Origin of the sequence: Brucella sp. TWI432 (assembly GCF_039674445.1) — a bacterium.
GTDB lineage: Bacteria > Pseudomonadota > Alphaproteobacteria > Rhizobiales > Rhizobiaceae > Brucella > Brucella chromiisoli.
In genome coordinates, this window is the sequence record NZ_JBDJNL010000007.1 from 115,343 (window position 1) to 173,013 (window position 57,671).

The following is a 57,671-nucleotide window of genomic DNA, read 5'->3' on the forward strand; positions in this document are numbered from 1 at the left end:
GAAGTGCGTTATACCGAAGCGCTTTATGATGGCGTGGGTCTGACCGAAGACGTGAAGAAGTTTCTGCATTACAATGCAAACAAGGCTCTGATGAACCTTGGCTATGAAGCCCTGTTTCCGGCGGAAGCCTGTAAGGTCAATCCGGCGATCCTTTCGGCGCTTTCGCCGAATGCCGACGAGAACCATGACTTTTTCTCAGGCTCAGGCTCTTCTTATGTGATTGGCAAGGCAGTCGCGACTGAAGACGAAGACTGGGATTTTTAAGCGAAGCTGACACGCAATAAAATCCGGCGAAACTGGTTTCGCCGGATTTTTTTTGGAATCAATTTCCGCAATATGATGTCTTTCTTATCAAGGTGAGCATTGGTGCTAACCATTATGTCGCTTCTGGTTAGTGTTTTGTGCAATTTCGCTTATATCTGTTGCCACAAGTTTGGAGTAGCTCTAAAGCATGTCGCGGAAAAGTGGGAACCGGTTTTCCGAGAACGACATGCGTAAAACAAGAAGATAGAGCGAGCGTATTGGGTACGATTAGGCGTGATCAGTCGCTCGCGGGCTCCACGGATATTGGCAGCGTTAGCTGGGTTGTTCCAACTGTGCAGATGCGCGGTACAACATGCGCAATCGGCACGCCGCTTCATTCATGGCAGATGGTTGCGCAGGGTAAACTGCCTGCGGCGCAAAATTATGAGAAGTACGGCCGCAGAGCTGTTCCGCAACCCGGAGCAGATTGCAAAAGTCAAACAAGATCATAAACGATGCTCAATGGAGCCGTCTTTGTGAGTCCAATCCCGGATAATGTTCAACCAGCCTTGCCCACCTCCGATCAACAAAGCACCTGCCTGAAAGAATGACCCGGAAAACAGATGACGTTTATTTCCTTATCTCCTAAGCGGCTTGAGGCATCATGAAGGCTTTTCTCGATATTCTGAGCTTTGGACCGGATGGCTGGGGCCATGTTCTGATGATGGCGGTGCTGGTCACTGTAGCGCTGTCTGTTCTGGGTTATCTGCTGGGCGCTGTCATCGGCGTATTCGCAGCCTGGGCGAAAATCTCCGGTGGGCGTACACTGCGCTCGATTGCCGATGCTTACACCACCATTATTCGCGGTATTCCTGATCTGCTGGTGATCTATCTGTTTTATTTTGGCGGCAGCGCCGCTGTAACGGCGATCGGCCGTTTCTTTGGTGCGCAGGGTTTTGTCGGCTTTCCGGCATTCCTCGCCGGTGTGCTGGCCATCGGTATCTCATGCGGTGCGCATCACACGGAAGTCTTTCGCGGCGCATTCCGTGCGGTCTCCAAGGGCGAGCTTGAGGCAGCCTCAGCGTGCGGCATGGGACAGGCGCTCAAATTCCGCCGCATCATTGCGCCGCTCGCGCTTCGCCATGCACTTCCGGGCCTTGGCAATGTGTGGCAGGTGGCGTTGAAAGAGTCGGCTCTGATCTCGGTTGTGGGTGTTGTTGATATTCTTCGTCAGGCACAGATCGGCGCTGGATCGACGGGATTGCCCTTCAACTTCTACCTCATTGCCGGTGCGCTATATCTGTTGATTTCGTCGGTTTCCGGCACCATCCTGCAGAAAGCTGAACGTCACTTCTCGCGCGGCGTGCGGAGAGCATCATGAACTTTCAATTCTATTCAGAAGCCTTCATGCAGATGATTGGCGGCGTTCCGCTGACCCTTCAACTTGCTGCCAGTTCGATTGTCTTTGGCGCTGTGCTGGCTTTGCTTTTTGCCTTGATGCGTCTTTCGGGCATAACTGTTCTCGACTGGATTGCCCGCCTTTACGTGTTTGTATTTCGCGGAACACCGCTGCTGGTGCAAATCTTCATTATCTATTACGGCCTCAGCCAGTTTCCGGCGGTGCGTTATTCATTCCTCTGGCCGATCCTGCGCGAGCCTTACTGGTGTGCGATCATTGCACTGACCTTGAACAATGCAGCCTATGCCAGCGAAATTATTCGCGGCGGTCTTCTATCCGTGCCCACTGGCCAGATCGAAGCTGCGAAAGCTTGTGGCATGTCGCGCTTCACCTGTTTCCGCCGCATCGTCATGCCGCTGGCAATTCGTCAGGCTTTGCCCGGCTATGGCAATGAAATGATCTCCATGGTCAAGGCAACATCGCTGGCCTCGATCATTACTCTGATGGAAGTGACCGGCATCGCTGCCAAGCTGATCGCTGAATCTTATCGCGCGATTGAAGTGTTTGTTATTGCGGGTGCTATCTACCTCGCTATCAACTTCGTTCTGACACGTTTGCTTATGTTTGCTGAATACAAGCTTACACCTTATCTGCGCCAGCCCGTCGTCAGGATCACCACCGAAGGAAAAACATCGTGAGTAAAATCATATCTCCCAATGCCCCTTTGGCGTTGAAAGTTGAAAATCTGCGCAAAAGCTTCGGTACCAATGAAGTGCTTAAGGGTATATCTCTGGAAGCGCGCGAAGGTGAAGTCATTTCGATCCTCGGTTCTTCAGGATCAGGCAAATCGACTTTCCTGCGTTGCATCAATCTGTTGGAAATTCCAACTTCCGGTACGGTGACTGTTTCCGGTGAGACCATTCGCATGGCCAAGAACTCAAAGGGCGAAGCCTATCCGGCCGACAAGAAGCAGGTCTCGCGCATCCGTTCTGAGCTTGGCATGGTTTTCCAGAGCTTCAATCTCTGGTCCCACAAGACCATTCTCGAAAATATCATTGAAGCGCCGATCTATGTGCAGGGCCGTTCGCGCGCTGAATGTGTGGAAGAAGCGGAAGCGCTTCTGGCCAAGGTTGGTATCGCCGACAAGCGCGATTTTTATCCAGCGCATCTTTCCGGCGGTCAGCAGCAGCGTGCGGCCATTGCGCGTGCGCTTGCGATGAAGCCGAAAGTAATGCTGTTTGACGAGCCAACTTCGGCGCTTGATCCAGAACTGGTCGGCGAAGTGTTGCGCGTTATGCGAGGGCTTGCTGAAGAAGGCCGCACGATGCTGGTTGTCACGCACGAAATGGGCTTTGCGCGTGATGTATCCAATCGCGTTGTGTTTTTCCACCAGGGACTGGTCGAAGAAGATGGCGCGCCTGAAGAAGTGTTCGGAAACTCGAAATCCGAGCGTTTCCGCAAGTTTATCAGCCACGAAAATGCAGCCTGATCATTTCAAACAATGCTGATTTGTGCCAAAAGGCATATTAGCAATTAAACTGCGTAAGGTAAGTCCAATGAAGACCACGGGATTGTTCAAAGCCCTGTTCGTTTCTGCACTCGTTCTCACCACCGCTTCTGCGCATGCAGAGGAAAAGAAGTGGGACAAGATCACGATCGCTACGGAAGGCGCTTTCCGTCCGTATAACTTCACCAAGCCAGATGGCACACTGGATGGCTACGAAGTTGATCTCTACAAGGATCTCTGTGCGCGCATGAAGGTTGAATGCACGCTGGTCGCGCAGCCTTTCGACGGCATTATTCCAGCGCTCAATGCTGGCAAGTTCGATGCGATCATGGCTGGTCTGACTGCTACGCCAAAGCGTGAAGAAACCATCGATTTCACCGTTTCCTACGGTCTGACGCCACAGACTTTCGCAACGCTGAAGGACAGCCCGTTTGCGAAGCTTCCGCATACTGGCGAGACGCTTTATCTTGCCAAGGACGAAGCTGCTTCCCAGAAAGTGATTGATGAAGTTGCGGCTGAAATCAAGGGTCGCACAGTAGGCGTTCAGACTGCTTCGCTGGGTCTTTCACTGTTGGACAAATATTTTAAGGATTCGACCGATATCCGTGAATACAAGACCACCGACCAGCATGACCTCGACCTCAAGTCGGGCCGCGTCGATCTGATTGTTGCTTCATTGGCTTACCTTTCGGATGCAGCCAAGAAGCCGGGCAATGAAGACATCGTTATGACCGGTCCTTACTTCAAGGGTGGAATCTTAGGTCGCGGCGTTGCCGTTGGTATTCGCAAGAACGAGCCTGAACTCAAGCAGAAGTTCAACGAAGCCATCGAAGCTGCCAAGGCTGACGGCACGATTAAGAAGCTTTCCGAAAAGTGGTTCGGCTTCGACGTTACACCATAATCTGCTTAGATAAGCCCTAATGAGACGCCGCCCACCGGGCGGCGTTTTTTATGGCGGATAAAGCATGTTGCAGAAAAGTGGGAACCGCCTTTGTGGGCAAATCGGTTCACCGGACTGATTTTTATTCCCGCTACGATCCGAGAACGCCATGCGTAAAAACACGAAAATAGAGCGGGCATATTAGGTGCGATTAAGCGCGACACGCTCTAGCTTTTTTGTACGGCAAGCTTTTGAATTGATTTTATGCGGTATCCAACGCACAACCATTTCATACGGTTCTTTATGCCGTCAGTTATTGAGTAAAGAAAGAAGTTGCTGCGTTGACTGATGATATTGCCCATACCGAACTGATTGCAGTTTTAACTGCTGTCACAGGTGAGCAGCCACGCGTGATGACAGTTCATCAGGGCAGGGCTTTGCCATCCGGCCCGTTTGAATCGGAACACCGATCATTACAATCTGGTCTGCGGGCGTGGGTTCAGAAAGAAACCGCTCATCCGGTTGGCTATCTGGAGCAGCTTTATACATTTGCGGATCGTGACAGACATAAGCTTGGTGAGCGAACGATTTCAATTAGTTATCTCGGCCTTGTTCGTGAATATGACGGTGGTGATGGCTATGCCGGTTGGCATGGTTGGTATGATTATTTGCCGTGGGAAGATCACCGTCAGGGTGTGCCCGAGATCGTCAGGCATCTTAGCAATGATCTTCGTGTTTGGGCAGAACAGACTTCATCGCCTGCGCTGACTGCACAGCGTTTGCGGCGTATTGCCTTTTCCTTCGGCCTGAATGATGAGCGTTGGAATGAAGACCTTGTGCTTCAGCGCTATGAACTTCTCTATGAAGCTGGTCTTGTGCATGAGGCCAGCACGGTTGGCTCTGAAAACGGTCAGCATATGTTTGCTGACCATCGTCGTATTCTTGCGACGGCTATTGCAAGGTTGCGTGCCAAGATCAAATACCGCCCCGTTGTCTTTGAATTGATGCCGGACACGTTTACGCTTTTTCAGCTTCAGCGAACGGTTGAGGCGCTGGCAGGCTTGCGTCTCCATAAACAGAATTTCAGGAGACTGATTGAACAACAGGATCTTGTTGAAGAAACTGGAGAGAGTGACAGTGAAACAGGCGGACGGCCTGCAAAATTGTTCCGCTTCCGCTACTCAATTGTTGAGGAACGCGCACTGACTGAGCGGCACCTTGCAGGAAGTAAATTGCCGTTATCGCGGGAATAATTTAGTAGCTTATCCGACACTGAAAAGCAAAAATCCCGGACAAAGCCGGGGTTTTGTTGCCTATACTTAACGGAAAAACTGGAGCGGGCGAAGGGATTCGAACCCTCGACCCCAACCTTGGCAAGGTTGTGCTCTACCCCTGAGCTACACCCGCTCGCGCCAGTCTTCTCTGAGAGAGAAGTCATTTCCGTTAGGCAAGCGCTATATGGACCAACACATTTGAGATTGCAACAGGGAAATTCGATGAAAATGCTCTTTCGTTGAATTATTTAGCCGGGTTTTATTCAAGATATTGAATTAAAAGATATAATTTCGTTTAAAGTAGCTTTTGGAGTGCGCGAGGGACAGGCGGCAAGTGCAACTTTTGCATCTATCGCCTGGTGGTTTCCACTTCTGCGGGTTGATAATGTCTGCGTGTGGCGATTCATTTGCGACGATCCGCGAATCTTCGGCTTTCGCTCGGCCTTGGTTTTGCACTAAGAGTATAGAAACCTTACATAAAGCACGTCGAAACTGTCTGCTCATTTTTGAAATAGGGATCAGCATGCCTCTGACATCGCATCAACTTCATGATTATCTGAGGAACCTCGATATTGAGGTTAGGACCGTGCATCATCCGCCCTTGTTCACGGTTGCCGATTCTCAGAGCCTGCGTGGTGAAATCGCAGGCGGTCACACCAAGAACCTCTTTCTTAAAGACAAGAAGGACAATTTCTTTCTGGTAACGGTAGATGAAAATGCCGTGGTCGACCTTAAATCGATCCATCAGGTTATCGGAGCTGCCGGTCGTGTATCGTTTGGCAAACCGGAAAAGCTGATGGAATATCTGGGCGTTGTTCCGGGCAGTGTGACAGTGTTTGGTGCGGTGAATGATACTGGGCACAAAGTTCAGATCATCCTCGACGCAAGCCTGATGGAAAATGACATGATCAATGGTCATCCTTTGACCAATGAGGCGACAACCTCCATTAAGCGCGATGATCTGATCCGCTTTCTTGCCGCAACCGGACATGAGCCGCGTATTCTTGCTGTTTCAGAGGATGCCAAGGCCGCATCTTCGGTATAAACTGTTTACAGCGGGGGCGCGGCTTGAAAATAGCGATAGACAATATGCATTGACGTATCGAAACCGACATGCTGCTGCCCTATATGTGAGCGGGAAGATATAAGGAATATCCGATGACGAGCCAGAACAATCCTTATTCAAGTGCAAGCGGACAGATGAGTGGCAATGTGTCGTTTGGGTCAACAACGACACCCGGCGGTAGCAACGATCTTATCAAGGATACAACCACTGCAGGGTTTCAGGTGGATGTGGTGGCAGAATCGCGCAATCAGCCGGTTCTGGTTGATTTCTGGGCGCCCTGGTGCGGGCCGTGCAAGCAATTGACCCCAATTCTTGAAAACGCCGTTCGTGCAGCAGGCGGCGCGGTGAAGCTAGTGAAAATGAATATTGACGATCATCCGTCAATCGCAGGCCAGCTCGGCATTCAGTCCATTCCTGCTGTTATTGCTTTCGTCAACGGCCAGCCCGCCGATGGTTTTATGGGCGCCTTGCCGGATTCAAAGGTCAAGGAATTTATCGCCAAGATCGGTGGTCCGAGCGATCAGGAAGCGGCAATCACAGAAGCTGTCAATGCAGCCAATGAGCTTGTGCAAGCAGGCGATTTCGTTCAAGCCGCGCAGATATTCTCATCGATCTTGCAGGTGGCTCCCAATAATGTGGATGCGGTCGTTGGTCTTGCGACATGTCTGCTTGAATCGGGTGATGCCAATAAGGCGCGCGAAACACTGGCAAGCCTTCCGCAAGACAAGCTTGATGTGGCGGCTGTGCGTGCAATCGAAGCGCGTCTTGCACTGGCTGATCAGGTTAAGCTTATTGGTGATCCGGTCGAACTTGAGCGTCGGGTGCAAGCCGATCCAAAGGATTATCAGGCGCGGTTTGATCTGGCGCAGGTGCGCAATGCGCAGGGGCGTCGGGAAGAGGCAGCTGATGAATTGCTTTCAATTATGAAAGCGGATCGTAGCTGGAATGAGGATGGCGCGCGCAAGCAGCTTCTTCAGTTCTTTGAAGCCTGGGGCAATATGGACCCGGCGACGCTTGGCGCACGCCGCAAGCTTTCATCGCTCCTGTTTTCCTGAGCGGGATGCCATGAACAGAGGGAGAGTGTAATGCAGGTGGGCAATGCCCGTTATCGGACGGGCGCTGATATACCGGATCTGGTACCCGTGTTTCCATTAACGGGTGCGCTTCTTTTGCCTGGTGGACAGTTGCCGCTCAATATTTTCGAGCCGCGCTATCTGGAAATGGTGGAAGACGCGCTTGCCGGAAAACGCATTATCGCAATGATCCAGCCGCACATTGACGAGAGTGACACGGATGATAGTGAGGAGGATGATCGCGATAAGTTCGATGAAGCCGCTCGTCCGCCGTTAAGTCAGGTCGGATGCCTTGGACGCATCACTACTTATTCTGAAACCGGTGATGGACGCGTGCTTATTACGCTTCAGGGTATTTGCCGATTTCGCGTGCTGGAAGAAGTGAATAGCCGCAAGCCCTATCGCCAATGCCGCATTGCGCCATTTCTGGCCGACTTGGAAGACCCGCGTGATCTGGGCGAAATTGATCGTGATGCGCTTTTGGGTGCATTCAAGGATTATCTTGAAGTGCATAATCTGGAGGCTGATTGGGAGAGCATTTCGCGTGCAGCCAATGATACTTTGGTTAATGCATTGTCGATGATGTCGCCTTTCGGACCTGCCGAAAAACAAGCACTTCTGGAAGCGCCGGATTTGAAAACGCGTGCTGCAACCCTGATCGCGATTACAGAAATGGTATTGGCCAAAATCAAGGATGATTATGGCTCACGCCTGCAATGAATATTGAGGATAGACCAATGGTTGAGAATGAAAATACCGGCAATCTTGATGTGAAGCTGCTTGAATTGCTTGTATGTCCGCTAACCAAGGGTGTGCTTCAATATGATGCGGAAAACAGCGAGCTTATTTCGGAGAAAGCCAAGCTAGCCTACCCGGTTCGGGGCGGTATTCCGATCATGCTGCCATCGGAAGCGCGGGCTCTCGAATAGATGGTTTTGGTCGGCGCCCCATGATGTCAAAAGCTGTTATATAATTTCTACATATCCTCAGTTCTTTTTCATAAATTTCGCACTGCCGTTGTTGATTGCCAGGCGAGGGGGTTCTATAACCCTCGCGGAACTTTAAGGTGCATCTTGAAAAGTGTGAAGCGGTTTTCAGTCAGGGTGCAGTTTAAAAACAAATGGTTGAGACGTGCTGATCTGATAAAACCAGATTGAAACGCTCTCTAAAAAGAGATAGCGGACGTTAAATTTTATCCGTTGTTATCTGAGAAAAAACAAAGGCTTGGCATAATGGCATCCAGAAAACTCCTTCTCCTGCCCGGCGATGGTATCGGTCCTGAAGCAATGGCTGAGGTCCGCAAGATCATCGATTTCCTCAATTCAGGTCTCAATCTCGGTTTTGAAACCGATGAGGGCTTGGTTGGTGGTTCGGCCTATGATGCATATGGCCAGGCAATTTCTGATGCGGATATGGAAAAGGCGCTTGCTGCCGATGCCGTACTTTTTGGTGCTGTTGGCGGTCCTAAGTGGGATAGCGTACCATATGAAGTCCGCCCGGAAGCAGGTCTTCTGCGTTTGCGTAAGGATTTGGCTCTTTATGCCAATCTTCGCCCGGCAATCTGCTATCCAGCACTTGCGCATTCATCGTCGTTGAAGCCGGAAGTCATCGAAGGCCTCGATATTCTGATTCTGCGTGAGCTGACCGGTGGCGTTTACTTCGGCGAGCCGAAGGAAATTATCGATCTGGGCAATGGACAGAAGCGCGGTATCGATACGCAGGTTTATGACACCTACGAAATCGAACGCATCGCCGATGTGGCTTTTGAACTTGCGCGCACGCGCCGTAACAAGGTTACGTCGATGGAAAAGCGCAACGTGATGAAATCGGGCGTCTTGTGGAATCAGGTCGTCACCGCACGTCACAAGGAAAAACATGCCGACGTTGAACTCGAGCATATGCTGGCTGATGCCGGCGGTATGCAGCTTGTTCGTTGGCCAAAGCAGTTTGATGTCATCGTTACTGACAACCTGTTTGGCGATATGCTTTCCGACGTTGCAGCGATGCTGACCGGTTCTCTGGGCATGTTGCCATCGGCTTCGCTTGGTGCGGCTGATGCCAAAACCGGAAAGCGCAAAGCGCTTTATGAGCCTGTACATGGCTCGGCACCTGATATTGCTGGTCAGGGCGTTGCAAATCCAATCGCAATGATCGCATCTTTGGCCATGTGCCTGCGCTACTCGTTCAATTTGATCGATGAAGCCGACCGTCTGGAAGCCGCAATTGCTGGCGTTCTTGATAATGGCTTGCGCACTGCCGACATCTGGTCGGACGGCACAACAAAGATTGGCACCGTTGAAATGGGCGATGCAATTCTCGCGAAGTTCAAGGCGCTTTCAGCTTAATTGCTGATTGTCTGGTTACAAAAAAAGCCGCTGCGCAAAGATCGCGCAGCGGCTTTTTTTGTTGACTTCGGTCAAGCCAAATTGTGAATCTGCTAAGACCGCTGCGCGAGCATTTCCTATTTTGATTGAATGGTTGAAAATGCTCTATCTGTTTGTTTTCACGCATTATCCCACGCAAAGCCGCTTCGCACTTTTGCTGGAAATGCTCCAAAAAAAACGCCGCCCGGTGGGACGGCGTTTTCATTTGTAGAGAAGGCCGCGCCTACTCTACTTTGTTCAGGTCAACGTCCTTGGTTTCCTTCACAAAGAGGATGCCGATGACGAGCGTGATCGTTGCGATGATAATTGGATACCAGAGACCGTAGTAAATATCGCCCTTTGCTGCACTCATCGCGAAGACAGTGGCAGGCAGAAGACCACCGAACCAGCCGTTACCAATATGATAAGGCAGCGACATACCGGTGTAGCGAATGCGGGTCGGGAACATTTCGACCAGGATAGCGGCGATCGGTCCGTAAACCATCGTGACGTAGATCACGAGAACGGTCAGGATTGCGATTGTCATTGTCCAGTTGATCTGTGCCGGATCGGCAACCATCTTGAATGTACCTGCATTCGGGATGGTATAAACCGCCTGGCTTGGTTCACCTGCTGCATCCGCTTCAATCTGAGTGACGATGTTGGCCTTGACCAATTCCGCATTGGTCATTGTTGTGCTTTCACCTGCGCGAACCGCTCCTGCATCCAGAGCAAGCTCGGGATTTGCAGCAATGAAAGCATCAAGCTTCGAGTCTGCAACCTTTGCCGGGTTGCGTACCAATGGCCAGCCAGCCTTCTGAAGCGCCAGATTGATGTCGTGGGTCAGAGCTGCCTGCTTTGCTTTCGCATCCGCTCCGGCTGCATTGGCATCGAAAGATGTTATGGTTGAATCGCCGATTTTGACGGTTGCAACCTGTCCGGCAGGACCAGTCACGACATCATAAGGCACAGCACTGCGCGATAGGAAGCTTGTTGCAATATCGCAAGAGCTGGTGAATTTTGACGTTCCGGTTGCGTTGAACTGGAAGTTACAGTCGCCAGGTGCGGCCGTTACCGTTGCACTGATCGTCTGTTCCGCATGTGCAAGCGCCGGATTGGCAGCCTGAGTGAGCGCTTTGAACAGCGGGAAGTAGGTGACGGCTGCCAAAGCCAGTCCTGCCATGATGATTGGCTTACGGCCAATCTTATCCGACAACCAGCCGAACACGACGAAAAATCCAGTGCCTATAACCAGGGCCGTTGCGACCATGATATTTGCTGATTGGTTTTCAACTTTGAGTACGTTCTGCAAGAAGAACAGAGCGTAAAACTGGCCGCTATACCAGACAACAGCCTGTCCTGCGGTAAGACCGAAAAGGGCAATCAGGGCAATTTTTGCATTCTTCCACTGTCCGAAAGCTTCGGTCAGCGGTGCTTTTGATGTCTTGCCTTCTTCCTTCATTTTCTTGAAGGCGGGGGATTCGCTCATCTGCAAGCGGATCCAGACGGAGATACCCAAAAGAACGATCGAAACCAGGAACGGAATACGCCAGCCCCATGCTGCGAAGGATTCGGTGGTCATCACATTCTGAATGCTCAGAATGACCATAAGCGAAAGGAACAAGCCCAACGTAGCCGTTGTCTGAATCCATGATGTGTAGAAGCCACGGCGGCCATTGGGTGCGTGTTCGGCAACATAGGTTGCAGCACCACCATATTCACCGCCCAGCGCCAGGCCCTGCAACATGCGCAGGATGATCAGGATCGCCGGCGCGACAATGCCAATCGTTGCCGATCCCGGCAGAATGCCGACCAGAAAGGTCGAAGCACCCATGATGACGATGGTAACAAGGAACGTATATTTACGTCCCACCAGATCGCCGATGCGTCCGAAAACCAGCGCGCCGAACGGACGCACAAGAAAACCGGCTGCAAAGGCGAGCAAAACGAAGATGTTACGGGTTGTTTCCGGATATTCATTGAAGAACGCGGCACCAATGAAAGCAGCCAGTGTTCCGTAAAGATAAAAATCATACCATTCAAAAACTGTGCCGAGCGAAGAAGCGAAAATCACCTTCTTTTCTTCGCGCGTCATTTTTTGCGTGCCGACCTTGGCACTTGATGAAACTGACATAAGAGTCCTCCCAACAGCATTTTTGCTGACGTGCGCGAATGTTCTCCTCCAACTTCCGCACACTTTCTCACGCAGGTATGATGAACTGAATCGTTTGATCCGTTTATTATCTTTTAGTATGAGACGGTCCTGAGCTTAAGCACCGATCGCTCCGAGGGTTAGCTGTTGCGCGATCAAGTGCTTTTTTGAGAGCATAAAATAACGAAGTCGAGATTTGCTTCTTGCAGCCGTTATGAGCTTACCGTAACTATGAAATAGAAATAAGAATCTGTAACGCTGAGGCGTGGGCAGCGTAGTTAGCGGAGACCTATAACCGGTGCCAGGTCCGTCATTTTCTTTGTTAGGGGCATATTTCCCATCTTGGATGCTCTGTCTTTTCATTGCGATAGTGATCACTATTTTGGTGCGGGTGATTATGATCCGCATTGGTCTTGATGATATTCTTCCGTTTCGCCTGACTGCCTATACCGCATTGGTTATCGCGATCGCCTGCGGCCTCGCGCTTTTTGTGTATGGTCGATGAGCATGGAAAATAACGCTTATAGCAAAAGAGAATTCAGTACGGTTGGCGTTCTGCTCACCGGCATTCTGATTATTGTCGCCTTTGTGTTGGCATGGCTTTACCTGCGTGAGGCCAATCAGAATCCGCTTTCAAACGATGCCGTTATTGGTGCCAATATTGTTAATATTGCTGCAACGGTTCCCGGCAAGGTTATTTCAATAAATGTTAAAGAAAATCAGGAAGTCAAAAAAGGCGATATACTTTTCTCAATCGACCCGGTGCCGCTTAAGCTTCTCGTAGATCAGACGGCGGCTGATCTTGCAATTGCAGAGGCGGCACTTGATTCACAAAGGCGCGCCGTGCGTGCTGAATCACAAAATGCCCAGATAGCCGACCAGCAAGTGGTGCGTGCGCGAACAAATCTGGATCTTGCAGAAGCCACGCTCAAGCGCCTTGAAGCACTCAGTCCCAAAGGCTATGTCACGCGGCAGCAGGTTGATGATGCGAAGACCCTGCGCAATGATGCGCAGATCAGTCTGGCACAGGCAGTCAAGCAGGCTGAGGCCGCAACAACAATTGTCGGTACGCTGGATAGCGCGCAGGCGTTGGTTCGAGCAAGGCAGGCTGCACTCGCTCTGGCGCAGCACAATCTGGATAATGCTGTGGTCACGGCACCGCATGATGGCAGAATTGTGAGTGTTCTCAACGGGACCGGGCAGATCATTGCGCCGGGGCAGTCTCTGTTCACATTGATCGATACTTCAAGCTGGTATGCATCCGCTACGTTCCCGGAAACCGAGCTGGGTGGAATCAAGGTGGGAAGCTGCGCGCAAGTGCGAATTCTTGCCGACAGTTCGATTGTCGTCAAAGGCCGTGTTGAAGGTATCGGCTGGGGCGTTTCATCGGAAGATCTCATCAATATACCACGCAACCTGCCTTATGTGCCGAAGAACCTGAACTGGGTGAGAATTGCGCAACGGTTTCCAGTGCGCGTAAAACTGATTGATCCGCCAGCCGAGCTGACACGCTCCGGCGCATCAGCCGTTGTGACAGTGCATAATGGCAACGAGTGTTAACGACACGCTCTGGGACGCAATCCGCGAAACTCTAGCGGATCTGGCGCCTTTTCCGGGCCGCATGGCAACCGCATGGCGTGTTGCAGCGGTTTGCGCCTTTGTGGCAGGCATCGCGATGATGTTTCACATCCCGGAATCGGCTATTAGCTGCTACCTTGTTATCTTCCTCATGAAAGCCGACGGAGCCGAAAACACCGTTATTGCAACCGCTGCCATCATTGCCATTACACTGTTGGTGGCTTTGATGGTGCCGGTGCTTGCATGGACCGTTGAATCCGCATTGCTGCGCATTCTCGTGATGATCGCCGTCTCATTTATATTCATTTTCCTTGGTGCGGCCAGCAAGCTTGGCGAAGGGGGCAGCATTGTCGCGCTGATCATTGCCTTTATTCTCAGCCTTGTGAATGAGGTCCCGATCAATGGCGTGATTTCGCTTGCTTTGCGATATGCATGGGAAATGGCCATCCTGCCGATGTTTGTGATTGCAGGCTTTAGCCTGTTTTTCGGGCGCTGGAGCCTGACACTGCTGCGCGAGGAGTTGCGTGAACGCCTGCTGGTGGCGCGCAAGGTGCTCGCGGACAACAATCCCATCATGAACCCTTTGTTGCGGGAAAAGCTTGGGGCCGCCAACGAAGACGAGAACAAACGTTCGATGCTTGTTAAAATATTGCATCAGACCACGAAAAAAAGACTGGCCCACATTCAGAAGGATATTACCGCTTCTTATCAATTGCTTTTTGCAGCCTCTGCGCTTCCCGCTGATCTCTCAGCTGAAAAACGCCAGCATTATGCCGGGCAAATCGATAAAATGGTCGATGCGCTTGATAAAGACGCACCGCTTCCACCGCCCGAAGCGATGCCTGACACGTCTGCCCAAAGGCAGGAGGCGGGAATCTTACAGGCGCTTAGAAATATCGCTGGGAGCGAAAAAACCGATTATAGAAAAGGTTCTGGCGACTCGTTCTTTGCTGCAGACGCTTTTACCAATCCCATCTATCAACGTTTTGCGCTTAAAACGACTTTGGCGGCTATCCTCTGCTATGTGTTTTATGCGGCGATTAACTGGCAAGGCATTCATACGGCGATGGTCACTTGCTATGTCGCTTCCCTTGGTACGGCGGGTGATACAATCCATAAGCTGACTTTGCGCATCACCGGCTGTCTTGTCGGTGCTGCTATTGGCGTTGCGTCGCTTATATTTCTTATGCCGCAACTTGAATCTGTTGGCAGTCTCATGGTTCTGGTCTTTGCGGTGGCACTTCTCGCCGCATGGGTCTCTGCAGGCAGTGAAAAAGTGTCCTATGGTGGCGTACAGATCGGCCTCGCATTCACTTTGACCGTTTTGCAGGGCTTCGGCCCGACCACCGATATGGACACGGCGCGCGACCGTATTATCGGCATCCTGGTCGGGAATTTTGCGGTTTATCTGGTCTCGACGCTGATCTGGCCTGCGCCGGTTGTCACCGTCATTCGCCAGCGTCTCGCCGATGCTGCGCGAAAGATAGCTGAAATTGCATCGGTTGCACCGGACGAACGAATGGAGATGATCAACACTGCCGCCGAAACAGAGCGTCTGCTTGATGAAGTGCGTTATTGCTTTTATCTGCTGCCTTTTGAGCCTGCGGCCCTTCGTCCATCAGAGAAACTTGAAAAAACCTTTGATGGCTTTGCCGATCAGCTTGCTTCACTCAACAAGGAAGTCTACTTTTCCGATCAGGTCATGCCTGATGCTGTTGAAAGATTGAATGCGCTCTCATTGCGCATAAAATCCGATGGCATACAAAGCGAAATTTCACTGGAAAAGCAGGCGTATTCTGCCGAGGACGCAGAAAATGAGGGGGCAAACAAAATCGATAAGCATCTTGCGCATATGGAAGCTCTTTTGGCAGGTGGTAAGGCATGAGAAAGTCTTCTGCTCCAGCCTCCATAGCGTTTCTTTCAGCTTTTGGTTTCGTGCTTAGTGGTTGTGCGACCGATGCTTTGAAGCTGGCGCCATCGGCACCTGATCAGCCGTGGAAGGCCGATCAGCACAAAGGCTCGCCCGCCAATGCGCCATCGCGGACGAAAGATTTTAGTGTTCCTTCCAATCCGGAGCTGGCTTTGATTTCCAGCCCTGTGGCAGTTGATACGCGACCTTCTTATGATCTGGCGCAGTTGATCGACCTCGCGCAGCGCAGCAATCCGGGTACCCGCAATGCGTGGGAAAAAGCGCGGCAGGCGGCCCTTGCCGTTGGAATGGTCGAAGCGACAATGCTGCCGATCATCTCTGCCAATGTTATTGGCGGCGTGCAAAGAACCTCAACACCCGTCGCTGTCCCGCTTATCGGTGAGCGTGACGTCAATACGACGCTGAAAGGCGTATCACCCTCTCTTGCCTTGCAATGGCTGGTTTTCGATTTTGGCCAGCGGGCAGCATTGGCAGAGGCTGCAAAACAGGTTTCGCTTGCAGCCAATGTCACGTTCAATGCGATGCATCAGAAACTGATCTTCGATGTTACACGAACATATTATGAATATAGCGCCGCAGTGGCTGGCCACCGCATCGCGCAACAGACCTTGCGTAACAGCAAGGCAGTTCTTGCGGCGGTTCAGGCCAAGCTCAATGAAGGACGAGCGACAACAGTTGAGCTTGCGCTCGCCAAACAGCAGGTTGCGCAGTCGGAATTGAGGCTCGTTAAGGCAGAGGGGCAGCAGCAGACCCTTTATCAGGCGCTTCTGGCGTCAATGGGCGTCAATGCCATGTTGAACATCAATGTTGAGAGTTCAATGAACAGACCGCTGCCTTCAAAATTTGATGGCGTGACACAATCGGTTGTAGAAACAGCTTTGTCGCGGCGACCCGATCTTATTGCAAGTTACGCTGCTTTGCAGGCCAGTAATTCCGGGATCAAGGTGGCGCAGGCGGAGTTCTTGCCGAAAGTCTTTGTGGCGGGTGCACTTGCTTCCACATCCAACAGTTTCAATGCCGGAAGCCTGCCAACAATTGGAAATCAGTCGTCGGGCATGGGCATTCTCGTTGGCGCGACAATGCCGCTTTATGACGGAGGACTGCGTGCGGCACAGCTCAAGAATGCGCAATCCACGCACAGTGCAGCAACAGAAACTTTTCGTCGTGTACAACTTGATGCGGTTGCGGAAATTGTTCTTGCATCCAATAGTCTGAAAACGGCTCTGGCGGCAAACAAGGCCGCCAATGTACTGGTTCAGACATCTGCCACAGCTTTTGACGCTGCACTTGAATCCTATAAAAATGGATTGGGTACGATTACGGTGGTGAATGAGACGAACAATTCTCTGCTGGATGCAAAGCTGGCGCAAACGGATGCTCATGCGGCAGCATTGATTGCTGCTGCCAATCTTGCGTTTTTCACAGGTGCGTTGACATCAAGCACAAGCCTGCCGGGCGTTGCGTCTGCGCAGTAAGTGAAAACAGGCATGCGGGAGACGGGGTAAAATGGCGAAATACTGGATAGCTGCGGGTATTATTCTGCTTTTAACCGTTGCCGCCTTCGTGTTCTGGTTTCTCATCCGGCATAAAAAGGGGTGGTCGAGAAGTATTATCGCCCATCTCACATTCGTTGCGGCAATGTTCGGCTTGATCATGACGTTCAGGCAGGTCGCCTATATGTTGCTTGCGGATTACAAAATAACCGCGATCACACCGGAACTCATCAATACCCTGTCGACCTTCTTCATGGCTCTGATCGCCATGCAGCAGCTCTTCCAGTTGATCAACCGTTTGACCCATAGCCAGATTGACCGCGGCAATGACGTGACGTCCGCACGTATGGTTGCGCGCATATTAAAACTGGCAATATTCCTGATTTTGATGCTGCTGTTCGGGGAGCAATTCGGGATTGGTCTTTCCGGCCTGCTCGCTTTTGGTGGCATCGGTGGCATCGCTATCGGCGTGGCCGGCAAAGATGTTCTGAGCAATCTTTTTTCGGGCGTGATGCTTTATTTTGATCGCCCGTTCAGCATTGGCGATTGGATCAGCTCGCCAGATCGGAATATTGAAGGCACCGTTGTGGAAATTGGCTGGCGACTTACCAAGATCAAAACCTTCGACAATCGTCCGCTCTATGTTCCCAATGCAGCCTTTTCGACGATCAGCGTTGAAAATCCGGGCCGCATGACCAACAGGCGCATTAATACGACGATTGGTTTGCGATACGAAGATGGTGACAAAATTGCCGGGGTTGTCGACGACATAAGGTCGATGCTCAAGGCCAACCAAAAAATCGATCAGACACAGAGTCTGTTGGTTTATTTCGATGCGTTTGCAGATTCATCGCTCAATATCATGGTCTATTGTTTCACGAAAACGACCCGTTGGGCTGATTGGCTTCAGGCACAGCAAGAGGTCTATCTCAAGATCATCGAAATCGTGCATGCGCATGGTGCCGACTTCGCATTCTCATCTGAAACGCTTTATATTCAACCTGATAAGGCGGCGCAGCAGAAGCCTGTTGAACAATAGGCTTCTACGCTGAGCGATAAGAAATGTGGGAGTTCATGCTGAAATATTAGTTATCAGTATAATTGCTAATATGTTATTGGAGTCCTTGCTTCGCCACTTTCCTAAGGCAAAAACCTTCGCTCTCTGGCGCTTTCGAGCACATTTGGTAATCGAGAAGGGTGCCCCCATTGAAAGACAGGTTTTTCTTCATTCCTATAGCGGGTGAAGCGGTTGAAGAAATCAAAAGAATAGATTGGTCAAAGAATCCGTTGGGCCAGCCGGAAAGCTGGCCGCGCCCGCTTAAGACAGCAGTTCAGATGATGCTGGCGTCGCATTTTCCGAAAGCCATTGCCTGGGGGCCGGAATTTATCACGTTTTACAACGATGCTTTCAGAACAATTCTTCGCGACAAGCAGAACTGCATGGGCCAGCCATTCAATGAAATATGGGCTGAAGTATGGGAGGATATTGGGCCGATAGCCGAAAGGGCGATGCGGGGAGAGGCCACGTTTATTGAAGACTTTCCGTTGCTCGTTAATCGTTCGGGCTTTGATGAACAGTGTTATTTCACCTTCTGCTACAGCCCGATTTTAAATGAAGATGGCAGCGTTGGCGGCATGATGGACACTGTCATTGAAACGACTGGAAAAGTTGAGGCCGAGAAAAATGCGCGGATCATGAATGCCGAGCTTGCGCATCGCATAAAAAATACTTTTAGCATTGTCAGCGCAATCGCCAGCCAGACCTTTAAAAGCCAGGATAATGAAGACGAACTTAACGCATTTTCCAGACGCCTTTTTGCGTTAAGCAGTGCGCATAATGTCTTGCAGTTTGGAAAAAGTTCGAGTGGGTCATTGGCACAGATCATCGCTGAAATTACTGCTGCACTCGGTGTTGATCAGCGTGTTGATGTTGAAGGCAGCGACATTTTTATCGGGCCGAAAGCTGCAAGTTCAGTGTCGCTTTTGATCCACGAACTGACGACAAATGCTATCAAATACGGTGCATTATCCAATGATGCTGGGCGTATTTCCATCTGCTGGAATACCGCTGATCATGAGGGAACGTCCACGCTGCTTCTCAATTGGTGTGAGACGGGTGGGCCTGAAATAACCAAGCCTGGCAAAATTGGCTTTGGGTCAAAACTCATCCGAATGGGTCTTATGGGAACAGGCAATGTCGAGGCCGATTATGCTCCTTCCGGATTTCGGGCTAGAATGAGCGCCCCTATCGATCAGATGCAGGGCGAGGGGCGACTTTACAATGACGGTTAGAGCGCTCCCGAAAGGCGGAAACTGGCTTTCGGGACACGATGCGCGTTAAAACAAAGAAGTCAGTCTGCTGCGGAAAGCAATCCATCAATTATCCGCTGCTGCTATTGAGGGCCGTCCAGACAAGTCGGTACAAGGCATCGCAATTTTTAAGATTATCTGCACAATACGGATTGTGCCGAATCTAATTGCAATGGAGCGTTAAGCCGATGCAAAGAATTACCATCACTGTCGATGATGATCTTATGACAGAACTGGACGCTTTGATTGCTTTAAAAGGCTACGCTAACCGCTCGGAGGCCGTGCGCGATCTCGTTCGGGCAAGTATAAAAGACACGGCAATTGCATCCGATGCGATGACCGAATGCGTTGGCGTCTTAAGCTATGTGTATCAGCATGAAGCGCGTGATCTGGCGAAAAAGCTGACCACATCGCACCATGAGCATCATCATATGTCGCTGGCGTCCCTGCATGTTCATCTCAACGAAGACCTGTGCCTTGAGGTGAGCCTGCTTCGCGGCGAAGCAAAAGCTGTAAAAGAATTCGCAAATTCCATCATTTCGCAGCGTGCAGTCGTTTACGGCGATGTTTCAATCATTCCCCACAATGCGCACCATGAATAGGCTTTGAGACCGAATATTCATATTAGAATCATTGATTTAGATTGCTCTGTCAGTCTAGGTTCGGGGCTGCGAAGAGTCATCTTTTAAAAAGCGAGTGATTATGGATCTGACAGTCATCGTCTTTATACTCGTATATCTTGCGATGGGCTGCGGAACTCTTCCCGGATTTAAGGTCGACCGCACGGGAGCTGCCATTATAGGCGCTCTCGCTATGCTGGTGACCGGTAGCATAACAGCACAGGCTGCGTGGAATGCCATCGATTACCGGACGCTGGGAATGCTTTTCGGACTGATGGTCGTGTCGGCCGGATTCTCGGTTTCGGGCTTTTATGGCTGGGCGGCGAAGCGCGTAACCGAGCTGCCATTATCACCGCCTTTGCTGGTTGGCGTTCTGGTTTTTATGGGCGCTGCATTCTCTGCTTTTTTGACAAAGGATGTCGTCGCGGTGGCGATGACGCCTTTGCTCGTGTCCGTTACCCTCACAAGAGGGCTAAACCCTGTGCCATTTCTTCTTGCGTTTTGTTTTGCAGTGAACACAGGTTCAACAGCAACGCTGATCGGCAGCCCGCAGAATATGATTGTTGCGCAAGAGCTTGGGTTATCATTCAATGGTTTTCTGAGTGCGGCCGCAGTACCGGCTCTTCTTTCGCTGCCGATCGTTTGGGGTGTCATCGTTCTGGCCTATCGCAATCGCTGGCAACTCACGCAGCAGCCGTCTTCGATGGCAGATGCAGGGCAGGACGGTACGATTGATGCGCTTGAAACGGCAAAGACGGCAATCGTTGCGGTGATTGTCATTGGAATGTTTATTTTTAGCGACTTGCCGCGAGAGCTCATCGCCATGGCGGGCGCGGGGGTGTTGCTGGTCAGCCGCAAAATCTCTTCTCACGATATGCTTAAACATGTCGATGGTGATCTTCTGCTTTTGATCATGGGACTTTTTGTTGTCAATGCAGCCATTGCTGCGACCGGCCTGCCGCAAAATGTTCTCGGTTATTTCCGCGAAGCCGGGCTTGATCTTAACGAGCCGATCTCCCTGTTTTTTGTCGGTGGCGTTCTGAGCAATCTTGTGGGGAACAATCCTGCGGTTATGTTGCTGGTACCCTATCTTCAGTCAGGATCTGGGTCTGATGCCTTGGGTGCAGCGCTTGCGCTTGGGACAGGTTTTTCAAGTAATATGATTATTTTTGGCAGCCTCGCAGGAATTATTGTCGTAGAGCAGGCAGCTGCGCGCGGTATCAAGATATCATTTGCTGAGTTTTCGCGCACCGGTATAGTTGTTATGGTTCTTTGTATGTTGATGGCAGCATCTTGGGTGATTTTTTTAACCAAAATGTAAGGACAATATGAAGTAGTTTGAAAGTTTTTTAAACTTTTTAATGATTTATATAAAAATTTATAGATCGGTTGTGTATTGTTATTTTTTTGTTCCTTTTATTCAATGTTTATTTGAGTTGTATGTAAAATACTTATTGCCCCTCGTAAAATAGATTGATAGCTTCTTCGTGATGGCTTTATTTTGGGGGTGGGCTTATAGAATGCCGATCTCCCCCTTTTCTTGGTACGGAGGTTACGTATGCATTTCACGCCCCGGGAAATCGACAAACTTATGATTCACACGCTGGCGATTGTCGCGCAGCGCCGTAAAGATCAGGGTTTGAAGCTCAATCATCCTGAGACTGTTTCTTTGATTGCTGCGGCTGCACTTGATGCTGCGCGCGCTGGCAAGACGCTCGAAGAGGTCATGGAACTCGCGCGCAAAACCATCACCAAAGATGATGTGATGGAAGGTGTTGTCGAAATGATTCCTTATGTGCAGGTCGAAGCCGTTTTCACCGATGGCAGTCGCCTGGTTACTGTCCACGATCCAATCCAGTAAATCCTACGGAGGCTCAGTTATGGCTGCAGATAAGGTAAAGACTCCTGTTGGAGGCTTGGTTCTCGGCAAAGGCGATATTGAAATCAATGCCGGATACCCAACAACCACTTTGAAAGTCCGCAATACCGGCGATCGTCCTATTCAGGTCGGTTCGCATTATCATTTCTTTGAAGTGAATGCCGATCTTGAATTTGATCGCGAGCAGGCGTTCGGAAAGCGCCTGAATATCCCCGCAACGACCGCTCTTCGTTTTGAACCGGGTGATGAAAAACAGGTTGTGCTCGTTCCTTATCAAGGCAAGCAGCGCGTGCTCGGCTTTAACGGTCTGGTGAATGGTTGGGTTGGCGATGAGAGCTGCAACGATTCCCGTCCGCGCCTGACAGATGCGATGGAGCGCGTCGCGAAATACGGTTTCAAGAACAAGCCGTAATTGCCCGTCTGTGAGCGAATTTCGATCTGATTAATCAGTTCGACGCTCCAATCGTTTGTTTGACGTGCATCTTATCTGAAAGCCGATTCACACTTTTCGGGATGCGCTCTAGAATTTCAGCGAACAGGATACTGAGATGGCTAAGATTTCAAGGCAGCAATATTCGGATCTTTACGGTCCGACGACCGGCGACAAGATTCGCCTCGGCGATACGGACCTTTATATTGAGATTGAAAAAGACCTTCGTGTTTATGGCGAAGAAGCTGTGTATGGCGGCGGTAAAACGCTGCGCGATGGCATGGGGTATGACAATGAATTGACGAGCGCAGCCGGTGCGCCCGATCTGGTCATTACCAACGTGACCATCGTTGACCCTATTCAGGGTGTTATCAAGGCGGATGTCGGCATTAAGGACGGCCTGATCTACGGGATCGGTAAAGCTGGCAACCCCTCCACCATGTCGGGTGTCACGCTGCCGCTTGGGCCGGGAACGGATGCCATTTCAGGCGAACATCTGATCCTGACCGCTGGCGGTATCGATGCGCACGTTCATTTCATTTCGCCCCAGCAGGCTGAAGCCGCGCTCAGCAATGGCGTGACCACGCTGTTTGGTGGCGGCATTGGCCCGACAGATGGCACCAACGGTACGACCATCACGCCGGGAACGTGGAACATCGAAATGATGTTGCGCTCCTTTGATTCATGGCCGGTCAATGCCGGTGTGCTTGGTAAGGGCAATTCATCATCGGCATTGTCGATCGAAGAGCAGATTCGCGCCGGTGCCATGGGGCTTAAAATCCATGAAGACTGGGGCAGTACCCCAGAGGCTATTCGCACATCGCTGACCGTTGCCGATGAATATGACATTCAGGTCTGTATTCACACGGATACGCTCAACGAAGCCGGTTTTGTTGAAAATACCATTGCCGCTTTCGAAGGCCGCACCATTCACACCTATCACACCGAAGGTGCGGGCGGCGGACATGCGCCTGACATTATTCGTGTTGCAGGTCAGTCAAACGTTATTCCGAGCTCGACCAATCCGACGCTTCCTTATGGCATCAATTCGCAGGCCGAATTGTTCGACATGACGATGATCTGTCACAATCTGAGCCCGAAAATTCCAACCGACGTGGCCTTTGCTGAAAGTCGTGTCCGCCCGGAAACCATCGCTGCTGAAAACGTTCTGCACGATATTGGCGCGATTTCCATTCTCTCCAGTGACAGTCAGGCCATGGGCCGCGTCGGTGAAAACTGGATGCGGACCATTCAAACTGCACATCTGATGAAAACCCGCTTTGGTGCCTATGAAGGCGACAAGTCGGGCAATGACAATCAGCGCGTCTTGCGTTTTGTTTCCAAGGTGACAATCAATCCGGCGATTGCACAGGGCGTCTCTCACGTTGTCGGCTCGATTGAAATTGGCAAAATGGCAGACTTGGTGCTTTGGGAACCCGCCTTTTTCGGCGCGAAGCCCAAAATGGTTATCAAAGGCGGCATGATCTCATGGGCGCTGATGGGGGATCCGAACGCATCGCTTCCAACGCCACAGCCAGTCATCTATCGTCCGATGTATGGCTCATTTGGATCGGCTTTGCCGAAAACCCGCGCGACATTTACCTCGCTGGCTGGTTTCGATGCCGGTATCGTCAATCGTTATGAACTGAAGTCACAGGTCATCCCTGTCTACGGCACCCGCGCTATCAGCAAGGGCTCGATGGTTCGTAACAATGCTTTGCCGACCATTGAAGTTAACCCGGAAACATTTGCTGTTACCGTTGATGGCAAACATGCGACTGTTGAGCCTGCAACCAATGTTCCTTTGACGCAGCTTTACTTCTTCAGTTGATAAGACGCTCTCGGGAGGGAGCGAAAACGTTCCCTCCTGTTTTGATTTTGGATGCAAACACCGAATAGTGCTGGTCTTGCCGCATTTTCGACTGCCGATATGAAGCGCATGCTTCCGGAGGAATTATGATTCTCGTTGAGAAAACACTCGGTAATATCAAGGATTCTGTGTGGCATGAGCGTTCGCATCATGCGCAGGTTGACTATCTCGCCCTTGAGCAGTGGGAAGCACCGAAAAGCCGTCTGCGCAAGGCGAGTGAAGGGGGCGTTGAGCTTGCAATCTCTCTGCCGCGGTCCGAGCATCTGCATGATGGCGATGTGCTGCATTATGATGAAGCCGCGAAACTCATCGTTGTCGCTCGCATCGCTCTTAAAGAAGTGATGGTTATTGAGCTTGAAGGTTTGGAAGAGCTCGCGCCGCAGGACATCCTGCGCATTTGCTTTGAACTCGGCCATGGGCTGGGTAATCAGCATTGGCCAGCCGTGATCAAAGGCTCAACCGTCTATGTGCCGCTGTCTGTTGATCAGAAGGTGATGGCATCGGTGATGCGCACGCATGCTTTTGAAAGAGTGAAGACCTATTTCGCTCCTGGCGAGGAGATTGCTGCAAAGCTCGATGCGAAGGAAGTTCGTATGCTCTTTGCCGGCGCCGATGCGACCCCGCATCATCATCATGATTTGCATAAGCATTCTCATGAACATCATCATGGTTCGGAAGCGCACACCCATGAACACAGTCATGAGCACACCCATGATCACGATCATGGGCATGAGCATCACCACGGGCACCATCACCACAGGTAAGTAATGTCAGGCATACAGAAAAGCGAACCACGTTGCGGGCAGGACATGGTTCTTCTGGCGAGATTGCTGCAATTTTCAGATTCAACCTTGCCGGTTGGTGCATTCGCATTTTCAAATGGGCTTGAATCCGCTTTGCAGACTGAGGTCGTAACCAATTCGGCAAGCTTGCATCAGTTCGTCGAGCTCGTTGTGCGTCAGGCTGCCCATATGGATGGTATCGCTTTTCTTCATGCGCATCGTGCCATTGTGGCGGGTGATTATGACAGCGTGCTTGCTGCGGATCATGAGATATGGAATCGCCGGGTTGGCGAAGAACAGCAGATGATGCTTGCGAGAATGGGTAAGAAATTTGCTGAATTGTCTCTCAAGATCAGCGATTTCCCACAGCTTGAGCGCTGGCTGAAAGACATTAAATCAGGCGAAACGCCGGGTTGTTTTCCAGTTGGTCAGGCGCTCGCGCTGGCGCATATGGGCGCGGATGAGAAACAGGCCTTTGTTGTGCATCAATACGGCGTTGCGTCGATGGTTCTCAGTGCCGCGGTTCGACTGATGCGGATCGATCATCTGGATACGCAGCGCATATTATTTGCTTCGCAAAGCCGTGTTGAAAGCGACTATGCTGATGTGTGTGGTCTGGCGCTTGATGAAATGTCCAGTTTCGCGCCCGTCTTTGATGTTCTGGTTGCGCATCACACAAAAACGCATGTCCGGCTATTTATGAATTAAGGCATGTCTCCCACCGTCGAAATCGATTTTGTGAGACTTGCTTTCGGAAATTCAAACAGGAATGAACCATGAAAAAAATTACGCGTATTGGTATTGGTGGACCTGTCGGTTCGGGCAAGACGGCGGTTATTGAAACAATCACCCCACGGCTCATTGAGATGGGTATCAAGCCGCTCATTATTACCAACGACGTTGTTACGACTGAAGATGCCAAGCAGGTCAGGCGCACACTCAATGGCATTCTGATTGAAGAAAAAATCGTTGGCGTTGAGACCGGCGCGTGCCCGCATACGGCGGTGCGTGAAGACCCGTCGATGAATATTGCTGCGGTTGAAGAGCTTGAGGAAAAATATCCCGACAGTGATGTGATCCTGATTGAATCGGGCGGCGATAATCTCACGCTGACATTCAGCCCAGCACTCGCTGATTTTTACATCTATGTGATTGACGTTGCGGCCGGAGACAAAATTCCACGCAAGAATGGCGCTGGCGTCTGCCAGTCGGATATTCTGGTCATCAACAAGAAGGATCTGGCGCCTTATGTCGGTGCAAGCCTTGAGGTTATGGATCGCGATTCCAAACTGATGCGCGGCAAGAAGCCTTTTGTTTTCACCAATTGCAAAACCGGTGAAGGCATTGACGATCTGATGCAACTGATCCTTGATATGGCTCTGTTTGACGTGAAACCGGTTCAGGCGTCTCAAGCCTCTCAGGCGGCTGGGTAATGTCATGAGCTTACACGAGCGACTAAGCCGACTTGATGCAGCCCGTGAACTGAGCGGGTATCATACGCAGCCTGCACAGATGCGTGCTGCCGGACCCGGCAAAATCGGCGAATTGCGTTTGGGCTTCTCCTTACGCAATGGTCGCTCGGTACTGCACGATCTTTATCGTGTGGCCCCGCTTCTGGTGCAACAGGCGCTTTACTGGGACGAGGCGATGCCGGAATTGCCGATCTGCTCAATCATTTCGATTGGCGGCGGCATTCTTCAGGGGGATCGTTACAAGATCGATATTCATGTGGGTGAAGGCGCATGTGCTCAGGTCACATCACAGGGCGCTAATCGTGTTCATCAGATGGATGCCAACTATGCTTCACAATATCAGACCGTAACGGTGGAAGCAGGGGCATATCTGGAATATCTCCCTGATTTTACAATTCCCTATCGCAATTCCCGCTTCATCAATCAGACCGATATTGTGATTGATGAGAGTGCGACGCTCATCTATGGCGAGATGATGATGACGGGACGCAAGCATCATCATGAAAGCGAGCGTTTTGGTTTCGATCTGCTTTCCATGCTGATCTCGGCAAAGCGGCCAGACGGCAAGCGCCTGTTTACAGATAAGGTCCTGATTGAAACGGGCAATCCGACCATCGATTTTGCAGCGGTCATGCGTGGTTACGACGCGTTTGCAAATATCATCTGCATAACGCCGCCCGATGTTGCTGCGCGGATCAAAGAGCGTGTTCAGGTGAACTTCAGTACCGACGCGCCACGCGCAATATCCGGGGTGTCAGCGCTGCCCAACAATGCGGGGCTTATTTTGCGCGCTGTCGGCATGGAGAGCTACGACGTGCGCGCTGAAGTGCGCAATTTCTGGCAGATTGTTCGGGAAGAGGCGCGCGGTCGCACATTACCAGAGGAATTCCTTTGGCGTTAAAGCACTTACGCTCAAAAAGTGCGAAGCGATTTTGTGGTGGGTAATGCGTGAAGGCAAATAGACAGAGCGGAGATCTGGCTAAGAGGGGTTATCGAAATGTCAGACAAGAAAGTGAGTTTTCCAATCGCCTGCCTGCGTGGGGCGGGACAGGTGTTCTTTATGGAGAATGCCTTTACCGGATTGCTGTTTGTTGCTGCAATTGCTTATGCATCCTATGCAACGGGCGGCTGGGCAATCACAATTGGTGCAGTCGTTGGTCTCATCGTCGCTACATTGACCGCACAGTTGCTTGATTGCGATAAGCCATCCATTTATTCGGGCCTGTTTGGTTTTAATGGCATTCTTGTTGGTGTTGCTTTGCCGACATTTATCGCGGCCACGCCTCAACTCTGGTTTTATATCATCATCGGCTCGGCGCTCAGCACCGTTATCACAGCAGCATTCGGCGCAACGCTTACCAAAAGCTGGGGCATTCCGGGGTCTACAGGGCCATTTGTTTTGACGGGCTGGCTCATGGTTGCTGCTGCTTATTCTTTTGGCGCGCTTGATGTCACTGGCGACAGTCCCAAACTCGCCTCAGATTATTTGCAGGGGGCCGCTACAATTCCCGCAAATATTGAGCTGGTGCAAATTTTCTTCCGCAATATTGCGCAGGTCTTTTTGCTTGGCAACGAGGTCAGCGGCGCTTTAATTCTGCTCGGCATTTTTGTGGCGTCGAGGCAGGCAGGTATCGCAGCAGCGCTTGGATCGCTGATCGCGATGATAACCGCCATTGGCATGCGTGCTGATCCTGCGGTCGTCATTCAAGGGCTTTATGGTTTCAGTTCTGTTCTGACAGCCATTGCCGTGGGCGTTGTTTTCCTGAAGACGGATGGAAAGGTGATTGCCTATGCAGTGCTTGCAACCATCGTTACTGTTTTCATTCAAGGCGCTTATGATGTGATCATGTCTCCGATGGGACTGCCATCCTTCACGGCGCCCTATGTGCTCACACTGTATCTGTTTATCGCGCCGAAGAAGCTGCTTGCACCGCATCCACATAAGCCGGTGGCGCAGCATCTGGTTAAAGATAACTAGATTTTCTTGTTAAAATTCAAATAGTTCAGAGTTCCAAATCTGAAGGAAAATAACATGCAGTCTATCAGCGCAGGCGATACAGCCTTTATTCTAATCTGCACCGCACTGGTGTGCATGATGACTCCCGCACTGGCCTTGTTTTATGGCGGACTTGTCCGCCAGCGTGATGTTCTTTCCATCATGATACAGAACTTTGTTTGTATGGGCGTGGTTGGCCTCATCTGGGTTTTTGGTGGGTTCAGTCTGGCTTTCGGTCCGTCCATAGGCGGCGTCATTGGTGATATCACCACCTATTTTGGCATGTATCATGTCGGTATTGAGCCAAATCCAACTTATGCAGCAAACGTTCCCTTCATTATGGTGTTTGCGTATCAGATGATGTTTGCGATCATCACGCCTGCGCTGATGACAGGGGCCTTTGTCGGACGCTTCAAGTTCGGGGCTTATCTGTTCTTTATCGCATTTTGGACGATCCTAGTTTATTTGCCAGCAGCCCACTGGGTTTGGGGCGGCGGGTTCCTTGCGAAACTTGGCGTTGTTGATTTCGCCGGCGGCATCGTTATTCATGCCTCCGCGGGCTTTTCAGCACTGGCCGCAGCCAAATATCTTGGAAAGCGCAAACTCGCTCCCGGCGAAACGGAATCGCGGCCTGCAAGCCTGCCACTTGTGGCCATCGGTGCCGGTCTTCTGTGGTTTGGCTGGTTTGGCTTTAATGCCGGCGGCGCATATGCAGCCGATGCGCTCGCGGCTTATGCTTTCACCAACACCATGCTTGCAGGCTCCATCGCTATGCTTGTCTGGATGTTCTGGGAATGGAAGGAATCCGGTCGTCCGTCCTTCTCCGGTGTTCTTGTGGGCGCAGTGACGGGTCTTGCAACGATTACGCCTGCTGCAGGTTATGTGGAGCCGATCACAGCGCTTCTCATCGGTGCTATCGGCGCATCGGTCTGCTTTAATGCCAAATATGTGCAGAAATGGCTCAAAATTGATGACACATTGGAAGTCTGGCGTGCGCACGGCGTGGGTGGCATGACCGGCGCGGTCCTGATCGGTGTTACCGCGAGCTCCCATATCAACGCTGTGTCGGCAAGTGCCTATCAGCTTGGTATTCAGGTTCTGGCGGTTGTTATCGTTGCTGCTTATGCCTGGATTATCACGATGATCCTGCTAAAAATTCTGGATGCTTTTGGCCATCTGCGGGTGCCTGATGATGTTCAGCGTGAAGGTTTGGATGACGAGCTTTATGGCGAAAATGCTTTCAGCTTGTGGGGCATGAAAAGACAGATGGATAAGTAATCCGGCATTATTTATTCGGAAAAGCATAAATGAGCCCGTGCAAGATATTTCACGGGCTCGTTTGGCCTGCCTAACAGTTGAATATCAATAAAAGTTTGAACTTTACCTATAAGTATATTGCGCCCACCAAATACCCTCAGTAAGATGATTCTGTAAAAAGATCATACTTCGGAGAGTGCGATGAATTGGGTGTCGGTTGCGATTGCAGCGATTGTGACATGGGGTGCTGCGACACAGGCATGTGCCGCGCCAAAAGACAGCCTTGTTCTGGCAATCGGCGGCGAGCCGGATAATGGATTTGATCCTCTGGCGGGTTGGGGTGGCTATGGAAACCCCTTGTTTCAATCGACCCTTTTGCGGCGCGATGTCGATCTTGGCACTGTCCCTGATCTTGCAACCGAGTGGAAACTCTCCGACGACCGTAAAGTCTGGACCATCAAGCTGCGTGATGATGTGCGCTTTTCCGATGGATCGCCGCTCACTGCGGAAGATGTTGCATTCACATTCAATACCGCCAAAGCATCAGCCAATGCGATTGATCTGAGTGTCATGGAAAAAGCGGAAGCCGTTGATAAAAACACGCTTCGTATTTCGCTCAATAAACCATGGATCACTTTTGTTGAGGCGTTTTACACACTCGGCATTGTTCCGGCTGCGACCTATGGAACGGAATATGCACGCAAGCCGATCGGCTCCGGGCCTTATAAACTGGTCGCGTGGAATGAAGGTGAACAGCTTATCGTCAAGCGCAATGACGCCTATTATGGTGACAAAGGACCGTTTGAGAAAATTACGTTCCTTTTCACGGGTGAAGCGCCGGGGCTTGCGGCTGCAAATGCTGGCGCGGTTGATATGGTTGCCGTTCCTGCACAGCTTGCCGATACCATTCCCAATGGATTTAAGGCTATACCGGTTCAGACCGTCGATAACAGAGGGCTCAGCCTGCCTTTTGTAAAGCCGCATGACGTGAATGGTCGCAAAGTGGGCAATGCAGTGACTTCCGATCCTGTCGTCCGCAAAGCGATCAATATGGGGCTGGATCGGAAGCTCATTGTCGATGTGGCGCTTCATGGTCATGGAACGCCAGCATTCGGTCCTGCCGATGGATTGCCGTGGGCAGGTAAGGCGGATACCGTCGAGTTCAATCTGGATGCTGCAAAAGCGCTGCTCGATGAAGCGGGCTGGGTTGCCGGTGATGATGGCATTCGATCCAAAGACGGCATAAGAGCCGCTTTCCCGATCAATTACCCTGCCAGTGATGCAACCCGGCAGGCATTGGCTGAGACATCAGCCGAATTACTGCGCCCATTGGGTATTGATGCGACGCCAAAAGGTGGAAGCTGGGACGCGATTGAACGCGTCATGCATTCCGAGCCTGTGGTTTTTGGCTTTGGCAGCCACTCACCCTACCAGCTTTATAGCCTCTTTGCTGAAAAGCTGCGCGGGGTCGAATATATGAACCCAAGCTATTATGCGAACAGCCAGGTTGAAGCGCTTTTTGAGAAAGCGCAGGGCGCAGAAAGTCTTGAAGCTTCGCTGTCTTATTGGTCGCAGGCCGCTGATTATTACGGTCTGAAGGGCGACAATTCATGGGCGTGGCTGGTCAATCTCGATCATGTCTATCTGGCCAATAAGTGTCTCGATATTGGAAAAACCCAGATCGAACCGCATGGGCATGGCTGGCCGGTGACTGCAACAATTGCAAACTGGCGGTGGACCTGCGAGTGAATGTTGCAATCATCACTTTAATTGTATTGCGGGTTTTGCGCCTTGGCGCCTTGGTCGTGTGCGTTGCTTTCGCAGTGTTTTTGCTGATGAAAGCTTCGCCGATCGATCCGGTTGACGCTTATCTCGGACCGGCCATGGCCTATGTCGGTCCTGAACAGAAGATGCAGATTGCCGCCATCTGGGGGCTGGATCGTCCTATTTATGAGCAGTTTGCGCGATGGGCAGGAAATATTCTGTCGGGCGATCTGGGTTTCAGCATCACATACAACGCACCGGTAAGCGAAGTAATGAGCAGCCGCATTGGCGCGTCGCTGACATTGACGGGGCTTGCATGGCTTTTGTCCGGTCTTCTTGGCTTTGCCCTTGGACTGGTTTCAGCAGCCTATGAGGGGCGCTGGATCGACCGCACCATCCGATTGTACTGTTATATTCTTGCGGCAACGCCAACGTTCTGGCTCGCCATGCTGATGCTGGCGCTGTTCTCGGTTAAGCTCGGCTGGACACCAATCTGTTGCGCAGGTCCGATTGGCGTTCCTTCTGAACAGGTGAGTTTTCTTGAGCGTGTCCAGCATCTGATATTGCCATTATCGGCATTGACGCTTTTCGGGGTTGCGCAGATTGCTCTGCACTCCCGTGCCAAGCTTATTGAAGTGCTGCAATCGGATTATATCACGTTTGCGCGTGCCCAAGGCGCGCGTCAGGGCGACATTATCCTGCGTCACGGTGTTCGAAATGCCGCTTTACCAGCCCTGACGGTGCTCTTTGCTTCAATAGGCGAGATTTTTGGCGGGGCCATTTTGGCCGAACAGGTTTTTGCATGGCCGGGATTGGGACGTGCCACGGTTGAAGCAGGCATTCGGGGCGATGTGGCTCTGCTGCTTGCCATCGCAATGCTCATGACTGTGATTGTTTCGACCGGGAATATGATTGCCGATCTTCTGTATCGCATTGTTGATCCACGACTGAGAGAGGGAGCATGATGTTCATCCCTCTCAATGGACGCATACGTGCATTGATCAGTGCGCTGTTTTCGCTGGCAATTATCGTTGCGATCTCTATTGCTGCATGGGCCTATGGTGAAACGGGTATTCGCTCCGATTTTGCGATACGCAATATGGGACCCTCCCTTTCGCACTGGTTTGGAACGGATCAGATGGGACGGGATATGTTTGCCCGTACATTGCACGGTCTTACGCTGAGCCTGCGCGTTGGAATTCTTGCCGCAGGCTTTTCCGTGGTCATCGCCCTTGTGATTGTCCTTTTATCAGGCCTTGGTAAAACTGCGGATGCGATTGGCAGTTTTGTCACCGATGGCATGCTGGCTATGCCGCATTTTGTTTTGCTTATTCTTATAAGTTTCGCACTGGGTGGCGGTACGGGGGCAGTTATTATCGCCGTTGCGATCTCTCACTGGCCACGTTTCGCGCGTATTCTGCGCGCTGAACTCATACAGGTGCGTGCCGCACCTTTTGTCGAAGCATCGCGCAGTTTTGGAAAATCGCGCCACTTTATCTTGATAAACCACATTCTTCCGCATCTGTTGCCGCAAATGCTTGTTGGCTTTCTGCTGATGTTTCCGCATGCAATTTTGCATGAAGCCGGTCTGACCTTTCTGGGATTTGGGCTTGAACCATCGCGGCCAGCCATTGGCATTATGCTCTCAGAAGCGATGCGTCATATCAGCGGTGGCCGTTGGTGGCTGGCGCTTTTTCCCGGTTTGGCTTTGTTGATCATGGTGCTGTGCTTTGACGTGCTCGCTAATGGATTGCGCCGCCTGACCAGTCCGAGGGAGGCTCAGACCTGATGCTTGAAATCAATAATCTTTGCGTTTCGTTTCGTCGCTATAACGGTTTTTTTAGTCAGGATATGATTACCCGGCTGTCGGATGTTCACCTCAATATTGCGCCGGGCGAGATTGTTGCAATGATCGGGCATTCAGGGGCCGGGAAAAGTCTGCTTGCTCATGCGATTTTGGGACTTTTGCCAAACAATGCCATTGCGGAAGGTGATATTTATTTTCACGGAAAACCGTTGTGCAAGAAGAGCTTGAGTGAAAAGCGTGGCCGGGAAATCGCGCTTCTGCCACAACAAACGACTTATCTTGATCCAACGGCAAGTGTCGGTGCGCTGATTGGCTGGGCCGCAAACCGCGCTGGCAAGCCGCCCGCGATTGAAAGTCGCCTGATGGATGTGGGCTTGAGTGGTGATGTTGCTCGCCTTTATCCGCATCAGCTTTCAGGAGGCATGGCGCGGCGCGTTTTGATGGCACAGGCGATCTCCGGCGGGGCTAAATTGCTGATCGCAGATGAGCCGACAGCAGGGCTGGATCCCACCAATCGCGATATTATTCTGGCTAAACTGCGCAAACATGCTGATGAAGGCGGTGCCGTCTTGCTCATCACACATGATTTGATTCCTGTGCTTTCCTATGCGGATCGTATTGCGATTCTGAATGACGGGAAAATGTGTTGTCTGGCGCCAACATCAGCCTTCAGCGGAAGAGGAGAAACGCTCGGTTCTACCTATGCGCAATCACTCTGGCGTGCGCTGCCACAAAATGACTTCCATGCCTATGCTTGAAGCAAAAAACATCACGGCCGGCTATGGCAAACGAACGATCTTCACCGATGTTTCGCTGAGCCTGAGCGCGGGAACAATCTATTGTATTTCGGGACCATCGGGCTGCGGCAAGACCACGTTGGGGCGTATTCTTGCGGGGCTGAACCGTCCTGTTTCCGGTACGGTCTCTTTTGGTCAGCAAAACCTATCGGACGCAAAACTTTGGCCGGTACAATATCTCTATCAGTCGCCGCTTGCAGCGATGAATCCACGCTGGCAGATCCGAAAAATCATTGCTGAATCTGGTCCGGTCGATCCCGATATTGCGCGGACTCTTGGCGTTGAAACAGAATGGGAAAACCGTTATCCGCACGAGTTGTCAGGCGGACAATTACAGCGTGTCTCAATCCTGCGCGCACTTGGCGCAAAACCTGCATTTTTGATTGCTGATGAAATTACCTCGGCGCTCGACCCCGTTGCACAAGCACAGATATGGCAACTTTTGTCGATGCTTGCAGAGAAGCACAGTCTTGGTATTGTCGCGATCAGCCATGATGAGAGCCTGCTTTCAAGAATAGCTGGCGCAAACAATCATTTCCGATTGGGTCGGTAGAGACGTGGACAAAAAAAGCCGGGAAAAATTCCCGGCTTTCTGACTATTATGCAATCACACAGGTAATCTCTGGCGGACCAAGGTCGTCCAATACGAAGCTCCCCAGGCAATCACATCGTCGTTAAAGTCATATTCCGGGTGGTGCAGATTGGCACTTGGACCATTGCCAATATTGATCATGGCGCCCGGCACTTCATTGAGCATGAATGCAAAATCTTCGCCGCCGAGAGTGGCGGGCATGTCGCGCGCGACGCGGTCCGCACCGGAAACCGCCTCAGCGGCGAGGGCTGCCAGTTCGGTTTCACGTTCGTGATTGATGGTGACGGGATAATTACGCTGATAATCAAGTGTGGCCTTCGCGCCAAAAGCATCAGCAATACCAGCAACAGCACGCGTCAGCCGCTCCTCGATGTGATTGCGCACTTCTTCGCGCAATGTGCGGACTGTACCGGTCAATTTAATCTTCTGCGGAATGACATTAAAGGCGTCACCGCCATGAAGCGTGGTGATCGAAATGACGGCGGAATCAAGCGGATCGATGGTGCGTGCGCTCAAGGTCTGAATCGCCTGAATAAGCGCTGCCGTCACCGGAATTGGGTCAATCGTATGATGCGGGGAGGCGGCATGTCCGCCAACACCTTCGATGGTTATCTCCAGCACATCGACCGAGCCCATGATCGGACCGGAGTTGATAATGAAGTCACCGACCGGCAGGTTTGGACGGTTATGCATGCCGTAAACTTCATTGACCGGCCAGCGCCTGAAAAGGCCGTCATCAATCATCGCTTTGGCACCCGCGCCGCCTTCTTCCGCCGGCTGGAAGATCACAATGACGGTGCCGTCAAAAGCGCGGCTTTTTGCCAGTTCACGTGCCGCGCCTAAAAGCATCGTCGTGTGACCATCATGGCCGCAGGCATGCATTTTACCCGGAATTTTTGAGGCCCATTCAGCGCCGGTTTCTTCATGGATTGGCAGCGCGTCCATATCGGAGCGAAGGGCAATAGCGCGGCCTGATTTGTTGGTCTGTCCGTGAATGACACCGACAACGCCGGTGCGGCCAATGCCGGTCACGACTTCATCAAGGCCTGCCGCACGCAGCGCTTCCGCGACTTTTTCCGCTGTGCGATGAACATCATAGAGCAGTTCCGGATTTTCATGCAGATCACGTCGGAAGGCAATCAGTTCGTCGAGCTGGTTCGACGTCCAGTTTTCAACCGGCATATCAGGCTCCTTTTTCTGCAGCGTCGAGTGTGTATCGGAAGTCGCAATGACTTGCGCCCTGCATGATGGTCTGGGTGCGTTCAAGCTTCATTTCCGGATTGTAGCCAATGCAGAAATCGCCATCGCGATTACATGATAGAAGGTGCCCGATATGGCCCAGTCCCATATCCCGGTACATTTCTGAATAGCGGCAGCGCTTTACATTGAAATCGAAATGATCTTTGCTCTGCGACAGAACTTCAATTTCCAGCGCATCATCCTTGGTCCAAAGCGGTAGAATATCGGCAAAGTCCTGAAGGTCCGGCGTGTGGCCCAGTTCCTGCGCAAAACTGCGACCCTGTTCAATCGCCGAGCGCGTCACCGCTTCGCCGATGGCAGCCTGCGCTTCTTCTTCGCCTGACCGCTCGCGAAGAACCTCATAAACATTTTTAAGAACAAGCGCCTCAATGCGGCGACGTTCGAGAATTGGCATCTGATTCATGGATCAACCTTTCGCATGAATGTTATTCAACTTCGCTTATAACTGAGGCTCTGTTTTATCCTTACGCCGCAACCAGGCGAGATAGAACGGCGCAATCTTTCGCGCAATTTTGTGGAAGGGCAGAGGGGCAGGGTCTGAAATCGGAAGTGCGAGCTCCTGTAATGGTTCGCCATCAAGCGCGCGTGCAAATTCGCGTCCAAGTGCTGTGCCAAGCGCGACCCCGCGGCCATTGCAGCCTATCCACGCCCAGCCGTTGGTTCCAAGCTGATGCATTCGCGGAAAGCGATCCCACGTCATGCCGATATAGCCGCTCCAGACATGGGTAATTTCGGGTTCACCCAAGGCCGGAAATGCTTCTGCCATATTGCGGGCGGCTTTGCGTTTGACGCGTTCGGCAACATTATAATCACCCATCACCACGCCGCCGGTGATCAGCCGGTTACGCGCGTCATAGCGGAAAAAGCGCAGATCGCCGCGTGTATCAGAGACGGCCTGACGGCCCGGAAGAATTGTTGCACGCAGAGTATCACTGAGCGGGGCCGTTGCCATTTGCCATGAAAGAACCGGCACGATGGAGCGCGCCAGACGCGGTGCAAGGCTTTCACGCAATTCGCCTGTATAGGCATTGGTTGCAAGCAAAAAGCCTTTTGCACGAACCGTTGCATTACCAACGCGCACGATCCAATGGTCGCCTGTTATTTCGAAAGATGTGACAGGGCTTTGCTCATGGATGATTGCGCCGTGACGCTCCGCAGCAGCGGCCAGACCACGCGCAAGGGCGAGCGGATTGATGTGGCCACCCGTTGGGTTAAACATGCCACCATACCAGAAATCGCTGCCCAACAACTTCGATGTCGCGGCGCTATCAAGATATTGCGCTGGAAAGCCGAACCGCTTCCATGCCTCCACACGTGATTGCGATAGTTTCACGCGGCCCGGTGAATGCGCAGGCTGGAACCAGCCGGTCTGTTCAGCCTCGGCATGGATGTTTTCGTCACGGATGATGGAAAAAAGAATGTCGGCACTGTTGCCGATCAATTTTGCAAACCGTGTTCCGGCATCGCCATACCGTGCGGCAATGGCGTCTGGTTCTGCGGCGGTCATTGTCGGAATAACCTGACCATTGTTGCGTCCCGATGCACCCCAGCCAACAGCCTTTGCTTCAAGCAGGATCACCCGTTTGCCACGTTTCGCAAGATGAAGTGCTGCTGATAGGCCCGTGAAGCCACCGCCTACAATGACGAAATCCGCTTCCGCATCGGCTTTGATTGGCGCAGAAGGAACGCGCTCGGGTGCGGTTGCAGCCCAGATGGAAGGAGGAAATTGGATATTCTGCATAGGGGCGTGAACCTTCATTCTGTGCTGTCAAAGCGCGGCGGCGTCCAGCTTTTGCCGGGGATTGAGGCAAGAAGGCGCTGTGTATATTCGTGCTGCGGATGAGCAAAAACTTCGGCTGTCGGTCCGGTTTCAGCAATTTCGCCTTTCGACATCACGATGATGCGGTCGCATAATTGGGATGCGACGCGCAGGTCATGTGTTACGAAAAGAAGCGAGAGGTTGAGCCGTTCACGCAGATCGGCAAGAAGCCGCAAGACCTGTGCCTGAACCGAGACATCAAGCGCGGAAACCGGCTCGTCAGCCACGATGATGCGTGGTTCCAGTGCCAATGCCCGTGCGATGCCAATGCGCTGGCGTTGGCCGCCGGAGAATTCGTGCGGGAAACGATCAGCCGCAGCCGGTGAAAGCTCGACCAGTTCAAGCAGGTCGCGCGCTTTTGCATGCGCCTGTCTTTTTGGCATACCGTGGACGATTGGTCCCTGTGCAATCAGATCGACGACACGGCGGCGAGGATTGAGTGATGCCATCGGGTCCTGAAAGACCATTTGAATATCCTTGCGCATGGCGCGCACTTCGCGCGGGCTTGCACTGAGGAAATCGCGGCCATTCAAATCGACCTTGCCGCTGTCCGCTTCCAGAAGCCGCGTGACAATGCGCGAGACGGTGGTCTTGCCAGAGCCGCTTTCGCCGACCACACCGAGCGTTTCGCCCTGTCGCAGTTCGAAAGACAAGTCTTTTACAGCTGGCACAGCACTGCGTTTGCCACTGAATATTCCACCGTGCGCCCTGAATGTTTTGGACAAAGCATCCGCTTTAAGAACGACGGGCTGAGCATCACCGAATGGCCGAACGGCAGGTGGTATCAGCGCGGGAACGGCTGCGATAAGGGCTTTCGTATAGGGATGTTGCGGGTTGTTGAGCACATCCTTTGCCGGCCCTTCCTCAACAAGTTCTCCAAGCCTGAGCACAGCAACGCGATCGGCAATTTCTGCCACCACGCCAAAATCATGCGTAATGAACAAAATACCGGTGCTCTGTTCGCGTTGCAGATCACGGATGAGTTTGAGAATCTGCGCTTGTGTGGTCACATCAAGCGCAGTGGTTGGCTCGTCCGCGATGAGAAGGCGTGGCTTGAGGATCAGCGCCATGGCGATCATTACCCGCTGACGCTGCCCGCCGGAAATCTGGTGGGGATAGGCATTATAGGCCGACTGCGGATCGGGAATTTTGACGTCATGCAAAATGTCCATAACCGCGGTGCGACGCTCTTTTCGGCCAAGCCTGGTGTGTAGCCGCAGCACTTCATCAATCTGCCAGCCAACTGTCTTTTGCGGATTAAGCGCTGTCATCGGTTCCTGAAAGATCATGCCGATGCGGTTTCCCCGCAGAGCCTTCATTTCCTTTTCGCTCAGCGCGTAAAGATCGGTGCCTTCAAGCAGAACCGTGCCATTGGTAACGCGCACATGTGGTTCGGGCAGTAGGCGCATGATCGCGCCTGCGGAGAGCGACTTGCCTGAACCGCTCTCACCAACGAGGCAGACAATCTCACCCGGATTGACGGTTAATGTCAGGTCATGCAAGGCAAACGGACGGTCCGCACCGGTCGGGAGCGCTATTTGCAGATTTTTAATTTCAAGAACCGGGCTGGCTGTCATTTTTTCTGTCTCGGATTAAGCGCATCGTTGAGTCCCTCGCCGAGCAGACTGAAGGAGAGGACGGTCAGCAGAATGGCAATGCCGGGAATGACCGAGCAGAACCAGTCTGTGCGCAACACCGCGCGGCCCTGACCGATCATGTTGCCCCAGCTTGCATAATTGGGATCGCCCAGACCAAGAAACGCCAATGCGCTTTCCATCAGAATGGCTGTTGCCATCACGACGGATGCAAACACGATCACCGGCGGCAATGCATTGGGCAGAATTTCGCGGAAAATGATCGATGCGTTTCCAATACCTAAGTTGCGCGCCGCATCGACAAACTCACGTTTGCGAAGGGCCAGAAATTCAGCGCGTACCATGCGCGCAGGTGCCGTCCATGAAACAATGCCGATGCAAATGATAATGTTTTCAATGGATGATCCGAAGATTGCTACCAGTGCCAGCAACAAAACGAAACTTGGAACCGTCTGGAAAGCTTCTGTAACGCGCATCAGAACATCATCGACCCATCCGCCATAATAGCCGGCAAAGGCGCCAATCAGCACTCCGATGAAGATGGAAATGAGCGTGGCCACCACGCCGATCAGCAATGATATGCGGGCACCGTGAAAAATGCCGGACATGATGTCACGACCAAGCTGGTCAGTTCCGAGCGGTGTAGCCATATTCACGAATGGCCAGACAAGCGGATCACCGGCACGGCGCAGCGGATCGCCGGGTGTGATCACGTCAGCGAAAACTGCGATCAGCACAACAAGAATGAAAAGCAAAAGACCGAGCACGGCAGCGCGGTTGCGTTTGAACCTCTGCCAAAGAATCTTTGTGCGGGAGGTCTGCGGGCGCGGGAGAGTGAAGTCTTGCGATGTCATGACAATTCGATCCTGGAATCAAGCCGCGCATAGATAAGATCGGTGAGGAAATTGACGATGATGACAAGAATGGAGCACAGGAAGATAATGCCCATCAATGTGTTTATATCGCGTTTTATCACCGACATATAAGCAAGCTGGCCAAGTCCCGGTAGAGAGAAGATTGTCTCAATAACCACGGAGCCGCCAAGCACGGTGGAGAATTGAAGTCCGAGCAATGTGACAACCGGCAACAGCGCATTGCGCATGATGTGGTGAAACATAAGACGCGTGCCACTTGCACCCTTTGCGCGTGCGGTGCGCACATAATCAAGGTCTTCGACTTCCAGAACGCTGGTGCGCATCAAGCGCATATAAAATGCCAGATAAATCAGTGCCAGCGCTGTGGTTGGCATGATGAGGTGCATTGCAATATCGACCACATTATCCCAGCCCGAATAGAAGGCACCCAGCGTCTTCAATCCGCCCACCGGCAGCCAGCCAAGCTTGACGGAAAACACCAGCATCAGAAGAAGGCTGAAGAAAAAGCTCGGCATCGCATAGAAAATGAGGCCGAGTGTTGAGATTGCATTATCGGTCAGCGTATAGGCGCGGCGCGCAGCAATTGCGCCCAATGCAACGCCGAAAATAAAGGCCACCGAGAGCGAGGAAACCATCAGGAGCAATGTGGGCACCAGACGGCTCATCAGCACATCCCAGACGGGCAGCTCGTAAACATAAGACCAACCAAAATCCAGCTGTGCGATTTTGCTCATATAAAGCCCGAGTTGCATCCACACAGCCTGGTCAAGACCATATTCGGTCCGCAGATTGGCAACGAATTGCGGGTCCGCCCCGCCCATGTCACCGACAAGCGCGTCAACGGTATCGCCGGGGGCAAGCTTTATAATCAGAAACGACCCGATCATGATGAGAAGTATGACGGGGATCGCCTGCAAAATGCGCCGCAGCGCAAAACGCAATAGGGGAGGCAGGGGCATGACGGAGCATCCGATGGATTTTATAGGCAATACCGCCGACGGAATGTCCATCGACGGTATTGTTTGTTCAGTTTATTGGTCGATCCACAGATCGTACCAGCTTGAAGAATCCCAACGTGGCGTGTTGTGGTGGTTCTTCAAAGCCTTGTTGGTGACGCCGATGAACGGATGCTCAATGGCGAAAATAACCGGCAGATCTTTCATTTCGAGCTGCTGAACCTGATGGTAAAGCGCTGCACGCTTTGCAGGGTCGAGCTCGGATGCGGCCTGATCGATCAGACTGTCCATTTCGTCCGACTTGTAATCGAACTGGTTTGACCATGCGGTCCCGGCCGGAGTGCCGGACCGCAGCCAGACTGTGGTTGAGACGGCCGGATCCGAACGGAACTGGTGCCAGCCACTGGCCGTGTCAAAATCATGATCGCGATAGACACCATTGAGGAAGCCCGGCGCATCATTGGTCACGAGCTGAACATCGATGCCCACTTCTTTCATGGCTTGTGCATAATATTCAGACCAGAGCTGGGTATATTCGCCCCATGGTGCTGCGCGATGGCGCAATTTGAAGCGGATGCCGTCCGGCCCTGCTGGATAGCCAGCTTCATCAAGCAGTTGCTTGGCTTTTTCAACATCATAAGGATAGGTCTGAACCTGATCGGTGTAATTTGCACCACCCGAACTTGGGATCGGGCCACGGCCCGGCTTGGCATAGCCCCGCATGATCGACTGGATCGCAAAATCGATGTCGAGGGCGTGGTAGATCGCCTGACGAACTTTCAGATTTGCTAGGATCGGATTGCGCAGATTAAATTCAACGGTCGAGTGAGCGACGTTGTTTTCAAAGCCCTTGGTGCCTGTGTCGAAACGGCCATCTTTTGCAAGGCGCTCTGTATCCGACATGGAGATGCCGTTGAAAGCAGTTTCCATGATTTCGCCTGATTCAAGCGCTGCTGCAGCGGCCGCCTTGTCTGGCATGAAGCGCCAGATTACGCGATCAAGATACGGATATTCCTTTCCGCGCCAGTAATCGTCATTGCGCTGAGCAATGATGTGCTGTCCGCGCTCATATTCAACGAATTTGAATGGGCCAGTGCCGACAGGTGCCGAGTTATACTTGTTCTTGAGGATATCGGTGCCTTCATAAAGGTGCTTGGCGACAGGATGGCCAAGGTCAGGCATCGCGGCGACCAGAAGATCAAGCGGCATCGGTTTTGAATAACGGAAAACAGCCGTGTGCGGGTCTGTGCAATCGACAGCTTCCAGATTGGCCTGAAGCGTTGTCGAATAGTTGAGCAGCTTCTTCCACAGATTCATCGCACTGAACGAAACATCATCGCAGGTGAAAGGCTCGCCATCATGCCAGCGTACATTTTCGCGCAGCTTAAAAGTAATTTCCTTGCCGTCTTCCGATGAAGCCCAGCTTGTCGCCAGCACAGGCACATAGCCTTCATAGGTGCGGTCGATCAGTGGCTCCATGATACGGCCCGTGATCTGATAAATACCTGTCGAGGCACGCAAGGCCGGATTAAGGATACCCTGCTCGGTATTCATATGGACGATGACTGTGCCGCCGCGTTTCACGTCTTCAGCATGGGAGGGTGCCGTTGTGAGCGAAAAAGCAGCGAGAAACAGGCTAAGGCCAGCTTTCCTGATATGCATTGATGTTCCCCTAAAAGAACGTTGAGGGAGGGCTTTCCAGCCTCTTTTCCCGCAGGTTCCATTCTTGTTCAAGTCCCTGATTTTGCTAGAAAATGCCTGATTCCAGCTTGAATGTTCTATGCAAGCACGCCTATGCTAGAATCTATATGAAAAATGTCAATATAAACTAACATTTGTCTCAAAAATGGAAAATTATATCGGAATTTCTGCGTTAATAAGTCTCAATTTCTTCAACGCAGGTTTGTCACGGCGCGCGTTGCGTTGCTTTGCATAAGTGTGTGCCATAACTTTCGCTGAAAGAACGAATTCACTGCCTGTAAAGAAAAAGGAGAGCTTGTATGTCCCATCCTGTCAAAGGTGTTGATCACATCTTCCTGCTTGTTAAAAATCTGGAGCAGAGTGCTGAGCAATATCGCCGTCTTGGTTTTACGCTCAGCCCTCGTGGTCTTCACAGCAAGGAAAAAGGCTCCGGCAATTATACAATCATGTTCCCGAAGGATTATTTCGAGCTTTTGGGTATGGTTGCTGAAACGCCCGGAAATCTGCATCTGCGTGAGAAGCTTTCTGCACAGGGGGAAGGTGTGCATGCCGTAGCCTGCCGCATTGATAGCGCGTCACAGGCTAAAGCGGAACTGGCGGCTCTTGGACTTGAAACAGGGAACGTGGGTGCCTTTTCGCGTCCGGTTCAGTTGCCGAATGGTGGTGAGGACGTTGCGGCTTTTGAGACTGTTTCATTTGCCGATCAGGAAGTGCCGCAGGGCATGGTTTTCATGTGCCAGCATAAGACACGTGAGACTGTTTGGCTTCCTGAGTTGATCGAGCATGAAAATGGTGCAAACGAATTATCGGCAGTGCTGGCAGTTTCTACTGATCCTGAAGCATCGGCGAACGGCTTTGCAAAGCTTTTTGCTGAAGGAAAAGCAACAGGCAGCGGCGGCGAGTGGCGCGTTTCCACGGGGCCGGACTCTGCTTATATTCTTGTTTATGATCGTCCTCATGCGGAGCAACTCTATGGAGCTGCGGCGTTGGACAAGACTTCGGTTCAAGCATTTTCCGGCTTGCGTCTTCGCGTAGCATCGCTCGACAAGACCCGCGCAGTTCTTAATGCCAATCATGTCCCTTATACTGAGAGATCAGGCAATATTGTCATTTCACCCGATGAGGCGAATGGGACAATTCTCGAATTTACGCTCTGAATGACAGCATTATCCGACCGGGTGGAACAATGGTCGGATTAGATTCTATCTGCATTCATTTTATCCATAGTACAGCGCATGCGAGACGGACGAGGCCCATGAAGGTGTCAGCGTTTTCTCGCATCGCAATGCAATACGGCGATATCGCTTCAACTTGTTGAAAAAGCGCTCAATCTGATGATATTCTTTATAGATCCTCCAGTCTATAATGGGATGTTGGAGCGCGTGGGTTGGTGTTTAGTTCCTGCCATTGATGGATTGGGTTCAACTTGATTTCTCTGGCTCTAACGTCCAGTCTTTGCAGCTGCATCGGTAAGGCTTGCGTTCTCTCGGTCTCTTAATCTTGCGGGTAAAGTTGGACGCCGAGATATAGTTTCCGTGGTGGTGATGTAACTGTTCATGATTGTCGAAATGATAGCGTTTGACGGTTGCGTCTTCGATGGCTCTGTTCATCCGTTCGACGTGTCAGTTCGCCAATAGATGCTTTGGCTTGGTTAGCGTAGCTCCGACTTCGTGCAGCGGCGGAAGCTTGCTATCGCTGTATTAAGCCACAGATTACATGCGTGGTCGTGGCGCTGCGGTGTAAAGCCTGTCCCATTGCGCTTTCTCACCCAGACATAACCCTGAATTACAGGTTCCATCAGTTGCTGACAATGCGGGTTTGCGTAGTTCGCCACGCCAACGTGCAGATAAATTGAAATGTAAGAGAAAAACCACAAGCCTTGATGGTAAATCTTTGAACAAGTGCTTTTGTCAAAGTGGCCAAAGCAAAGGCAACGCAATGCTCTTACCAAGGCGTAGGGAGGAAGCCGCGATGGCGTTTACAAAGTGTAGAGTCCGCCTTGGTTTGTCTTGTTTGACGGCATCATCGTTGATTTTATTGGTCTTTTTAGCGTACCTTCAAAAAGGTATGATCATTTCGTTGCGTTTGATTTGTCTCTTTTAAAGGGAAGATACAAAAAAAGCCCGCAAAGCGGGCTTCGTAAGTTTTCGGAATTGATTTTCTCACCGTCCCAAAGCGAAGGCTCCTCGCTTTTCAAGATCGGACAAATTGTAATAACTAGCCACGAATTTATTATTGTCGAAAAGTGGCGAGACGCCGAGATCTGCTAATCGCTTCTTCATCCCAACTCGGTTCACGCCGACCTTCTGACAGAAATCTACAAGAGAAATGAACTTGGATTTAAATTCTTGAAGCGAGTCCTCGTTAATCAATCGAGCCATTTTTGATGACCGCTTGTAATCCCTCTCCTTGATATAACCTCGCCTGAGAAGCTGCGATAGCGTGACATCCGATGTACCGAGTAAGTCGAGAGCCTGCTCGAAAGTTACGAAATTTTCTTGCATGTCAGACAGGCTCTGGAGTCGAACACGTTGAACTTCGAGCTTACTCACGCGTAGCCTCGCAAGCAGGCCGCCTGGGCCAGTAATGACACGAGCGTCTACAGAACCCTCGATAATCAGTTGAAGAATGTTTTCAAAAGCCATCGTAAAAGCGTGGGCGAGTTCCATTAGCGAACCCCACTCGTCTTCGTCATGTTCGACCGATTCCGCGTTTGCGAGCAACGCGGATTGGAAGCTGTCCAATTCCGCTTGAGGAATACGCAAATATCCCCTTTCGTTCTCTCGTTCTTCAACCTGGCCTACAAACCCGACTTTCACCAGCGTCCGGAACTGTTCTTCATCCACGCCGAGAATTTCTGCGGCAGCCGTAGATGTAAGGGTTTCGCTAGCGGCTTCTAAAATTGGGCGGGCCCTCTCAGCATCAAAATAGATAGCCGAGTCATTCTGGTTGATGCGGTCGGTTAGTCCATGCGAAACAAGCAGGGTCTTAATGCGCTTTTTATGAATGCCGAAGTCTGTGTGAGCAGAGTTCACACAATAGACATAGCGGTGCTCGACGGGATTGATAAAGGTCATGCCCGGACCAAATGGCATGTTCTTTTCGGCAATGTCCTGGAACAACGTCACAAGAGGCTGGTATGCTGGCTTCAGTTTATTGCGGCGGAGCCAATCGACAAGCTGACCGAAGAACTGCTCGACGAAACGAACCATCGGCCTTTTCTGCTCGATGGTTTCAATAATAATGCGCTCCAGTTCTGCCTCCCCTTTGCAGAGTAGCCTAAATCCCCATTCACGCTGGTCCGTCGCCTCATCCTGAAAGTGGGTGAGCTTATGAATCGCAATGAACTTTCCCATATAACCAGAAAGCTCAGCAACGATATGTGCGTCCAATGTGTCGACCAAATCGTTGGCTTCGGCGCGTTTGAAAATGCGGTCACGCAGAAAACGATCCATGAAGGGTGCTGAGCTTTGCTGATCAGTGCACGCCTGATTGCGGATTGTCTGGACATTTTGCTCGACGAACGTGGCAAAGTCGTCGCGCTGGTCAAAAGAAGTTACGAGGTGCTCGGCCAACTTACGCCCATGCTCTGGACAACCTTCGATACCGCGACAACTCCACCACGAGCGTGCATAGGGCTTGGCAATGGAGCGACCTGGTCGCCGATCAATGTCGTCAAGAACGCAATGCGGACAGTATCGGAGCATCTTTCCCGGACGCATCTCTTTATTGAAAATAGCGTGGCCAAGCTTCCAGTTGGAACCTGGATGTTGATGGACGATGCTTGCATCCGCTAAGCGTTCAATGGAAATCCCTGAAAGCTCCGCGATTTCCGCAAGCGCGTCATGATCTCCACGAACAATAGCTTCTCGGCTCGTGTGTGTGAAACCGAGCAATGATTGCAAGGAATCATAGCTATTCGCGCGCGCCAGACGCGACACGAGGCTGATCGGACTTTCGTCTTCATGGAAGGGCAGGGTAACCGGCAATGTCATTTCTTGGTCCTTCCTTTTTTCTTGGGTTCGTTGGGTGCAGACAAATCGGCGAGCACATGTTCCGGCGAGATTTCTGACCAACGCGGCGCTGAGAAGATATTGTGTTCGGGCAGGCAACCGCTCGATTCTTGATAGACGAATGCGAACGCACGATTTTCGAGCACAGTCCTGTCGTTTTTAACGGTCAGGATGCAAGCGGCACGAATAGTTTCAACAATCTTGCCTAGCCCGCCTTGAGCCGAGTGACACAGTCGCCCCACAAAGTCTGCTTCTCGCAGTTCATCCGCGATCTTCAGGCCACAGATCTGTTCGGCAATTTTGGTCATGGCATCGTTGATGAATTGCTGATCATCAGTAGGGCTCTGCTCAACATAGCGAATGACCTTGCTACGGTTCGCGAGCTGGAGATCATTTGTCAGCAATTTGGCAAGATCCGGCACACCCGAAAAGATCGTATGCAAAGGCCAGTCAGGAATCTGCATAAGGCTCTTCAGCCCGTCCTGGACCTCGGTAATCACCTTCTGACTATCGTGACGAATGAGGTGTTGAGCCTCATCGACGTGCAGGTAGAGAATACCTCTCGCTTTCAACTGAGTTTTCACAGCCGAAAATAGCTGGGTTTCAGTTTGCTTGGAGTTTGCTGGAAGCCCCATCGCGGACAGCAGTGTGATTGCAAACCCCTTCATGGTTGATGAGCTTGATGCCTCGATGCTGAGAAAAGGCGTGATGGTTTCGCCAAACTCATTTTCTCGTGGCTGAAACTCTGCGATGCGACCACAGTGGTGTTTCAATGAATGGGATTTGCCGCTCCCGGATTCACCAATGACAAATAATGCAGTCTGGCGAGAGCCGCCGCCACCGTTCAGGTGATCATCGACGTTATCAACCAGTCCTTGCAGCATATTGAGCAATTTTCTGTCACGAGGACTTTCGAGATATGTGCCGTAGATATGTCTTTTGAGTTCTTTCAATTCGTCAGTGTTCATTGGTCCCGCCCTTCTTAAAATTCGTCGTAATAGCCGCTCCTTGAAACAGAGGTTTCTGTTTGAAGGTCGGAATCTGTATTGTTCGCTCTGGTTTCCAGCCGCTCGCTTTTCGCAGCCCGTTTTGCAGCTGCGATCTCTTTCTTCTGGACCGTTTGGTACTCCACGAACGCCGATTCATCCGCGAGCTTCAGATCCCCCGGAAGAGAAGCGAGCGCTTCAAGTCCCTGCATCTGGTCATCCGGATTTGCGATCCAACTGCCGCACAGTTCGGCTTCGAGCCTTGCCAGTGCATTGCTATCCAATGACCGTGCACCCAGCTTTGCCCTGATCATCGCGGCGTCACCGGAGGTCCGCAATTTATTGATCGCCCGGTACATAGCGGCGAGACCAGACTCGCTTTCCTTGGCATTAGCCAGACGAAGCTGCTGCCGTGCTACGATCCATTCCTCAAGCGAAACGTTATCGTCCAGTCCGATTTGGTTTTCGACTGAGAACCAGCCCTTATCCTTGCCTGCATAGACGGCAATGGAACGCAGATTCGCTGGATCGTACTTGATCTCAAAATCCGTCTGACCATGTTTCAGGCGAAGGCGCGTTAGCTCATCGTTCGAATAAGGAATGCCCATGAAAGACACGCCATAGGACGAAATCCGTCGCGAAACCTTCTCCCCAAAGATGTGAAGCATTTCCTCTTCGTCGGGCGCAACGTCGATTGGATATCGGGATGTCGCCTTCACCCAAGCATTGTGTGGGGTACCATCCGCGAGCCCTGCATGCTTCTTGTTGTGATAGATATCGCAGATCGCGTAGAGGAAGAACTTGATCAGCTCATCACTCTGCAGGCTTAAGCGTTCCTCCGGATTGTAGTCTCCTTTCTCGTGAATAGAACCGAAGGTTCGGCCATCAAAATGATGCGCCACCATCGGACCAATGGTTTTGAAAAGCCGTTCGATAAATGGTCTGGCTTGTGGTTCACCCGCTGGTGGTCGGGTAAACGCAATGCGTGCATTCCTCAAAACTTCCTGGGTCCGCTGGCTGACGAACTCCTTGCCGTTATCGCAATAGATCTGGCGAGGACGAAGGCGTCCAATCCAGGGCGTTTCGCAACCCAACGCAGTGGAAATATGCGTTTTGTCGGACATGATCATTCTGATTGCTTCGACAGCATTGGCCGCATTCGGATTAGTGCTCGCCTTAAAAGCCAACACATAGCGAGTGGACACGTCGATGGCGGCAGCGAACCAAATGCGGGTGCTTCCGATCTGATTACGGTAGCTTTCTGGTAAGAGGGACCACATCCCCGTTTCCACGAACAAGGACATCAATTCCACATTCCAGAAATCCATCTCGATCCGGTCACCCGGCACTTCGAAATGGAAGCTTCGCTTTACGGAAGAAAGTCGTTTCTTGGCGTAAGCCTCCCCGTGTCGTCCAGCGACCTTCGCGTACTCATCAAAACCATCAATGATGCTCTCGAATTTTGTGCGCGAAACTTTTTTGAGCTGAGAATCCGGTGATGAATTCATCTCAAAAAGCTTGGCCAGATAATCCTGATAAACCTGTGCCTTCGATTTCTTCCTGTTATCCATGTACCGAAGAGCTTCGCTATGCGCGAATGCAATCGATTCCGGATCAGCGGAACGATAATAGGTACCAGGACCATGATGACGTTGAACCAATCCGAGGACGTCGCCTCCGCATCCGTGATACTTGGTGTAATCCCTCCAGAAAGTCTTGACCGATGGGGCGCGATAGAACGTGAGTTCCATCGGCCTGTCTGCGCGCCTGGCGCTTGGGAGAAGGCTTGACTGGATCTCGGCGTGCCAAGTCTTCAGAAGATGCTGGAGCTTCCCATTGTTCCAACGTTTCCGCCCATATTCCGGGAATTCCGCGTCATAACGGTTGATCAGCTTTTCACGAACGAGAGCCAGCTTCTGAACCTTCTCAGGGAAATCAGAGAACTTTTTATCGCCGAAGATAATGCGTAGCTTCTGTTGCTCAGGTTCCTGATACCCATACCGAACCGAGGCGCGACCAGCAGAAATTTCGTTATAGAGCTCCTGATGGCCGACAACGACTTCGTGGCTGTCGTCTTCCCTCTTGATGTGCCATCCCTCGTTGCCTCTGCAAACTGGAATCCAATGGGCGTTCTTATAGCTAAGCCTGTCGACCTTGCGCATGTTCACCAAAGAGCGCTGGAATGTGGCTGGCTGTGCAAAATAGCTGTTCATGCTAACCTCCTTTTTGAACGTAGCTGTATTGGTCGTCGTCTAGCGAACCACAGTCATCCAACTGAGTTCGTTGATCTGTCCCGGATTCACGGGCCTGATAATTTCGTGGTCGATAAGCGACCAAGCCGCAGTCCAGCGGCTTGAACGGCTCGTGCAGTTCTTGAACAATTGCCCAAACCGGAAGTGGCCTGGGCAGTATTTGATCTCGTTGGCCAGCGCCAGATACTCAGTCTCATTGTAATGAGAACGGGCGCGTAGAATGTTCATGGCGTTCAAAAATGCATCGATGTTAGCCTCGACTTCGGTGAGAAGTCTGAGCTTGATGTCGGGGTGTCGAGTTTCAATTTCACCCAGTGTCCCGATGCATTCCATGCCTGCCCGTTGAATGCGCTCCAGCACATCTTGCATGGCCGCCTTTTTCTTGAACGGCTTAACTGCAATGGCCAGGTGGACTCCGCTTTTCAGCACCACGTAATAGTCGAAGGTATGCTTTCGTCGGACACCATCAGCGTCGACGTAGCTCATTACCGGGTACTGAGAATGAAGTTCCTGAACGTCTCGCCGCGCCTGAATTAATGTCGAAACCCGGTGCTCAAGTTCACTTTCATGGAAGACAACTGTAACTTCATGAACAGTGGAACCACGAGCGGTTTTGGCATTCTTCTGCTGAGGTTCACGGGTTGCAAATCCAGGGCGGGGCTCTTTCCAAAACTTGACGGAAGAGCCGCCACTCTCGGATGAGGCTGCCTTATATTTCCAAGCCCCCGACCTTGGTCAGGCCGTGACAATCTTGGTCAATGAGCTGCAGCAGATCACGTGATGCGTCAGCTTCGGCGATGAATCCGAGACCGGCACGTTGAAGACTGATGTTTCGAGATACTTGACGAGAAAAATTCATAGCTGTCCCCTGAAAGCTTTTGGCGGCCAGGATGGCCGAAAGTCTGTCAAATGGGGAACACAAGGATAAGCCGATGCAAATGCGCAACGGGTATTAAACCGACGCCAATACTAGGCCTTGCTTGTGCTCCACTGGGTAGTCGGTTTGCGTATCATGGTGATATTATCCTTTTGCTTGAGCGATTAAGCTCAGGGCGCTGCATATGGCAGCGTTTCGATTTGATTGCAACAACTAAATTTGAGTTAACCATAAAAAGTTGGTGGCGTTATTATGCTCAAGATTCACAACCGAAGTTGCAACCGGCATAAGGAGCAGTCTTAGCTCTCGTGTGCGCTGAACGTTAACTTTCAGGAGTTGAGTATGAAGATCACGCTGAATGGCATCGCCTTGATGGCAACACTCGGTGGTGGTGTTTCGCTCGCCAATGAGCCACCCAGCCGTGAGGAGGCTTTCCGTCTCTCAAATCAGGTTCGCAAATGTTTTAGGATGCCTCTAAACCAGTCCGGAGACGCTGTTATAGAATTCCGCCTTCACAAAAACGGAAGAGTAACTGAGGTCGAAACGGTGAAATCTGAAGGATGCACCAACTATGTTGTCGGATTGGCAGCTGAGGAAGCCGTGAGGAAATGCCAGCCATATCAGACCTCGATTGTTGGTAAGGTGAGAGTTCCGTTTATTTTCAAAGCCACCTCACCGATGACCGACGAGCCAAAGTCTCAATAAGCGATATGGATATGATCGAGCAGACCTGATATTTGCACGCTATGATTAGAAGCGTTTGCATGTTGATCGTCGGTTTCGGAGCACTCATCCAAGGCATTCTTCGTCTTGGAAAACCAGCTCAGACGGTTGAAAAATCTGGATGGCTTTATCAGCAGTTCGGAGACCAGGGGATAGCAGTTGGCATGATCGCGTTGGGCGCTGTGGCGCTGCTCATCAGAGCCGTTATGTTCAATAACACATGGGTTCGCGCTATCGGGGGCCGTAAGCACCTATAGTCGTTTCAACATAAATTTTATGCAGCCTTTCGATTCTCGCTTATTCGTTGAAACTCCGCCAGTATCTCCGGATAATATTGGGCAAGTTGCCGGACAACACGGACGTTCTCTAGCAATCGACCGACGTATCCGGTGGCAATAACCAGATCGATGTTATCTTTGCCGTAGTCTTCTTCGGCAATCTTGAACTCCTTTTCCAAGTTTGCCGTCTCGCTTTCCATTCTGGAAATCTGCTCAAGTGTTAGCCCTTTAGCGGCTTTTTTGGGGGCGATCAGCATACTCTCGGGGGTCGATAGCACAAGCGAATTCGCATAGCTTTGGCTATAGTTGTTCATCGCAATCATAAGTTCGGCGACTTCAATTTGCCTCATTGGTTTCAGCTTTTTAATTTGAGACATCGAATTCAACGGTACGTGTCTGTCTTTTAGCAGCTCGGCAGCCTCCGGACAGATACCGTCGAGCATTCGTTTTTTAGCCCTGATGCTGTTGATGTTAACGTTCAGTGCTCGAGCCAAGCGTTCCTCTGAAACACCTTTTTCGATAGCCTTCATAATCATTCTGTACTCTTGGATCGTCGCCAATTTGCTGATCCTTTTGTTGTAAGTGAAGGCTTCATCTTCGGTTGCAACAAGGCATACGACCTCGGTGTCGCCCCTCTTGCGCAAAACATCCAAACGCAAATGGCCGTCTAAAAGATGAAATAAGGTAGCATTCTGCTTGTCTCTCACGACGACCGGCGGTTCTATTAGGCCGATTTCCCCTATGGAAGCTGCTATTTGAGCATACTTGGAAGATCGTAACGCGGTTGGTGTAATAGGCCTCAAGGGAAGAATGGAATCCAGCGAAATGCGAAGGCTGGTTGTTTCGAAAGCTAGTGATACGGAGCCATCTTTACTACTATTTGACATGTACCTTCTCCAGATTTAGAGCTTTCGAGCCAAAACTTCAGGAATGGTTGTCAATCCTTCCTCTTCAAAGATTGGCCTTAATCTATTGTCGAGAAGAAGCGTTTTGACTGCTGCAATAATGAATGCCAGTCTGCTCTTCGCGGCGTCAGCTCTCTTGATCAGCATTTTCTTTTTGGTCGTATCGGCTTCGAATGCCTTGAGAATGGCGTCAGATGACATCGGGCGAGCTCGGCTGTCATAAACCTTTAGGCCTTTACCTCGAAGACGACGCATTTCGACAATTCTCTTGGCCTGTATTAGCTTGCGTCCACGAAGAAGCTTGCTTTCGTATGCGGTCTGCAAGGCTGACTGAATCTCGTTGTTTTCTGCACCTGCAATTTCCAGTGCAATGGAGAATGGAATCTGTCCGCACTCTACAGCATTGAGCAGTCGTTCTTCCCCTTTTTCGATGAGGCTTATAATTGCATGAATATATTCGGGCGTGAGGCCAGTCATTTGTGCAATCTTCGGAACAGAATGGCCGCGCCGACTCATACCTGCGATGTCTTTCAACAAATCGACAGCGCGAAGTTTACGCCTTGCACAGTTCTCCACTAGGCTTGCGATGTAACAGTCTTCCGTTCTCGCATTAACTACAAGTGCTGGAACTTCGGTCTGGCCAAGCGCTATAAAGGCTTCGATACGCCCTTGACCACAAACTAAATCGTAGCATGGTCCTTCAGACGTCATACGGCGCGCGACAGTGATAGGTCTTTTCAACCCGATCTGGCCGATATTGTCGATGATTTCTCGAAACTGTTTTCGATTTCGACTGCGGGCGTTAATGACCGTGATACTGGAAATGGGTATCATCTCGATCTTCTGGGCAGGTGTAGCAGACATCATGCAACCTCCGAAATTGGGACGCGAGCAGCCAAAGAATAAAAATTGTCTAGCGATTCAGTGCGAAATGCGTCGAAATATAAACCGTTCTCTTCACAAAGGCGCACCACGGCTTGCTCAATCGTCATTGTTGGCAATAGATAATAATCGTGAGCGGCAGCGTTCGATTGGTCCATACGAACGACGAGTGAAAAATCCGGCCGGATTTCTGTATCGAGCCGGACTTTCCATCGAAGGTGACCATTGGGCGTAGTCAGACACCGCGCGATTATAAGTGAGACTGTAAACTCACCATTGATAGTGAGCAGATCTGTTTCTGGATCCTGGATTACAGTCCCACCCGTAATTTGAAGGCCTTGGACGAGCTCGCTTATTAGATCGCGATGTCTGACGCGCAAAGCCTTATTAATTTCAATGAAACTGTAATCTTTATCCGGTGCAAACCCCACTAATGTATAGGCTCGAAGCAGACTACCGAAGCGATGAGTAAAGGCGCTGCTTGAAGGACATTCTTCCGCTTCATCTATTATCAATCCAGAAAGATAGCCCGTATTGTGAAACACCTTTGCCAGTTTCTCCAACATTGCCTCGTCACTCAATCGCGCAGAACGCTCGAGAATAATTCCCGTAGCTTTCCGGAAAAGTTCTCCGGTTACAATTGGTTCGAAGACGCTGTCGGCTCGAACCCATTCTTCCGGGGGATTGCGAGCATGTTTGGATTTGAGCTTGAAAGACGTCTTCGCCCAAACATTGTTCCCGATGTATTTTTCGTTAGTAAGTACCTGATGAACTGTACCTCGCGTCCATTGGCGATTTAAATCGGTCAGGACGCCCATCTCGTTCAAGTGATGGGCTATTTCGGCTTCCGTCCGTTTCTGATTAACAAATAAATCGTAGATATCCCTCACTCGTTTCTGCTCCTCTGCGGGGCCGGGAACGAGAATGACCCGATCAGTCGCGATGCTCTTCTGCTGACCTGGCAAAAGTTCGCTTTTCTGATTGCCGCACTGATCGATTAACATGCGTCGCAGGCCGTAACCGGCAGCACCACCTTGTCGAAAGCCTAATCGGATTAGGCGCACTTGCCCATTATAAACTTTGATGGAAAGATCACGACTGTACTCGCCAGCCATGGCGCGTTTGAGTGTTTTAACGATGGAAGAGCCCATACTGCCGTCATTCGAAAATAGCTCTCCGCAATAATGCACCGAGACACCGGCACGTTTGCATTTCAACTCAATTACCGCAGCTTCGTCAGGATCTTGAAATCGTCCGAGGCGGCTAACGTCGTATACGAGGAGAGCCTTGTAATTAACGTGATTGTTTTCAATGTCGAAAAGTAAACCTGTTAATGCGTCACGTCCTCGGAGATTGAGGCCGCTCTTACCTTCGTCAGCATAGAGTTGAACAATTTCATAATTGTGCTTCTCGGCATAGGATTGAATTACGGCAAGCTGATTGTCGGTTGAATAGCGCTGATGATCTGTAGACATACGAACATAAGCTGCCGCCGACACGGGAGGCATTAAGATGGGACCTGTTTGGTGACTCCAATCAATAATCATCGTCTTTCTTGGCGGAAAAGCTGATTAAAGGATTAATATACACTATAAGGGTAAGAACAATGGTTCCTAAAAAAGGCACAGATGTTCTGAAGCAAGCGCGGCGTATTTTTCTAGAAGAGATGTCAATCGCGTTAAAATCGGAACTTGGCGATAGTCGCAAAGCGGCTAAAGAAATCACGAAATGGACAGGGGCAAGTGATCGTACTGCCAAATATTGGCTGTCGGGCGCTCGCGCGCCAAGCGGGTGGCAATTGGTCGTTCTGGCCGAACATTCCGATGCTGTATTTCACGCAGTGCTACGTTTGAGCCGCCGGAATACTTTCCAAGTTTCTGTTGAACTCAACGCAGTCAAGGCTGCATTAAAAAGTGCAACCATCCTCATTGATGACTTGACCGCTCCCTGAGGGCTTGTCTCTTTGATCGAGAGTGTTCGCAGTGCTCAGAGACGTTTACCTTTGAGCCCAATTGCGCGTCTTCTATAGATGCCTGATGGGGATCAATTTATCTCCAAAAAATGTATAATAATTTGGAAAGAGGTGTATAATTATTTGAAGCACAATTTAATTAATTAATTATCAATTTTACAATTATGAAAAATATTAAAGGTTGATATATGATTATTTTCATACCAATATATCTAAAAATAGAGAAATTTTATGGAACAAATAATCGAAGAACTTTTTCAGAAATGCATACAAGAATTGCTTATCGATGAAAATTTGAGTGATATTCATATCAATGAATCATCAGTTGTTGTTAGGTTGGTCTATGATAAATTCATCGATAGAGATGTTATAGATAGAGATATTAATGACTTCGTCGCCTCAATTTACGTTAAAGATCTGAATTTTCTTTCTTTAATGTTTGCGATTCAACTCGCTGAAGCAAATCTTGCAGCGTCACTGCGTTTAATTAATAGCGGATTTGATCCTAAAAATGACGTGCGCTTGAATCTGATAAATCGTTCATTTTGGCTTATGCAAAAACTTGCGCTAGCGGCTGGAAAGTATCGAGAATTAACCATTTCTGTTGAAACTGAATAGAGTTTTCAATTGGATCAGATATAGCCTTCTCAAAAAGTGAGGGCTAAATGTTCGAAGAAATCAATAGTATCATCGATGACTATGATCGGGGAAAAAATCTCCGCGCTAGAGAATTGTACCAGGAGTTTTTCGAGATGCTTCATGCTCTTGATCTTTCAGCTCAAGGATTCAGGGAGGGGTCCACTGAGCATGTGAGAGTTGTAAGAGGATGGGAAAAATTGCTGAGCGCCTGCAGGCGCTTAATGAAGTCGTTTGTCAGTTTGACCAAGAGAAAGTCTCTGAGCATGCGAGTGACTGTCCTCCGACATACGTATATGGACGCGCCGTTAATTCAAATGATGGTGGTGACGAAGCTTTGCTAGCATGGTTGCGGGAACATTTTCCAAAAACTTGGCCGCGCTGAAAATTCGCGATGCTTACTTAAATAAGTGACGCTGCACAGGTTTAGCATTGGTTTGAACTGCGCCCACTTTCGGCCAGACACTTAGCATGAGCAGGAAGGCTCAAGCACAGGCTTGAGGATAAGCTTATGGCTAACGATTTTGACAGGTGGACCTGATGATCGGTGACGTCCGGTGGAGATGCTGGGCAACTGGCGTTTGTTGCGGAGTATCAAGGCTCTGGTTATCATCTTGGCGGTTCTGCGCCGGAGAGTGACATGTTTAGCGCCCACATTCATATTGTACTGTGATGCGAAGTAGCGTCGATAGCTTCAAGGTAGCTTAAGGCTGACGCATAGTCATGCGCATGTCTGATCAAGCTCAAGCAGATTCCTTATAAACTGCTTGGTTCCGAGAAATCGTCAATCAGACTAAAGGGAGCCGACATGGGAAAACAGGCATTTATCATTGGCGGAACCGGGCAAATCGGTCGGGTAGTTGGCCTGAAATTGTTGAAGGAAGGGTGGGGCGTTACCTTCGCAAGTCGTAATGGAAACATTCCCGATGAAGCTGTGGGCTTTGGCGCTAAGGCAATCTCTTTGGATCGTGATCAACCGGGCGCTTTAGCACAAGCCATCGGCGAAGGCGCTGATGCTGTGATCGACACAGTGGCGTTCGACGAAACACACGCAAATCAGTTGCTCGAACTGGAGTCATCAATTGGGCAGTTTGTAGTGATCTCGTCTTCGAGCGTTTATCGTGATGCATCTGGCAGAACACTTGATGAAGCGCGAGAGAATGGTTTTCCGGACTTGCCAGACGGGATGACAGAACAACAGCCAACTGTCGAACCTGGTTCAACGAATTACTCGACAAAGAAGGTTGCGCTCGAAAGACGGCTACTCGATAAAGCTAGGCGTCCCGTTATAATTTTACGTCCCGGTGCAATTCACGGCACGCATTCTTCGCATCCCCGCGAGTGGTGGTTTGTGAAGCGCATGTTAGACGGCCGTGAGGTGATTCCAATCTGTTTTAATGGGAAAAG

55 protein-coding genes, 1 tRNA gene and 2 pseudogenes (2 of these 58 running past the window's edge) are annotated in these 57,671 nt (G+C 51.0%); 40 read left to right on the forward strand and 18 right to left on the reverse strand.

The genetic code is table 11. The annotated features are described in order from the left end of the window. The 7 genes and pseudogenes from nrdF to ABE527_RS12165 all read left to right on the forward strand — a co-directional run. On the forward strand, positions 1–264 hold the final stretch of the coding sequence (gene nrdF, locus ABE527_RS12135; protein WP_499697072.1) for a class 1b ribonucleoside-diphosphate reductase subunit beta. 726 nt of this gene lie to the left of the window's left edge; the window shows 264 of its 990 coding nt (coding positions 727–990); its start codon lies off the left edge, out of view; its stop codon occupies positions 262–264. 275 nt (positions 265–539) lie between these two features. Beyond that, positions 540–854 (forward strand): annotated as a pseudogene (locus ABE527_RS12140) (amidohydrolase); the annotation flags it as partial. A 53-nt stretch (positions 855–907) separates the two neighbouring features. After that, positions 908–1,624, forward strand: coding sequence for an ABC transporter permease (locus ABE527_RS12145; protein ID WP_265986822.1), 717 nt, complete (start codon positions 908–910; stop codon positions 1,622–1,624). Continuing rightward, on the forward strand, positions 1,621–2,340 hold the full coding sequence (locus tag ABE527_RS12150) for an ABC transporter permease (protein WP_499693753.1): 720 nt from the start codon (positions 1,621–1,623) through the stop codon (positions 2,338–2,340). Before ABE527_RS12145 ends, ABE527_RS12150 begins: the two co-directional genes overlap by 4 nt. Continuing rightward, positions 2,337–3,131 (forward strand): ABC transporter ATP-binding protein, encoded by a 795-nt coding sequence (locus ABE527_RS12155; RefSeq protein WP_323054577.1) that lies wholly within the window; start codon positions 2,337–2,339, stop codon positions 3,129–3,131. The genes ABE527_RS12150 and ABE527_RS12155 overlap by 4 nt, the downstream gene beginning before the upstream one ends. 67 nt (positions 3,132–3,198) lie before the next feature. Further along, on the forward strand, positions 3,199–4,050 hold the full coding sequence (locus ABE527_RS12160) for a transporter substrate-binding domain-containing protein (RefSeq protein ID WP_499697073.1): 852 nt from the start codon (positions 3,199–3,201) through the stop codon (positions 4,048–4,050). 320 nt (positions 4,051–4,370) lie between these two features. Continuing rightward, positions 4,371–5,282, forward strand: coding sequence for an NUDIX hydrolase (locus tag ABE527_RS12165; protein WP_265986825.1), 912 nt, complete (start codon positions 4,371–4,373; stop codon positions 5,280–5,282). A gap of 79 nt (positions 5,283–5,361) precedes the next feature. On the opposite strand, the gene ABE527_RS12170 is transcribed toward ABE527_RS12165, so the two are convergent. Next, positions 5,362–5,436: transfer RNA gene (locus tag ABE527_RS12170), tRNA-Gly, on the reverse strand. A gap of 390 nt (positions 5,437–5,826) precedes the next feature. On the opposite strand from ABE527_RS12170, the gene ABE527_RS12175 reads away from it, so the two are divergent. The 5 genes from ABE527_RS12175 to leuB all read left to right on the forward strand — a co-directional run bounded on the left by ABE527_RS12175 (position 5,827) and on the right by leuB (position 9,787). Then, complete coding sequence (locus ABE527_RS12175) at positions 5,827–6,348, forward strand: prolyl-tRNA synthetase associated domain-containing protein (RefSeq protein WP_499697074.1); 522 nt, start codon at positions 5,827–5,829, stop codon at positions 6,346–6,348. Positions 6,349–6,461: 113 nt separating this feature from the next. Beyond that, positions 6,462–7,424 carry a thioredoxin gene (gene trxA, locus ABE527_RS12180; RefSeq protein WP_499693757.1) on the forward strand — a complete coding sequence of 321 codons (963 nt, stop codon included), beginning with the start codon at positions 6,462–6,464 and terminating at the stop codon, positions 7,422–7,424. A gap of 30 nt (positions 7,425–7,454) precedes the next feature. Beyond that, positions 7,455–8,162 carry an LON peptidase substrate-binding domain-containing protein gene (locus tag ABE527_RS12185; protein ID WP_499693758.1) on the forward strand — a complete coding sequence of 236 codons (708 nt, stop codon included), beginning with the start codon at positions 7,455–7,457 and terminating at the stop codon, positions 8,160–8,162. Positions 8,163–8,179: 17 nt separating this feature from the next. Then, positions 8,180–8,371, forward strand: coding sequence for a Trm112 family protein (locus ABE527_RS12190; RefSeq protein ID WP_265985825.1), 192 nt, complete (start codon positions 8,180–8,182; stop codon positions 8,369–8,371). A gap of 303 nt (positions 8,372–8,674) precedes the next feature. Then, complete coding sequence (gene leuB, locus ABE527_RS12195; protein WP_499697075.1) at positions 8,675–9,787, forward strand: 3-isopropylmalate dehydrogenase; 1,113 nt, start codon at positions 8,675–8,677, stop codon at positions 9,785–9,787. Between the two features lie 262 nt (positions 9,788–10,049). Here leuB and ABE527_RS12200 read toward each other — a convergent pair whose 3' ends face one another. Next, positions 10,050–11,939 carry an MFS transporter gene (locus ABE527_RS12200; protein ID WP_265985823.1) on the reverse strand — a complete coding sequence of 630 codons (1,890 nt, stop codon included), beginning with the start codon at positions 11,937–11,939 and terminating at the stop codon, positions 10,050–10,052. Between the two features lie 316 nt (positions 11,940–12,255). Between ABE527_RS12200 and ABE527_RS12205 the strand changes: the two genes are divergently transcribed. The 22 genes from ABE527_RS12205 (at position 12,256) to ABE527_RS12310 (ending at position 34,495) form a co-directional block, all read left to right on the forward strand. After that, a complete protein-coding gene (locus ABE527_RS12205) occupies positions 12,256–12,462 on the forward strand; it encodes a YtcA family lipoprotein (RefSeq protein ID WP_499697076.1) in 207 nt (68 codons plus the stop codon). 2 nt (positions 12,463–12,464) lie between these two features. Then, positions 12,465–13,517, forward strand: coding sequence for a multidrug transporter subunit MdtN (mdtN, locus tag ABE527_RS12210; protein ID WP_499693760.1), 1,053 nt, complete (start codon positions 12,465–12,467; stop codon positions 13,515–13,517). Continuing rightward, entirely contained in the window at positions 13,501–15,420 is a 1,920-nt protein-coding gene (locus tag ABE527_RS12215) for an FUSC family protein (protein ID WP_499697077.1), read from the forward strand. Before mdtN ends, ABE527_RS12215 begins: the two co-directional genes overlap by 17 nt. Further along, on the forward strand, positions 15,417–16,940 hold the full coding sequence (locus tag ABE527_RS12220; protein WP_499697078.1) for a TolC family protein: 1,524 nt from the start codon (positions 15,417–15,419) through the stop codon (positions 16,938–16,940). Before ABE527_RS12215 ends, ABE527_RS12220 begins: the two co-directional genes overlap by 4 nt. Positions 16,941–16,971: 31 nt before the next feature. Beyond that, a complete protein-coding gene (locus ABE527_RS12225) occupies positions 16,972–17,997 on the forward strand; it encodes a mechanosensitive ion channel family protein (RefSeq protein ID WP_499693763.1) in 1,026 nt (341 codons plus the stop codon). Between the two features lie 167 nt (positions 17,998–18,164). Continuing rightward, the gene (locus ABE527_RS12230) at positions 18,165–19,250 is read left to right on the forward strand and encodes a PAS domain-containing HWE histidine kinase family protein (protein WP_396998485.1); all 1,086 of its coding nucleotides are present in this window, start codon (positions 18,165–18,167) and stop codon (positions 19,248–19,250) included. A 206-nt stretch (positions 19,251–19,456) separates the two neighbouring features. Beyond that, entirely contained in the window at positions 19,457–19,870 is a 414-nt protein-coding gene (gene nikR / locus ABE527_RS12235) for a nickel-responsive transcriptional regulator NikR (protein ID WP_265985817.1), read from the forward strand. A gap of 100 nt (positions 19,871–19,970) precedes the next feature. Next, a complete protein-coding gene (locus tag ABE527_RS12240; RefSeq protein WP_499693764.1) occupies positions 19,971–21,209 on the forward strand; it encodes an ArsB/NhaD family transporter in 1,239 nt (412 codons plus the stop codon). 237 nt (positions 21,210–21,446) lie between these two features. After that, entirely contained in the window at positions 21,447–21,749 is a 303-nt protein-coding gene (locus ABE527_RS12245; RefSeq protein WP_265985815.1) for an urease subunit gamma, read from the forward strand. A gap of 19 nt (positions 21,750–21,768) precedes the next feature. Further along, positions 21,769–22,179 carry an urease subunit beta gene (locus ABE527_RS12250; protein WP_499697079.1) on the forward strand — a complete coding sequence of 137 codons (411 nt, stop codon included), beginning with the start codon at positions 21,769–21,771 and terminating at the stop codon, positions 22,177–22,179. A gap of 136 nt (positions 22,180–22,315) precedes the next feature. Further along, a complete protein-coding gene (locus ABE527_RS12255; RefSeq protein WP_265985812.1) occupies positions 22,316–24,028 on the forward strand; it encodes an urease subunit alpha in 1,713 nt (570 codons plus the stop codon). A gap of 125 nt (positions 24,029–24,153) precedes the next feature. Beyond that, entirely contained in the window at positions 24,154–24,831 is a 678-nt protein-coding gene (locus ABE527_RS12260) for an urease accessory protein UreE (protein ID WP_265985811.1), read from the forward strand. A gap of 3 nt (positions 24,832–24,834) precedes the next feature. Beyond that, positions 24,835–25,557 (forward strand): urease accessory protein UreF, encoded by a 723-nt coding sequence (locus ABE527_RS12265; protein WP_265985809.1) that lies wholly within the window; start codon positions 24,835–24,837, stop codon positions 25,555–25,557. Between the two features lie 68 nt (positions 25,558–25,625). Beyond that, a complete protein-coding gene (gene ureG / locus ABE527_RS12270) occupies positions 25,626–26,282 on the forward strand; it encodes an urease accessory protein UreG (protein ID WP_265985808.1) in 657 nt (218 codons plus the stop codon). A gap of 4 nt (positions 26,283–26,286) precedes the next feature. Further along, entirely contained in the window at positions 26,287–27,222 is a 936-nt protein-coding gene (locus tag ABE527_RS12275; protein WP_499697080.1) for an urease accessory protein UreD, read from the forward strand. A 96-nt stretch (positions 27,223–27,318) separates the two neighbouring features. Then, complete coding sequence (yut, locus tag ABE527_RS12280) at positions 27,319–28,299, forward strand: urea transporter (protein WP_499697081.1); 981 nt, start codon at positions 27,319–27,321, stop codon at positions 28,297–28,299. 54 nt (positions 28,300–28,353) lie between these two features. Then, complete coding sequence (locus ABE527_RS12285; RefSeq protein WP_499697082.1) at positions 28,354–29,595, forward strand: ammonium transporter; 1,242 nt, start codon at positions 28,354–28,356, stop codon at positions 29,593–29,595. Positions 29,596–29,775: 180 nt separating this feature from the next. Beyond that, complete coding sequence (locus tag ABE527_RS12290; RefSeq protein ID WP_499697083.1) at positions 29,776–31,323, forward strand: ABC transporter substrate-binding protein; 1,548 nt, start codon at positions 29,776–29,778, stop codon at positions 31,321–31,323. Further along, positions 31,320–32,303 (forward strand): ABC transporter permease, encoded by a 984-nt coding sequence (locus ABE527_RS12295; RefSeq protein WP_499697084.1) that lies wholly within the window; start codon positions 31,320–31,322, stop codon positions 32,301–32,303. Before ABE527_RS12290 ends, ABE527_RS12295 begins: the two co-directional genes overlap by 4 nt. Next, positions 32,300–33,127 carry an ABC transporter permease gene (locus ABE527_RS12300; RefSeq protein ID WP_499697085.1) on the forward strand — a complete coding sequence of 276 codons (828 nt, stop codon included), beginning with the start codon at positions 32,300–32,302 and terminating at the stop codon, positions 33,125–33,127. The genes ABE527_RS12295 and ABE527_RS12300 overlap by 4 nt, the downstream gene beginning before the upstream one ends. After that, positions 33,127–33,903 (forward strand): ATP-binding cassette domain-containing protein, encoded by a 777-nt coding sequence (locus tag ABE527_RS12305; RefSeq protein ID WP_499697086.1) that lies wholly within the window; start codon positions 33,127–33,129, stop codon positions 33,901–33,903. The genes ABE527_RS12300 and ABE527_RS12305 overlap by 1 nt, the downstream gene beginning before the upstream one ends. Beyond that, on the forward strand, positions 33,896–34,495 hold the full coding sequence (locus tag ABE527_RS12310; RefSeq protein WP_499697087.1) for an ABC transporter ATP-binding protein: 600 nt from the start codon (positions 33,896–33,898) through the stop codon (positions 34,493–34,495). The genes ABE527_RS12305 and ABE527_RS12310 overlap by 8 nt, the downstream gene beginning before the upstream one ends. Before the next feature lie 54 nt (positions 34,496–34,549). On the opposite strand, the gene ABE527_RS12315 is transcribed toward ABE527_RS12310, so the two are convergent. The 7 genes from ABE527_RS12315 to ABE527_RS12345 all read right to left on the reverse strand — a co-directional run bounded on the left by ABE527_RS12315 (position 34,550) and on the right by ABE527_RS12345 (position 42,701). After that, the gene (locus ABE527_RS12315) at positions 34,550–35,716 is read right to left on the reverse strand and encodes a M20 aminoacylase family protein (protein WP_499697088.1); all 1,167 of its coding nucleotides are present in this window, start codon (positions 35,714–35,716) and stop codon (positions 34,550–34,552) included. Between the two features lies 1 nt (position 35,717). Then, on the reverse strand, positions 35,718–36,197 hold the full coding sequence (locus ABE527_RS12320; protein WP_499697089.1) for an L-2-amino-thiazoline-4-carboxylic acid hydrolase: 480 nt from the start codon (positions 36,195–36,197) through the stop codon (positions 35,718–35,720). A 36-nt stretch (positions 36,198–36,233) separates the two neighbouring features. Next, positions 36,234–37,535 carry an NAD(P)/FAD-dependent oxidoreductase gene (locus ABE527_RS12325; protein ID WP_499697090.1) on the reverse strand — a complete coding sequence of 434 codons (1,302 nt, stop codon included), beginning with the start codon at positions 37,533–37,535 and terminating at the stop codon, positions 36,234–36,236. A 14-nt stretch (positions 37,536–37,549) separates the two neighbouring features. Beyond that, complete coding sequence (locus ABE527_RS12330; RefSeq protein ID WP_499697091.1) at positions 37,550–39,190, reverse strand: ABC transporter ATP-binding protein; 1,641 nt, start codon at positions 39,188–39,190, stop codon at positions 37,550–37,552. After that, complete coding sequence (locus tag ABE527_RS12335) at positions 39,187–40,062, reverse strand: ABC transporter permease (RefSeq protein ID WP_265985790.1); 876 nt, start codon at positions 40,060–40,062, stop codon at positions 39,187–39,189. Before ABE527_RS12335 ends, ABE527_RS12330 begins: the two co-directional genes overlap by 4 nt. Then, a complete protein-coding gene (locus ABE527_RS12340; protein WP_396998472.1) occupies positions 40,059–41,042 on the reverse strand; it encodes an ABC transporter permease in 984 nt (327 codons plus the stop codon). Before ABE527_RS12340 ends, ABE527_RS12335 begins: the two co-directional genes overlap by 4 nt. A gap of 72 nt (positions 41,043–41,114) precedes the next feature. Next, complete coding sequence (locus ABE527_RS12345; protein WP_499697092.1) at positions 41,115–42,701, reverse strand: ABC transporter substrate-binding protein; 1,587 nt, start codon at positions 42,699–42,701, stop codon at positions 41,115–41,117. 338 nt (positions 42,702–43,039) lie between these two features. Between ABE527_RS12345 and ABE527_RS12350 the strand changes: the two genes are divergently transcribed. Then, positions 43,040–43,897, forward strand: coding sequence for a VOC family protein (locus tag ABE527_RS12350; protein ID WP_499697093.1), 858 nt, complete (start codon positions 43,040–43,042; stop codon positions 43,895–43,897). Positions 43,898–43,952: 55 nt separating this feature from the next. Here ABE527_RS12350 and ABE527_RS12355 read toward each other — a convergent pair. From ABE527_RS12355 to ABE527_RS12380, 6 genes and pseudogenes are all read right to left on the reverse strand, one after another. Continuing rightward, positions 43,953–44,145: pseudogene (locus tag ABE527_RS12355) on the reverse strand (IS5-like element IS711 family transposase); the annotation flags it as partial. Between the two features lie 757 nt (positions 44,146–44,902). Next, positions 44,903–46,735: a TniQ family protein gene (locus tag ABE527_RS12360; RefSeq protein ID WP_499697094.1), complete on the reverse strand. Its 1,833-nt coding sequence runs from the start codon at positions 46,733–46,735 to the stop codon at positions 44,903–44,905. Next, on the reverse strand, positions 46,732–47,721 hold the full coding sequence (locus tag ABE527_RS12365) for an ATP-binding protein (protein ID WP_499697095.1): 990 nt from the start codon (positions 47,719–47,721) through the stop codon (positions 46,732–46,734). Before ABE527_RS12365 ends, ABE527_RS12360 begins: the two co-directional genes overlap by 4 nt. A gap of 14 nt (positions 47,722–47,735) precedes the next feature. After that, on the reverse strand, positions 47,736–49,952 hold the full coding sequence (locus tag ABE527_RS12370; RefSeq protein WP_499697096.1) for a TnsB C-terminal domain-containing protein: 2,217 nt from the start codon (positions 49,950–49,952) through the stop codon (positions 47,736–47,738). Positions 49,953–49,991: 39 nt separating this feature from the next. Continuing rightward, positions 49,992–50,477 carry a hypothetical protein gene (locus ABE527_RS12375; protein ID WP_499697097.1) on the reverse strand — a complete coding sequence of 162 codons (486 nt, stop codon included), beginning with the start codon at positions 50,475–50,477 and terminating at the stop codon, positions 49,992–49,994. 223 nt (positions 50,478–50,700) lie between these two features. After that, on the reverse strand, positions 50,701–50,850 hold the full coding sequence (locus ABE527_RS12380; RefSeq protein ID WP_265986267.1) for a hypothetical protein: 150 nt from the start codon (positions 50,848–50,850) through the stop codon (positions 50,701–50,703). Positions 50,851–51,210: 360 nt separating this feature from the next. Here ABE527_RS12380 and ABE527_RS12385 point away from each other — a divergent pair, with 360 nt between their 5' ends. Both ABE527_RS12385 and ABE527_RS12390 read left to right on the forward strand, forming a co-directional pair. After that, on the forward strand, positions 51,211–51,573 hold the full coding sequence (locus tag ABE527_RS12385; protein WP_499697098.1) for an energy transducer TonB family protein: 363 nt from the start codon (positions 51,211–51,213) through the stop codon (positions 51,571–51,573). A 59-nt stretch (positions 51,574–51,632) separates the two neighbouring features. Beyond that, entirely contained in the window at positions 51,633–51,848 is a 216-nt protein-coding gene (locus tag ABE527_RS12390; protein ID WP_499697099.1) for a hypothetical protein, read from the forward strand. Between the two features lie 17 nt (positions 51,849–51,865). Here ABE527_RS12390 and ABE527_RS12395 read toward each other — a convergent pair whose 3' ends face one another. From ABE527_RS12395 to ABE527_RS12405, 3 genes are read right to left on the reverse strand one after another with little or no spacing between them, the layout of a single operon-like run. Continuing rightward, positions 51,866–52,756, reverse strand: coding sequence for a plasmid partitioning protein RepB C-terminal domain-containing protein (locus tag ABE527_RS12395; protein WP_499697100.1), 891 nt, complete (start codon positions 52,754–52,756; stop codon positions 51,866–51,868). A gap of 15 nt (positions 52,757–52,771) precedes the next feature. Then, positions 52,772–53,641 (reverse strand): plasmid partitioning protein RepB C-terminal domain-containing protein, encoded by an 870-nt coding sequence (locus ABE527_RS12400; protein ID WP_321188159.1) that lies wholly within the window; start codon positions 53,639–53,641, stop codon positions 52,772–52,774. Continuing rightward, positions 53,638–55,203 (reverse strand): recombinase family protein, encoded by a 1,566-nt coding sequence (locus tag ABE527_RS12405; protein ID WP_499697101.1) that lies wholly within the window; start codon positions 55,201–55,203, stop codon positions 53,638–53,640. Before ABE527_RS12405 ends, ABE527_RS12400 begins: the two co-directional genes overlap by 4 nt. A gap of 59 nt (positions 55,204–55,262) precedes the next feature. Here ABE527_RS12405 and ABE527_RS12410 point away from each other — a divergent pair, with 59 nt between their 5' ends. The 3 genes from ABE527_RS12410 to ABE527_RS12420 all read left to right on the forward strand — a co-directional run. Continuing rightward, complete coding sequence (locus ABE527_RS12410; RefSeq protein ID WP_499697102.1) at positions 55,263–55,607, forward strand: hypothetical protein; 345 nt, start codon at positions 55,263–55,265, stop codon at positions 55,605–55,607. 252 nt (positions 55,608–55,859) lie between these two features. Then, positions 55,860–56,246 (forward strand): hypothetical protein, encoded by a 387-nt coding sequence (locus tag ABE527_RS12415; RefSeq protein ID WP_499697103.1) that lies wholly within the window; start codon positions 55,860–55,862, stop codon positions 56,244–56,246. 826 nt (positions 56,247–57,072) lie between these two features. Next, a protein-coding gene (locus ABE527_RS12420; protein WP_499697104.1) for an NAD-dependent epimerase/dehydratase family protein crosses the window boundary here: on the forward strand, positions 57,073–57,671 show its 5' portion. The gene runs 433 nt beyond the window's last position; 599 of the gene's 1,032 nt are visible here — the first part of the coding sequence; it begins with the start codon at positions 57,073–57,075; the stop codon falls past the right edge of the window.

Coding starts and splice junctions, on each gene's coding strand:
- ABE527_RS12380 (WP_265986267.1), bottom strand. CDS start 50,850: ATGAATTTTTCTCGTCAAGTATCTCGAAACATCAGTCTTCAACGTGCC.
- ABE527_RS12160 (WP_499697073.1), top strand. CDS start 3,199: ATGAAGACCACGGGATTGTTCAAAGCCCTGTTCGTTTCTGCACTCGTT.
- ABE527_RS12320 (WP_499697089.1), bottom strand. CDS start 36,197: ATGAATCAGATGCCAATTCTCGAACGTCGCCGCATTGAGGCGCTTGTT.
- ABE527_RS12330 (WP_499697091.1), bottom strand. CDS start 39,190: ATGACAGCCAGCCCGGTTCTTGAAATTAAAAATCTGCAAATAGCGCTC.
- ABE527_RS12145 (WP_265986822.1), top strand. CDS start 908: ATGAAGGCTTTTCTCGATATTCTGAGCTTTGGACCGGATGGCTGGGGC.
- ABE527_RS12315 (WP_499697088.1), bottom strand. CDS start 35,716: ATGCCGGTTGAAAACTGGACGTCGAACCAGCTCGACGAACTGATTGCC.
- ABE527_RS12175 (WP_499697074.1), top strand. CDS start 5,827: ATGCCTCTGACATCGCATCAACTTCATGATTATCTGAGGAACCTCGAT.
- ABE527_RS12405 (WP_499697101.1), bottom strand. CDS start 55,203: ATGATTATTGATTGGAGTCACCAAACAGGTCCCATCTTAATGCCTCCC.
- ABE527_RS12150 (WP_499693753.1), top strand. CDS start 1,621: ATGAACTTTCAATTCTATTCAGAAGCCTTCATGCAGATGATTGGCGGC.
- ABE527_RS12255 (WP_265985812.1), top strand. CDS start 22,316: ATGGCTAAGATTTCAAGGCAGCAATATTCGGATCTTTACGGTCCGACG.
- mdtN (WP_499693760.1), top strand. CDS start 12,465: ATGGAAAATAACGCTTATAGCAAAAGAGAATTCAGTACGGTTGGCGTT.
- ABE527_RS12240 (WP_499693764.1), top strand. CDS start 19,971: ATGGATCTGACAGTCATCGTCTTTATACTCGTATATCTTGCGATGGGC.
- ABE527_RS12190 (WP_265985825.1), top strand. CDS start 8,180: ATGGTTGAGAATGAAAATACCGGCAATCTTGATGTGAAGCTGCTTGAA.
- ABE527_RS12275 (WP_499697080.1), top strand. CDS start 26,287: ATGAGCTTACACGAGCGACTAAGCCGACTTGATGCAGCCCGTGAACTG.
- ABE527_RS12265 (WP_265985809.1), top strand. CDS start 24,835: ATGTCAGGCATACAGAAAAGCGAACCACGTTGCGGGCAGGACATGGTT.
- nikR (WP_265985817.1), top strand. CDS start 19,457: ATGCAAAGAATTACCATCACTGTCGATGATGATCTTATGACAGAACTG.
- ABE527_RS12185 (WP_499693758.1), top strand. CDS start 7,455: ATGCAGGTGGGCAATGCCCGTTATCGGACGGGCGCTGATATACCGGAT.
- ABE527_RS12260 (WP_265985811.1), top strand. CDS start 24,154: ATGATTCTCGTTGAGAAAACACTCGGTAATATCAAGGATTCTGTGTGG.
- ABE527_RS12305 (WP_499697086.1), top strand. CDS start 33,127: ATGCTTGAAATCAATAATCTTTGCGTTTCGTTTCGTCGCTATAACGGT.
- leuB (WP_499697075.1), top strand. CDS start 8,675: ATGGCATCCAGAAAACTCCTTCTCCTGCCCGGCGATGGTATCGGTCCT.
- ABE527_RS12290 (WP_499697083.1), top strand. CDS start 29,776: ATGAATTGGGTGTCGGTTGCGATTGCAGCGATTGTGACATGGGGTGCT.
- ureG (WP_265985808.1), top strand. CDS start 25,626: ATGAAAAAAATTACGCGTATTGGTATTGGTGGACCTGTCGGTTCGGGC.
- ABE527_RS12335 (WP_265985790.1), bottom strand. CDS start 40,062: ATGACATCGCAAGACTTCACTCTCCCGCGCCCGCAGACCTCCCGCACA.
- ABE527_RS12370 (WP_499697096.1), bottom strand. CDS start 49,952: ATGAACAGCTATTTTGCACAGCCAGCCACATTCCAGCGCTCTTTGGTG.
- ABE527_RS12365 (WP_499697095.1), bottom strand. CDS start 47,721: ATGAACACTGACGAATTGAAAGAACTCAAAAGACATATCTACGGCACA.
- ABE527_RS12410 (WP_499697102.1), top strand. CDS start 55,263: ATGGTTCCTAAAAAAGGCACAGATGTTCTGAAGCAAGCGCGGCGTATT.
- ABE527_RS12245 (WP_265985815.1), top strand. CDS start 21,447: ATGCATTTCACGCCCCGGGAAATCGACAAACTTATGATTCACACGCTG.
- ABE527_RS12345 (WP_499697092.1), bottom strand. CDS start 42,701: ATGCATATCAGGAAAGCTGGCCTTAGCCTGTTTCTCGCTGCTTTTTCG.
- yut (WP_499697081.1), top strand. CDS start 27,319: ATGTCAGACAAGAAAGTGAGTTTTCCAATCGCCTGCCTGCGTGGGGCG.
- ABE527_RS12385 (WP_499697098.1), top strand. CDS start 51,211: ATGAAGATCACGCTGAATGGCATCGCCTTGATGGCAACACTCGGTGGT.
- ABE527_RS12310 (WP_499697087.1), top strand. CDS start 33,896: ATGCTTGAAGCAAAAAACATCACGGCCGGCTATGGCAAACGAACGATC.
- ABE527_RS12350 (WP_499697093.1), top strand. CDS start 43,040: ATGTCCCATCCTGTCAAAGGTGTTGATCACATCTTCCTGCTTGTTAAA.
- ABE527_RS12340 (WP_396998472.1), bottom strand. CDS start 41,042: ATGCCCCTGCCTCCCCTATTGCGTTTTGCGCTGCGGCGCATTTTGCAG.
- trxA (WP_499693757.1), top strand. CDS start 6,462: ATGACGAGCCAGAACAATCCTTATTCAAGTGCAAGCGGACAGATGAGT.
- ABE527_RS12285 (WP_499697082.1), top strand. CDS start 28,354: ATGCAGTCTATCAGCGCAGGCGATACAGCCTTTATTCTAATCTGCACC.
- ABE527_RS12200 (WP_265985823.1), bottom strand. CDS start 11,939: ATGTCAGTTTCATCAAGTGCCAAGGTCGGCACGCAAAAAATGACGCGC.
- ABE527_RS12375 (WP_499697097.1), bottom strand. CDS start 50,477: ATGAGCTACGTCGACGCTGATGGTGTCCGACGAAAGCATACCTTCGAC.
- ABE527_RS12220 (WP_499697078.1), top strand. CDS start 15,417: ATGAGAAAGTCTTCTGCTCCAGCCTCCATAGCGTTTCTTTCAGCTTTT.
- ABE527_RS12360 (WP_499697094.1), bottom strand. CDS start 46,735: ATGACATTGCCGGTTACCCTGCCCTTCCATGAAGACGAAAGTCCGATC.
- ABE527_RS12325 (WP_499697090.1), bottom strand. CDS start 37,535: ATGCAGAATATCCAATTTCCTCCTTCCATCTGGGCTGCAACCGCACCC.
- ABE527_RS12400 (WP_321188159.1), bottom strand. CDS start 53,641: ATGATGTCTGCTACACCTGCCCAGAAGATCGAGATGATACCCATTTCC.
- ABE527_RS12225 (WP_499693763.1), top strand. CDS start 16,972: ATGGCGAAATACTGGATAGCTGCGGGTATTATTCTGCTTTTAACCGTT.
- ABE527_RS12415 (WP_499697103.1), top strand. CDS start 55,860: ATGGAACAAATAATCGAAGAACTTTTTCAGAAATGCATACAAGAATTG.
- ABE527_RS12250 (WP_499697079.1), top strand. CDS start 21,769: ATGGCTGCAGATAAGGTAAAGACTCCTGTTGGAGGCTTGGTTCTCGGC.
- ABE527_RS12215 (WP_499697077.1), top strand. CDS start 13,501: ATGGCAACGAGTGTTAACGACACGCTCTGGGACGCAATCCGCGAAACT.
- ABE527_RS12390 (WP_499697099.1), top strand. CDS start 51,633: ATGTTGATCGTCGGTTTCGGAGCACTCATCCAAGGCATTCTTCGTCTT.
- ABE527_RS12395 (WP_499697100.1), bottom strand. CDS start 52,756: ATGTCAAATAGTAGTAAAGATGGCTCCGTATCACTAGCTTTCGAAACA.
- ABE527_RS12300 (WP_499697085.1), top strand. CDS start 32,300: ATGATGTTCATCCCTCTCAATGGACGCATACGTGCATTGATCAGTGCG.